Annotated in this window: 55 protein-coding genes (1 of these 55 running past the window's edge); 40 read left to right on the forward strand and 15 right to left on the reverse strand. The window is 51.3% G+C overall.

What is annotated here, in order from left to right:
* Positions 1-11: 11 nt before the first annotated feature.
* The 4 genes from B5F29_RS06120 to B5F29_RS06130 all read left to right on the forward strand — a co-directional run bounded on the left by B5F29_RS06120 (position 12) and on the right by B5F29_RS06130 (position 2,096).
* On the forward strand, positions 12-782 hold the full coding sequence (locus B5F29_RS06120; RefSeq protein WP_087153774.1) for an ATP-binding protein: 771 nt from the start codon (positions 12-14) through the stop codon (positions 780-782).
* A gap of 75 nt (positions 783-857) precedes the next feature.
* Positions 858-1,016, forward strand: a complete 159-nt coding sequence (locus B5F29_RS16410) for a primase-helicase zinc-binding domain-containing protein (RefSeq protein WP_162608371.1) — start codon at positions 858-860, stop codon at positions 1,014-1,016.
* Positions 1,017-1,102: 86 nt separating this feature from the next.
* Positions 1,103-1,891, forward strand: a complete 789-nt coding sequence (locus B5F29_RS06125; protein WP_087153775.1) for an ATP-binding protein — start codon at positions 1,103-1,105, stop codon at positions 1,889-1,891.
* Positions 1,872-2,096: a hypothetical protein gene (locus B5F29_RS06130; RefSeq protein ID WP_087153776.1), complete on the forward strand. Its 225-nt coding sequence runs from the start codon at positions 1,872-1,874 to the stop codon at positions 2,094-2,096. Before B5F29_RS06125 ends, B5F29_RS06130 begins: the two co-directional genes overlap by 20 nt.
* Here the strand turns inward: B5F29_RS06130 and B5F29_RS06135 are convergent.
* From B5F29_RS06135 to B5F29_RS06145, 3 genes are all read right to left on the reverse strand, one after another.
* On the reverse strand, positions 2,089-2,493 hold the full coding sequence (locus B5F29_RS06135; protein ID WP_087153777.1) for a hypothetical protein: 405 nt from the start codon (positions 2,491-2,493) through the stop codon (positions 2,089-2,091). The genes B5F29_RS06130 and B5F29_RS06135 overlap by 8 nt on opposite strands.
* 13 nt (positions 2,494-2,506) lie before the next feature.
* Positions 2,507-3,433 carry a hypothetical protein gene (locus B5F29_RS06140; RefSeq protein ID WP_087153778.1) on the reverse strand — a complete coding sequence of 309 codons (927 nt, stop codon included), beginning with the start codon at positions 3,431-3,433 and terminating at the stop codon, positions 2,507-2,509.
* A gap of 75 nt (positions 3,434-3,508) precedes the next feature.
* The gene (locus tag B5F29_RS06145; RefSeq protein ID WP_087153779.1) at positions 3,509-4,039 is read right to left on the reverse strand and encodes an AraC family transcriptional regulator; all 531 of its coding nucleotides are present in this window, start codon (positions 4,037-4,039) and stop codon (positions 3,509-3,511) included.
* Positions 4,040-4,161: 122 nt separating this feature from the next.
* Here B5F29_RS06145 and B5F29_RS06150 point away from each other — a divergent pair, with 122 nt between their 5' ends.
* Positions 4,162-5,244 carry an MFS transporter gene (locus B5F29_RS06150; RefSeq protein ID WP_087153780.1) on the forward strand — a complete coding sequence of 361 codons (1,083 nt, stop codon included), beginning with the start codon at positions 4,162-4,164 and terminating at the stop codon, positions 5,242-5,244.
* A gap of 68 nt (positions 5,245-5,312) precedes the next feature.
* Here the strand turns inward: B5F29_RS06150 and B5F29_RS06155 are convergent, their stop codons facing one another.
* Positions 5,313-6,539, reverse strand: coding sequence for an argininosuccinate synthase (locus B5F29_RS06155; protein WP_087153781.1), 1,227 nt, complete (start codon positions 6,537-6,539; stop codon positions 5,313-5,315).
* A 266-nt stretch (positions 6,540-6,805) separates the two neighbouring features.
* Between B5F29_RS06155 and argC the strand changes: the two genes are divergently transcribed.
* The 12 genes from argC (at position 6,806) to holA (ending at position 19,021) form a co-directional block, all read left to right on the forward strand.
* Positions 6,806-7,846, forward strand: coding sequence for an N-acetyl-gamma-glutamyl-phosphate reductase (gene argC / locus B5F29_RS06160; RefSeq protein ID WP_087153782.1), 1,041 nt, complete (start codon positions 6,806-6,808; stop codon positions 7,844-7,846).
* Between the two features lie 25 nt (positions 7,847-7,871).
* Positions 7,872-8,330: a GNAT family N-acetyltransferase gene (locus tag B5F29_RS06165; RefSeq protein WP_242955591.1), complete on the forward strand. Its 459-nt coding sequence runs from the start codon at positions 7,872-7,874 to the stop codon at positions 8,328-8,330.
* Between the two features lie 2 nt (positions 8,331-8,332).
* Positions 8,333-9,556: a bifunctional glutamate N-acetyltransferase/amino-acid acetyltransferase ArgJ gene (gene argJ / locus B5F29_RS06170; RefSeq protein ID WP_087153783.1), complete on the forward strand. Its 1,224-nt coding sequence runs from the start codon at positions 8,333-8,335 to the stop codon at positions 9,554-9,556.
* 14 nt (positions 9,557-9,570) lie between these two features.
* Positions 9,571-10,467, forward strand: a complete 897-nt coding sequence (argB, locus tag B5F29_RS06175) for an acetylglutamate kinase (protein WP_087153784.1) — start codon at positions 9,571-9,573, stop codon at positions 10,465-10,467.
* Positions 10,460-11,650, forward strand: a complete 1,191-nt coding sequence (locus B5F29_RS06180) for an aspartate aminotransferase family protein (protein WP_087153785.1) — start codon at positions 10,460-10,462, stop codon at positions 11,648-11,650. The genes argB and B5F29_RS06180 overlap by 8 nt, the downstream gene beginning before the upstream one ends.
* A 59-nt stretch (positions 11,651-11,709) precedes the next feature.
* Positions 11,710-12,144, forward strand: coding sequence for a DMT family transporter (locus B5F29_RS06185; protein WP_087153786.1), 435 nt, complete (start codon positions 11,710-11,712; stop codon positions 12,142-12,144).
* Positions 12,145-12,223: 79 nt separating this feature from the next.
* Positions 12,224-12,685 (forward strand): ComEA family DNA-binding protein, encoded by a 462-nt coding sequence (locus B5F29_RS06190; protein ID WP_087153787.1) that lies wholly within the window; start codon positions 12,224-12,226, stop codon positions 12,683-12,685.
* Positions 12,686-12,693: 8 nt separating this feature from the next.
* Positions 12,694-13,383 (forward strand): response regulator transcription factor, encoded by a 690-nt coding sequence (locus tag B5F29_RS06195; RefSeq protein WP_087153788.1) that lies wholly within the window; start codon positions 12,694-12,696, stop codon positions 13,381-13,383.
* Complete coding sequence (locus B5F29_RS06200; protein WP_087153789.1) at positions 13,376-14,806, forward strand: sensor histidine kinase; 1,431 nt, start codon at positions 13,376-13,378, stop codon at positions 14,804-14,806. The genes B5F29_RS06195 and B5F29_RS06200 overlap by 8 nt, the downstream gene beginning before the upstream one ends.
* 19 nt (positions 14,807-14,825) lie before the next feature.
* Positions 14,826-15,740, forward strand: a complete 915-nt coding sequence (locus tag B5F29_RS06205) for a GerMN domain-containing protein (protein ID WP_087153790.1) — start codon at positions 14,826-14,828, stop codon at positions 15,738-15,740.
* Entirely contained in the window at positions 15,737-17,962 is a 2,226-nt protein-coding gene (locus B5F29_RS06210) for a ComEC/Rec2 family competence protein (protein ID WP_087153791.1), read from the forward strand. The genes B5F29_RS06205 and B5F29_RS06210 overlap by 4 nt, the downstream gene beginning before the upstream one ends.
* A gap of 81 nt (positions 17,963-18,043) precedes the next feature.
* Complete coding sequence (holA, locus tag B5F29_RS06215; protein WP_087153792.1) at positions 18,044-19,021, forward strand: DNA polymerase III subunit delta; 978 nt, start codon at positions 18,044-18,046, stop codon at positions 19,019-19,021.
* Between the two features lie 89 nt (positions 19,022-19,110).
* Here the strand turns inward: holA and rpsT are convergent, their stop codons facing one another.
* Positions 19,111-19,374 carry a 30S ribosomal protein S20 gene (gene rpsT / locus B5F29_RS06220; RefSeq protein ID WP_087153793.1) on the reverse strand — a complete coding sequence of 88 codons (264 nt, stop codon included), beginning with the start codon at positions 19,372-19,374 and terminating at the stop codon, positions 19,111-19,113.
* A gap of 190 nt (positions 19,375-19,564) precedes the next feature.
* Between rpsT and gpr the strand changes: the two genes are divergently transcribed.
* From gpr to B5F29_RS06265, 9 genes are all read left to right on the forward strand, one after another.
* Positions 19,565-20,437 carry a GPR endopeptidase gene (gene gpr, locus B5F29_RS06225; RefSeq protein ID WP_087153794.1) on the forward strand — a complete coding sequence of 291 codons (873 nt, stop codon included), beginning with the start codon at positions 19,565-19,567 and terminating at the stop codon, positions 20,435-20,437.
* 181 nt (positions 20,438-20,618) lie between these two features.
* Positions 20,619-21,776 carry a stage II sporulation protein P gene (gene spoIIP, locus B5F29_RS06230; protein WP_242955592.1) on the forward strand — a complete coding sequence of 386 codons (1,158 nt, stop codon included), beginning with the start codon at positions 20,619-20,621 and terminating at the stop codon, positions 21,774-21,776.
* Positions 21,777-21,822: 46 nt separating this feature from the next.
* Entirely contained in the window at positions 21,823-23,637 is a 1,815-nt protein-coding gene (gene lepA / locus B5F29_RS06235; protein WP_087153795.1) for a translation elongation factor 4, read from the forward strand.
* Between the two features lie 103 nt (positions 23,638-23,740).
* Entirely contained in the window at positions 23,741-24,844 is a 1,104-nt protein-coding gene (gene hemW / locus B5F29_RS06240) for a radical SAM family heme chaperone HemW (protein WP_087153939.1), read from the forward strand.
* Positions 24,845-24,868: 24 nt separating this feature from the next.
* The gene (locus B5F29_RS06245; RefSeq protein WP_087153796.1) at positions 24,869-25,789 is read left to right on the forward strand and encodes an AAA family ATPase; all 921 of its coding nucleotides are present in this window, start codon (positions 24,869-24,871) and stop codon (positions 25,787-25,789) included.
* Positions 25,786-27,549, forward strand: coding sequence for a cobaltochelatase CobT-related protein (locus tag B5F29_RS06250; protein ID WP_087153797.1), 1,764 nt, complete (start codon positions 25,786-25,788; stop codon positions 27,547-27,549). Before B5F29_RS06245 ends, B5F29_RS06250 begins: the two co-directional genes overlap by 4 nt.
* 13 nt (positions 27,550-27,562) lie before the next feature.
* Positions 27,563-27,793 (forward strand): hypothetical protein, encoded by a 231-nt coding sequence (locus tag B5F29_RS06255; RefSeq protein WP_087153798.1) that lies wholly within the window; start codon positions 27,563-27,565, stop codon positions 27,791-27,793.
* A 269-nt stretch (positions 27,794-28,062) separates the two neighbouring features.
* Positions 28,063-28,770, forward strand: coding sequence for a polysaccharide deacetylase family protein (locus tag B5F29_RS06260; RefSeq protein WP_087153799.1), 708 nt, complete (start codon positions 28,063-28,065; stop codon positions 28,768-28,770).
* A gap of 64 nt (positions 28,771-28,834) precedes the next feature.
* On the forward strand, positions 28,835-30,160 hold the full coding sequence (locus B5F29_RS06265; protein WP_087153800.1) for a replication-associated recombination protein A: 1,326 nt from the start codon (positions 28,835-28,837) through the stop codon (positions 30,158-30,160).
* A gap of 1 nt (position 30,161) precedes the next feature.
* Here the strand turns inward: B5F29_RS06265 and B5F29_RS06270 are convergent, their stop codons facing one another.
* Positions 30,162-30,854 (reverse strand): N-acetylmuramoyl-L-alanine amidase, encoded by a 693-nt coding sequence (locus B5F29_RS06270; RefSeq protein WP_087153801.1) that lies wholly within the window; start codon positions 30,852-30,854, stop codon positions 30,162-30,164.
* A gap of 122 nt (positions 30,855-30,976) precedes the next feature.
* On the opposite strand from B5F29_RS06270, the gene B5F29_RS06275 reads away from it, so the two are divergent.
* Positions 30,977-31,927, forward strand: a complete 951-nt coding sequence (locus B5F29_RS06275; RefSeq protein WP_087153802.1) for a DMT family transporter — start codon at positions 30,977-30,979, stop codon at positions 31,925-31,927.
* On the forward strand, positions 31,920-32,672 hold the full coding sequence (locus tag B5F29_RS06280) for a sigma-70 domain-containing protein (RefSeq protein WP_087153803.1): 753 nt from the start codon (positions 31,920-31,922) through the stop codon (positions 32,670-32,672). Before B5F29_RS06275 ends, B5F29_RS06280 begins: the two co-directional genes overlap by 8 nt.
* Positions 32,673-32,782: 110 nt before the next feature.
* Here B5F29_RS06280 and treC read toward each other — a convergent pair whose 3' ends face one another.
* The 3 genes from treC to treR all read right to left on the reverse strand — a co-directional run bounded on the left by treC (position 32,783) and on the right by treR (position 36,739).
* Positions 32,783-34,426 (reverse strand): alpha,alpha-phosphotrehalase, encoded by a 1,644-nt coding sequence (gene treC, locus B5F29_RS06285; protein ID WP_442911274.1) that lies wholly within the window; start codon positions 34,424-34,426, stop codon positions 32,783-32,785.
* 28 nt (positions 34,427-34,454) lie between these two features.
* On the reverse strand, positions 34,455-35,888 hold the full coding sequence (treP, locus tag B5F29_RS06290) for a PTS system trehalose-specific EIIBC component (RefSeq protein WP_087153805.1): 1,434 nt from the start codon (positions 35,886-35,888) through the stop codon (positions 34,455-34,457).
* A 143-nt stretch (positions 35,889-36,031) separates the two neighbouring features.
* Positions 36,032-36,739, reverse strand: a complete 708-nt coding sequence (treR, locus tag B5F29_RS06295) for a trehalose operon repressor (RefSeq protein WP_087153806.1) — start codon at positions 36,737-36,739, stop codon at positions 36,032-36,034.
* 362 nt (positions 36,740-37,101) lie between these two features.
* Here treR and B5F29_RS06300 point away from each other — a divergent pair, with 362 nt between their 5' ends.
* A complete protein-coding gene (locus B5F29_RS06300; protein WP_242955593.1) occupies positions 37,102-38,088 on the forward strand; it encodes an NYN domain-containing protein in 987 nt (328 codons plus the stop codon).
* Positions 38,089-38,169: 81 nt separating this feature from the next.
* Here B5F29_RS06300 and B5F29_RS06305 read toward each other — a convergent pair whose 3' ends face one another.
* The 6 genes from B5F29_RS06305 to B5F29_RS06330 form a co-directional block, all read right to left on the reverse strand.
* On the reverse strand, positions 38,170-39,150 hold the full coding sequence (locus tag B5F29_RS06305; RefSeq protein WP_087153941.1) for a Gfo/Idh/MocA family protein: 981 nt from the start codon (positions 39,148-39,150) through the stop codon (positions 38,170-38,172).
* 63 nt (positions 39,151-39,213) lie between these two features.
* On the reverse strand, positions 39,214-40,461 hold the full coding sequence (locus B5F29_RS06310) for a 3-isopropylmalate dehydratase large subunit (RefSeq protein WP_087153807.1): 1,248 nt from the start codon (positions 40,459-40,461) through the stop codon (positions 39,214-39,216).
* 3 nt (positions 40,462-40,464) lie between these two features.
* The gene (locus B5F29_RS06315) at positions 40,465-40,962 is read right to left on the reverse strand and encodes a LeuD/DmdB family oxidoreductase small subunit (RefSeq protein ID WP_087153808.1); all 498 of its coding nucleotides are present in this window, start codon (positions 40,960-40,962) and stop codon (positions 40,465-40,467) included.
* A gap of 66 nt (positions 40,963-41,028) precedes the next feature.
* Complete coding sequence (locus tag B5F29_RS06320; protein WP_087153809.1) at positions 41,029-42,279, reverse strand: 3-isopropylmalate dehydratase large subunit; 1,251 nt, start codon at positions 42,277-42,279, stop codon at positions 41,029-41,031.
* Positions 42,280-42,281: 2 nt separating this feature from the next.
* Positions 42,282-42,758 (reverse strand): LeuD/DmdB family oxidoreductase small subunit, encoded by a 477-nt coding sequence (locus B5F29_RS06325; RefSeq protein WP_087153810.1) that lies wholly within the window; start codon positions 42,756-42,758, stop codon positions 42,282-42,284.
* A 99-nt stretch (positions 42,759-42,857) separates the two neighbouring features.
* The gene (locus B5F29_RS06330; protein ID WP_087153811.1) at positions 42,858-44,159 is read right to left on the reverse strand and encodes an HlyC/CorC family transporter; all 1,302 of its coding nucleotides are present in this window, start codon (positions 44,157-44,159) and stop codon (positions 42,858-42,860) included.
* 142 nt (positions 44,160-44,301) lie between these two features.
* Between B5F29_RS06330 and B5F29_RS06335 the strand changes: the two genes are divergently transcribed.
* The 11 genes from B5F29_RS06335 to B5F29_RS06390 form a co-directional block, all read left to right on the forward strand.
* Complete coding sequence (locus B5F29_RS06335) at positions 44,302-44,676, forward strand: TIGR04086 family membrane protein (RefSeq protein ID WP_087153812.1); 375 nt, start codon at positions 44,302-44,304, stop codon at positions 44,674-44,676.
* An 83-nt stretch (positions 44,677-44,759) separates the two neighbouring features.
* A complete protein-coding gene (scfA, locus tag B5F29_RS06340; RefSeq protein ID WP_087153813.1) occupies positions 44,760-44,903 on the forward strand; it encodes a six-cysteine ranthipeptide SCIFF in 144 nt (47 codons plus the stop codon).
* 87 nt (positions 44,904-44,990) lie between these two features.
* Positions 44,991-46,373 (forward strand): thioether cross-link-forming SCIFF peptide maturase, encoded by a 1,383-nt coding sequence (gene scfB / locus B5F29_RS06345; RefSeq protein ID WP_087153814.1) that lies wholly within the window; start codon positions 44,991-44,993, stop codon positions 46,371-46,373.
* Positions 46,374-46,384: 11 nt separating this feature from the next.
* On the forward strand, positions 46,385-48,076 hold the full coding sequence (recJ, locus tag B5F29_RS06350; RefSeq protein ID WP_087153815.1) for a single-stranded-DNA-specific exonuclease RecJ: 1,692 nt from the start codon (positions 46,385-46,387) through the stop codon (positions 48,074-48,076).
* 90 nt (positions 48,077-48,166) lie between these two features.
* Positions 48,167-48,691 carry an adenine phosphoribosyltransferase gene (locus B5F29_RS06355; protein WP_087153816.1) on the forward strand — a complete coding sequence of 175 codons (525 nt, stop codon included), beginning with the start codon at positions 48,167-48,169 and terminating at the stop codon, positions 48,689-48,691.
* 30 nt (positions 48,692-48,721) lie between these two features.
* The gene (locus B5F29_RS06360; protein ID WP_087153817.1) at positions 48,722-51,022 is read left to right on the forward strand and encodes a RelA/SpoT family protein; all 2,301 of its coding nucleotides are present in this window, start codon (positions 48,722-48,724) and stop codon (positions 51,020-51,022) included.
* Positions 51,023-51,031: 9 nt separating this feature from the next.
* Positions 51,032-51,667, forward strand: coding sequence for an MBL fold metallo-hydrolase (locus B5F29_RS06365; protein ID WP_087153818.1), 636 nt, complete (start codon positions 51,032-51,034; stop codon positions 51,665-51,667).
* 85 nt (positions 51,668-51,752) lie between these two features.
* Complete coding sequence (gene hemZ, locus B5F29_RS06370; protein ID WP_087153819.1) at positions 51,753-53,249, forward strand: coproporphyrinogen dehydrogenase HemZ; 1,497 nt, start codon at positions 51,753-51,755, stop codon at positions 53,247-53,249.
* A 26-nt stretch (positions 53,250-53,275) separates the two neighbouring features.
* The gene (gene hisS / locus B5F29_RS06375) at positions 53,276-54,526 is read left to right on the forward strand and encodes a histidine--tRNA ligase (RefSeq protein ID WP_087153820.1); all 1,251 of its coding nucleotides are present in this window, start codon (positions 53,276-53,278) and stop codon (positions 54,524-54,526) included.
* A gap of 20 nt (positions 54,527-54,546) precedes the next feature.
* Positions 54,547-56,355, forward strand: coding sequence for an aspartate--tRNA ligase (gene aspS, locus B5F29_RS06380; protein ID WP_087153821.1), 1,809 nt, complete (start codon positions 54,547-54,549; stop codon positions 56,353-56,355).
* Positions 56,356-56,628: 273 nt separating this feature from the next.
* A protein-coding gene (locus B5F29_RS06390; protein WP_143449128.1) for a PD-(D/E)XK nuclease family transposase crosses the window boundary here: on the forward strand, positions 56,629-57,671 show its 5' portion. Its footprint extends 169 nt past the window's final position; the window shows 1,043 of its 1,212 coding nt (coding positions 1-1,043); it begins with the start codon at positions 56,629-56,631; the stop codon falls past the right edge of the window.

The following is a 57,671-nucleotide window of genomic DNA, read 5'->3' on the forward strand; positions in this document are numbered from 1 at the left end:
AGGAGGACATTATGGGGCATATTATCGCAGTATCGGGAAAAGGCGGCGTGGGAAAGACCACGCTGTGCGGCCTGCTGATCCAGTATCTCTGCGAAACCGGGAAAAAACCGGTACTGGCCGTAGATGCGGACGCAAACGCAAATCTTAACGAGGTGCTGGGAGTGGAAACAGGAGTGACGTTGGGAGAGCTCCGGGAAGAAATTGAAAGGGCCGGTGTCGATCCAAGATACAAAATACCCGCCGGTATTACCAAAGCAGCCTATCTGGAAAGCCGGCTCGCCGACGCCCTGACGGAAGAAGACGACTATGATCTGATGGTGATGGGCAGATCTCAGGGGCAGGGATGCTACTGCTTTGTAAATGGGATCGTACAGACGCAGGTTCAGAAGCTGCAGAGCCATTACCCTTATATCGTGGTGGACAATGAGGCGGGTATGGAGCATATCAGCAGAGGGATTCTTCCGAATATGGAGATCGCGATCCTGGTCAGCGACTGCTCGCGGAGAGGGGTGCAGGCGGCCGGAAGAATCGCGGCGCTGATGAAAGAACTGAATTTTCATCCGAAGAAAGTAGGCCTGATCGTCAACCGGGCGCCGGGCGGAGAACTGGACAAAGGAACGATGGAAGAAATCCAGAAGCAGAATCTGGACCTGCTGGGAGTCGTCCCTCAGGACGACGACGTATACCGCTTCGACTGCGAGGGACGCCCCACGGTGCAGCTTCCGGCGGACTCTCCGGTCAGAGAAGCGCTGAAAGGGATCATAGAAAAACTGGGTATATGAAGCGACAAGATTTTACAGAAAGCTGGTGAAAAAATGGCTGTATTTGCGGATTGTCAGGATGTCCGGAGGATGGTCATGATCAAAGAGATGGCCTGCCCTGAATGCGGAGCCGGAGATGGCATTGAGGTGTTTGAAAGAGACGGCCTGACCGTAGGGGACAGTGTCTGCAGCCGGTGCGGATTCACAATCCCGGAGGGCGTCGGCCTGGAAGACTACCTCAAAAATTTACTATGAAAGCACGGAGCAATCCGAGGGCTTTCATGCATGGAGGTGCCCGCGTCAGCGGGCATGAGAATTTAGAAACTATAGGAGATGCTTGTATGAAAGTGACAATATGCGGAAAAGGCGGATGCGGAAAAAGCACAGTCACCAGCCTGCTGGCGAAAGCTCTGGCAAGGCGGGGAAACGAAGTGCTGGTGATCGATTCGGATGAATCTAATTATGGGCTTCACAGACAGCTGGGCATGGAACTCCCCGGGGATTTTACAGGATATTTCGGGGGAAAAGAGAATGTATTGAATGATATGCTGTTATCGAAGTTCACTCATCAGTTTTTCCAGGAGACTTGGACAATGAAAGATATTCCGGAAAAATATTACAACCTGAAGGACGGGGTGAAACTGATGGTCAGCGGAAAAATCCATCAGGCCAATGAGGGCTGCTCCTGCGCAATGGGAACGGTCATGACACAGTTTGTCCAGAACCTGCGGCTTGCCGAAAACCAGTTCGCGCTGCTGGATATGGAAGCCGGAGTGGAACATTTCGGCAGGGGAATTGACAACGGTGTAGATCTGGTGCTGATGATCGTAGATCCTTCTTATGAATCGCTGCAGCTCTCCAAGAAGGTCGGGGAACTGGCAGAGAGCATTGGGAAGCCTTTCTATTATGTTTTAAATAAAGTAACCGAAGACAGTCGGGAGATGATGTATGAAAATGTATGGAGACCCGAACAGGTTGCGGCCTGTCTCGGAACGGATTCCGCAATCATGAAAGAGGGCCTGACAGGAAAAGAACTGTCTGAAAAACCGGAGCCCATTGAACGCCTGACAGATTTTCTGCTTTCTCTCGCGTCGAAACAGGAGGGATCACATGTTACAGGAACAGTATGAGAAGCACAACCTGGAAATGCAGCCCTATCATTATTACCTCTCGGAATACCAGAATATGGATCCGGGGGATATCAGCCGGCATCTGGAAGTCCCATTTGATGAAAATACCCCGCTTCCGCGCAGATCCTTTTCTCGGACAATTTTCCGGCAGCTTATGCGGCGGAAGATGCGGCCTATATCGGAGATGTGGTGCTGGACTATATAAAAGGGCTGCTGATTTGACTTATTGTACCGGCTTGTTCTGCGGATCGGATGATTTCCGCCAGCTTTTCTTTCACGGAAGCAGAAGCGGCTTCTTCCTCTGCCAGAGATGCATATAAGTGGATGGTATCGATACAGGCTGTTATTTCAGCCTGCATGGAGTCTCTCTTTTGCAGCTTTTCGAGGTTTTCGGCCTGAGCGGTATTCAATTCTTTTACACGCTGTTCCGCAGCGGCTTTGGCAGATTCCAGTTCTGCAGCCTTTTGCTTCAGCTCATCTGACAGCTGCCGTATCAGTTCTGCTTTCTGACGGATTTCTTGAATTTCTTTATTCCTTTTTTGTATACTGCCAATCAGGAACGCTATGAGTACAATAAGCGGAATAAATAATAGATACAGCATGGTTCTCCTCCTGCTACAGATACTTTTTTATCGCTTCGCGAAAAGCGTTTAACTGGACGGGAATGGAAAGAACCGTCAGTTTTCCGGGGTTTTTGCCGATCTTTTCTGTCTGTGTCGGGTCATGGGCGAGCAGGATCACGGGCGTTGTCTTATCAGAGCGCCACGGCTGGTCGGGCTGCCTAGTCAGGTCGTCGGTTATTATCCAGAGGTCAGGCCCGCGTTTTTCCAGTTTCTTTCTGGCTATGCCCGGGGACGAAAATATTAAGACCTGATCAGAAAAAGTCCGCAGCACCTGCATCAACCCTTTCGCGTACGGTTCATTTCCGCACAGAAGAACGATAACAGAAGCGGAGGGAAATTGTCTGGAAGCCTGGATAAAATCCAGAACAGGCGTATTATATAAGCTGAAATCTTTTTTGGTATGTGCGGCTTCATAATAATTTCTCGCCGCCCGACACATCCTCAGGCAAAACTGTTCAATATCGATACGTATATCCGCTGCGTCCGTGCCCGCGGCGGCATGTTCCGCCTGACAGACGGATGTCCCGCAGTTCACCCCAAGATGAAAGCGTACGGTTTTTTCATCGTCGTTGATAAAGCCTTTATTCTGGTGCAGATATTCACAGCGGAGCTGCCAGCAGCGCTCGCCGCATATATAGGCTGACGTATCCTCCGGCGAAAGCTTGAAAAAATCGGAAGCATACTGATCAAACCAGCGAATGTACTGCCCGCCTACATCGCGGGTTGGATTTTTATGGCGGTCCAGCATGGCGCGACCGTCCCGATATTTTTTTACCATATCAGGGAACGCGATCCCTCCGCAAATATCCGGCAGCGTCAGGGTAAGCGCGAGCGCTGACTGCCACCGTCTGTCCCTGACATTCATTTCCACTTCTTCTATGCGATGCAGAAAAGTAAAGCTTACGTCGCCCGGATTCATAGTCTCCCTCCCAAGAAACAGACTTCCAAGATCATTAAATTCAGTATACGGAATCAAAACTGCTCTGTCAATAAATCAGCGATGACAAACAGCTCCGTCTATTTGCATGTGCCTGTATTCCCGCGGCGTACAGTTATAAAAGCGTCTGAACATTTTCGTGAAATTGCTGGGGCTGTCAAACCCGCAGCGGACCGCAGCCTCTGAGATACTGGCCGCCGGATCCTCAAGCAGCATCTTGGCTCCCTGCATGACCCGGTACTTTAATAAATATTGGATCGGGGATATCTGAAGCATTTTCTGAAAGCATCGCAGGCATTCCCGTTCGCTGATATCCGCCGCGGCCGCGGCATAATGAAGAATATTAGAATTGATAACCGCGATTTGTCCTTTGCTTAACAAGAATGAAGATGAGGATGTTTTCAGCTTCAGCTGCCCTTCTGCGATCCATATAATTTCCATTTCTTCATGCCAATGCCAGGGAATGGTATCCTCTGTTTTTTCTGTATGATGAGAAGCATAACCCGCGCAGGGAAATTCAAAGCTTCCGTGGGGTTGAAGCTCTTTTGATACCCGGTTCAGATTTAATCCGCATTCCTGCAATGCCATGAAATTTAACTCCTTTTTCTGTTGTTTTGGCGGTTTTGTTATATTATATGACCAAATAGAACTTGTATCAACTCCTGTTTGACGGTATTCTTCTGATAGATAAAATTCAGGAGGAAAACATAATGTTTCAGTTATTATTGGCTGTTATTTATCTGGCTTTTATCAGCCTGGGACTTCCGGATTCCCTGCTGGGTTCCGCATGGCCCGCCATGTATCAGGAACTTTCTGTACCGGTTTCCTACGCGGGCGGAATCTCTATGATTATTGCGGTTGGCACTGTTATTTCCAGCCTGCAGAGCGACAGACTTACCGGAAGATACGGAACCGGAAAAGTCACGGCATTCAGTGTACTGATGACAGCGGCCGCTTTGTTCGGGTTTTCTGTCAGCCATTCTTACGCGGCGCTGTGTTTGTGGGCAGTTCCTTACGGACTGGGGGCCGGAAGCGTTGACGTGTCATTAAACAACTATGTGGCGCTTCACTACGAGAGCAGACATATGAGCTGGCTGCATTGTATGTGGGGAGTCGGCGCGTCATTGGGACCGTATGTGATGGGATACGCCCTGTCCGGCGGGCAGGGATGGAATATGGGATACCGTTCCATCGCGGCTCTTCAGATCGCCCTGACAGTAATCCTTTTTCTCAGCCTGCCTCTTTGGGACGGCAAACGGAAGTCAAAGGAAGACGTGTCTCAAAATGAGAAAAATGCAAAACCTCTTTCTCTGGGAGAGATCGTCCGTATTCCTGGGGCCAAAGAAGTGATGGCGGCATTTTTCTGTTATTGTGCTTTGGAGCAGACGGCCGGTCTATGGGCCAGCAGTTATCTGGTGCTGTACCATGGATTATCGGCCGATGCGGCGGCCGGTTTCGCCGGACTGTTTTTTGTCGGAATCACGGTTGGCAGGGCCTTCAGCGGATTTTTGACATTGCGGCTTCATGATATTCAGATGATCGGTCTGGGATGCGCCCCTGTTTATCCGTCTATCATACATTCCACTCCGGAACATTTTGGTGTCGGAAAATCACAGGCTATGATCGGTGTTCAGATGGCTTCCGCTTATGTGGGGACCTGCCTGATGCCGCCGGTATTCGGCCTGATCGCCAATCACATCAGCGCCGCGCTTTTGCCGCTGTATTTACTGTTGATCCTGGCCCTTATGATATTTATGCATGAAAAAATGCTGAGAAAGGTGTATGAAAGCTGAACGGAAACAGGACGGGTCATCTTGCCGACTGTTTAGTGAGACAGACCCATCCTGCTTTTAGATACTATTTAATTCTGATTTTTCTTGGCTTCCGCCAGCTTCATGGCGCGGACCTTCAGCGGAAGTCCGAACAGAGTGATGAAACCGCTGGCGTCGTGATGGTCGTACATATCTCCGGTGGTGAAGGAGGCCAGGGATTCGTTATACAGGCTGTACGGGGAAGTGGTGCCGGCTTTGATGATGTTGCCCTTGTAGAGCTTGAATTTTACTTCGCCGGTCACATACTCCTGGGTGCTGGTCACGAATGCCTGTACGGCTTCGCGGAGCGGAGTGAACCATTTTCCTTCGTATACGATCTGGGCCATCTTATTGCCCATGTCTTTTTTCGCTTCCATGGTAGCGCGGTCCAGGATCAGCTCTTCCAGCTGCTGATGCGCTTCCATCAGGATCGTTCCGCCCGGAGTCTCATATACGCCGCGGGATTTCATGCCTACCACGCGGTTTTCCACGATATCTACGATACCGATGCCGTGCTTGCCGCCCAGACGGTTCAGCTCGCGGATAATGTCGGCCACTTTCATCGATTTTCCGTTGATGGATGTGGGGACGCCTTTCTCAAAAGTCATGGTGACGTATTCCGCTTCATCCGGGGCTTTTTCCGGCGTTACGCCCAGCACCAGCATGTGGTCGTAGTTAGGCTCATTGGCCGGATCCTCCAGTTCCAGACCTTCATGACTGATGTGCCATAAGTTGCGGTCGCGGCTGTAGCTGTGGCTGTGGTCAAACGGAAGGTCGATTCCGTGCTTTTTGCAGTACTCGATCTCGTCTTCTCTGGACTGCATGGTCCAGACGTCGGTCATTCTCCAGGGAGCGATGATCTTCAGGTCCGGGGCCAGCGCTTTGATGCTCAGCTCGAAACGGATCTGGTCGTTCCCTTTTCCGGTAGCGCCGTGACAGATGGCGGAAGCGCCTTCCTTGCGGGCGATCTCCACCAGCTTTTTGGCGATTGCCGGACGTGCCATGGAAGTTCCCAGCAGGTATTTGTTTTCATATACTGCGTTTGCCTGTACGCAGGGCATGATATAATTCTCAGCAAAATCGTCGGTGATGTCTTCGATGTATAATTTAGCCGCGCCGGACAATTTTGCTCTCTCGTCCAGTCCGTCCAACTCATTGCCCTGTCCGCAGTCTACACAGCAGCAGATCACTTCATAACCGAAGTTCTCTTTCAGCCAGGGGATGATGGCGGTGGTATCCAGTCCGCCGGAATAAGCAAGAACTACTTTTTCTTTCATAAATCGATTCTCCTCTGTAATATTCTTTTATAATGGATTTGCTGCATACTACTATACATCATGTGCAGATGGAATGCAAGTGAAAAAATATGCATTAAATGACTTTTTTATAAAAATATATTGCATAAATTCAATAATAAATGTATAATTATGCGAGTGGAATGAGAAAACATGCAAAAAAACAGGGTGGAGGTATTTACTTCGGCTTCTGTTTGTTATATGATGGGAATTAGTTTTCAGTACAGATCAGAAAAGAGGAAGAGATTATGATAAAAGTTGGAATCATCGGAGCCACCGGCTATGCCGGAGGGGAGCTGGTCCGCCTTCTGCTGGGGCATAAGGAGGCCGAGATTAAATGGTACGGTTCCAGAAGCTATGTGGACCAGAAGTACGCTAAAGTATATCAGAATATGTTCCAGCTGGTGGACGACCGGTGTCTGGACGACAATATGGAAGAGATGGCGAAGCAGGTGGATGTGATTTTCACCGCCACGCCTCAGGGCCTGTGCGCGTCGCTGGTAAACGACGATATATTAAATAAGGTAAAGGTGATCGATCTGAGCGCGGATTTCCGCATCAAGGACGCGGCGGTTTACGAGGAGTGGTACGGGATCGAACACAAGGCAAAGCAGTATCTGGACGAAGCCGTATACGGGCTGTGCGAGATCAACCGGGAGGCGGTGAAAAAGGCGCGTCTGGTGGCGAATCCGGGATGTTATCCCACCTGCAGTATCCTGTCCATCTATCCGCTGCTGAAAGAAGGGCTGATCGATCCATCCACCGTGATCATTGACGCCAAGTCCGGGACATCCGGCGCGGGCAGAGGGGCGAAGGTGGACAATCTGTTTTGTGAGGTCAATGAGAACATCAAGGCATATGGAGTGGCGACCCACCGCCATACGCCGGAGATCGAGCAGGAGCTTTCCCTGGCAGCGGGCGAACCCATGACGATCAGCTTTACGCCGCATCTGGTGCCCATGCAGAGAGGAATTCTTGTGACCGCCTATGCTTCTTTGAAGAGAGAAGTGACCTGGGAAGAAGTGAAAGAGGTCTATGACCGATATTATGATAAGGAACGGTTTGTCCGCGTGCTGGAGCAGGATGTGTGCCCCCAGACCCGGTGGGTGGAAGGCAGCAATTATGTGGACGTGGGATTCAAGATCGATCCCAGGACAAAACGCATCATCATGATGGGCGCTATGGACAATCTGGTAAAAGGCGCGGCCGGACAGGCTGTGCAGAATATGAACCTGGTATTCGGACTGGACGAGGCGGAGGGACTCAGGATGGCTCCGCTGTTCCCGTAAACAGGCAGGGAAGGACAGAGAAACGATGGATATAGATATACGGGTCATGACGATCGAGGATTACGACAAGGTATACGCGCTGTGGAAGACGATCGGAGGATTTGGCCTGCGCAGCATGGACGATTCCAGAGAGGGTATCGCCCGGTTCCTGAAGAGAAATCCCACCACCAGCATGACCGCATGGGATGGGGATAAGCTGATCGGAGCGATTCTCTGCGGACACGACGGAAGAAGAGGATGTCTCTACCATGTATGCGTGCGGAAAGGATACCGCAGACATGGAGTGGGAAAGGCCATGGTGGTGGCCTGTATGAAAGCGCTGCAGGAGGAGCAGATCACCAATGTCAGCCTGATCGCGTTTACGAGGAACGATATTGGAAATGCGTTCTGGAACCGGATCGGATGGACGGAACGAAAAGATCTGAACTATTATGATTTTATATTAAATAAAGAAAATATCACGGCATTTATCGAGGAGGAATAGATATGGAGATCATCGCCGGAGGCGTGACGGCTGCCAGAGGATTTGAGGCGGCGGCTGCGGAAGCGCAGATCAAGTATAAGGACAGAAAGGATATGGCGCTGGTGTACAGCCAGGCTCCCTGCGTCACTGCGGGAACATTTACGACGAATGTGGTAAAAGCCGCGCCGGTAAAGTGGGACCAGGAGGTCGTTTACGGCGGAGAGGAAGCCAGAGCGGTGGTGATCAATTCCGGTATCGCCAACGCCTGTACGGGAGCGGAAGGATACGGTTACTGCAAAGAGACGGCTGCCGCCGCGGCGAAGGCCCTTCATATCCCGGAGGGTTCCGTGCTGGTGGCATCCACAGGGGTGATCGGCATGCAGCTTCCGATAGACCGCATCGCGAAGGGCGTCGGCCTTCTGGCAGAGAGCAAAGCCTCCACAGAGGAAGCGGGTCTGGAAGCGGCGAAAGCGATCATGACTACGGACACGAAGCCCAAGTATGCGGCGGTCCGGATCCGGATCGGAGATAAGGATGTGACGGTGGGAGGCATGTGCAAGGGCTCCGGCATGATTCACCCCAATATGTGCACGATGCTTTCTTTTGTGACGACAGACGCGGCGATCACGAAAGAACTGCTTCAGAAGGCGCTGAGCGAGGATGTGCAGGACACCTACAATATGATCTCGGTGGACGGAGATACTTCCACCAATGACACGGTGCTGCTGCTGGCCAACGGCATGGCGGAAAATCCGGTTATTGACCGGGAGGACGAGAATTATCAGGCGTTCAAAGAAGCGCTTCATTACGTGAATACAGAACTGGCGAAGAAGATCGCCGGGGACGGAGAGGGAGCGACCTGCCTGTTTGAGGTGAAGGTAATCGGAGCAGCCAGCAAGGCGGACGCCGTGACTCTGAGCAAGTCCGTGGTCACTTCCAGCCTGACGAAAGCGGCGATCTACGGACATGACGCCAACTGGGGCCGGATCCTGTGCGCGCTGGGATACGCGGGCGTGCAGTTCGATCCGGAGAAAGTGGATCTGTATTTTGAGAGCGCGGCAGGAAAGCTGAAGATCATCGAAAACGGCGTATCCACAGGATACAGTGAAGAAGAAGCGACAAAGATCCTCTCCGAGGACCATGTGACAGCCATCGCGGATATGAAAATGGGGATCTGCAGCGCTACGGCATGGGGCTGCGACCTGACCCATGAATACGTCAACATTAACGCAGATTACAGGAGCTGAAGGAGCATGACGAAATGAGAGAAGAGATGGAGACTTATCTGGAGAAGGCCGCCGTACTGGTGGAGGCCCTTCCTTATATACAGAGATTCAACCGCAAGATCATTGTGGTGAAATACGGCGGAAGCGCCATGGTGGACGAAGAACTGAAAAAGAGCGTGATCAGCGACGTGACCCTGCTGAAACTGGTAGGATTCAAGCCGATCATCGTACACGGCGGAGGAAAAGAGATCAGCAAGTGGGTGAGCAAGGTCGGAAAAGAAGCGGAATTCGTAAACGGGCTGAGAGTGACCGACGCAGAGACCATGGAGATCGCGGAGATGGTCCTGAACCGGGTGAATAAAAGCCTGGTGTCCATGGTACAGCAGCTGGGAGTAAAAGCCGTAGGCGTCAGCGGGAAGGACGGCGGTCTTCTGAAGGTGGAGAAGAAATACGCCGACGGGCATGATATCGGCTATGTGGGAGAGATCACGGAAGTGGATCCCAAGATTCTCTACGACCTGCTGGAAAAGGACTTTCTCCCGATCGTCTGCCCGGTGGGGATGGACGGCAATTTCGACACTTACAATATCAACGCGGACGACGCGGCATGCGCCATCGCCAAGGCCCTGAAAGCGGAGAAGCTGGCGTTCCTGACAGATATCGAAGGGGTTTACCGGGATTTCGACGACAAGGATTCTCTGATCTCGGAGATCCATGTGGGAGAGGCCAAAGAACTGATCCGGAGCGGTACCATCGGCGGCGGAATGCTGCCGAAACTTTCCAACTGCATCGACGCGATCGAGGCAGGCGTTTCAAGAGTGCATATTATGGACGGAAGGATCCGCCACAGTCTTCTGCTGGAGATCTTCTCCAACAAGGGCGTAGGCACGGCGATCCTTGGAGATTCGGAGGAAAAGTATTATCATGAGTAAGGAAAAGGAATATATCGAGAAAGCGGAAGAAAATATTCTGCACACCTACAACCGGTATCAGATTGTCCTGGATCATGGGAAAGGCGTGCGGCTTTATGATGTGGAAGGAAAAGAGTATCTGGATTTCGCCGCAGGCATTGGGGTACAGTCTCTGGGATACGGTAATCCGGAATATACGGAAGCGCTGAAGACCCAGGCGGATAAGCTGACCCATATTTCAAACCTGTATTATTCTGTTCCCATGATGGAAGCAGCGGAAAAGGCGCGCAGAGCCAGCGGTCTGGAAAAGGTGTTTTTTACCAACAGCGGTACGGAGGCCATCGAAGGGGCGCTGAAGGTGGCAAGAAAATATTCTTATACGAAGTACGGGCCGGAAAGGTATGAGATCATCGCCATGAACCATTCTTTCCACGGACGGAGTATGGGAGCGCTGTCCGTTACCGGGAAGGAAGCTTACCGGACGCCCTTTGAACCGCTGGTAGGCGGCGTGCGTTTCGCGGACTACAATGATCTGGAGAGCGTGAAAGCGCAGATCACCGATAAAACCTGCGCGATTATTCTGGAAACCATACAGGGCGAGGGCGGCATCTATGTGGCTTCGGAAGAATTCCTGCGCGGCGTCAGGGCGATCTGCGATGAACATGATCTTCTGCTGATCCTGGATGAGATCCAGTGCGGTATGGGCCGTACGGGCTACATGTTCGCATGGCAGGAATACGGTGTGGAACCGGATGTGATGACTGTGGCGAAGGCCCTTGGATGCGGCGTCCCGGTGGGAGCGTTCGCGGTTGGAAAGAAAGCCGCGGAAACGTCGCTGGTTCCGGGGGACCACGGCACCACCTACGGAGGGAATCCCCTGGTATGCGCGGCGGTGAGCAAGGTGCTGGACATCTATGAGAAAGAGCATATTACGGAACACGTACAGAAGGTGGGGGCATACCTTACCCGGAAACTGGATGATCTGGTGGATAAGTACGATTTTCTTGCGGAGCGTCGTGGAAAAGGCATGATCCAGGGACTGGAAGTAACCGGCAGACCTGTGGGCGAGATCGTAAACCGTGCTCTGGAGCAGGGGCTGATTATCATCACAGCAGGGACGAATGTGCTGCGTTTTCTGCCGCCGCTGGTGATCACGGAAGCGGACGTGGATGAAATGGCGGAAAAACTGGAACGGTCTTTCTGACCGTGTGTATAAGAATCCGATCGTGGGGAGAAAATGTTCGTAAAAAGGAGGTTCTCTCTATGATCGGATTTTTTATCGCTTTACTTTCGGGGGCGCTGATGAGCCTGCAGGGAGTATTCAATACGGAGGTGACGAAACAGAGCAGCGTATGGGTGTCCGCCACATGGGTGCAGTTCAGCGCGCTTCTGGCGTGTCTGGCGATCTGGGCAATGTTTGACCGGGAAAGTCTGATGGCCATCGCTAAAGTGACGCCGAAATATATGCTTCTGGGAGGTGTCTTCGGAGCTTTTATCACATATACGGTGATCCAGAGTATGTCTGCCCTGGGACCGGCCAGGGCGACCATGCTGATTGTGATCGCCCAGCTTACGGTTTCCTGGGCGGTAGAGCTTCTGGGTCTGTTCGGCCTGGATAAGGGAATGTTTTCCTGGCGGAAACTGATCGGGCTTCTGGTGGCAGTGGGCGGCGTTATATTATTTGAATGGGAAACCTAAGATAGCCCTTGTGTTTCCTGTCCAACTCCGTTACAATAAAAACTGGACACAGAAAGCTTTTCTTCGAAAGGAGAAAGGCATGAAAATAAAGTTTGGGAAAAATGTATTCTTTGGTATACTGACAGGCGCCGTGTGCGCGGCTCTTGCCGGATGCGGGATGTCTTTCTGCGGATTTTCTCTGCAGGATAAAGACGAGATGGTTTTTGCCTGTGAGGAATACGACAGTACACGGCCGGAGTTATCGGACGGTGATGCAGATGGAACCTTATCATCTCAGGAGCAGGATGAAGGGAATCTGTCTGGCGCAGGCACGGATACGCAGCCGGAAAAAGAAAGCCGGGCGGAGGAGCTGATAGATATTAATGCCGCCGGAGCGGAGGAGCTGATGACGCTGAACGGGATCGGAGAGACGCGGGCTGCTGCGATCATTGAATTCCGGGAACAGAACGGGCCTTTTGTCAGCATCGAGGAGATCATGTTGATCCCCGGTATCAAAGAAGGCATTTTTTCAAAGATACAGGATCAGATCGTAGTTCGTTGAGGTGAAAGATGGCACAGAAAGTATTGGTAGTGGATGATGAAAAATTAATTGTAAAAGGTATCCGGTTCAGCCTGGAGCAGGACGGGATGGAAGTAGACTGCGCATATGACGGGGAAGAGGCTCTGGAAATGGTGCGCGCAAAGGAGTATGACATTATTCTGCTGGATGTGATGCTTCCCAAGCTGACCGGTTTTGAGGTATGCCAGCAGATCAGGGAGTTCTCTAACGTTCCGGTGGTGATGCTGACGGCAAAAGGGGACGATATGGACAAGATATTAGGACTGGAGTACGGAGCGGATGATTATATTACAAAGCCGTTCAATATTCTGGAAGTGAAAGCCAGGATCAAGGCCATTATCCGCCGTACAAAGAAAAAAGCGCCGGAGAAGGAGGCAAACCGGGTGATAGAAAAAGGCGACCTGCATATGGACTGTGACAGCCGCCGTCTGACCATCGGAGGAAAGGAGATCAATCTGACTGCGAAGGAGTTTGATCTGCTGGAACTGATGGCTCTGAATCCGAACAAAGTCTACAGCCGGGATCATCTGCTCAACGCGGTATGGGGCTATGATTATCCGGGAGACGTGCGGACAGTGGACGTCCATATCCGGCGTCTGCGCGAGAAGATCGAGCAGAATCCCAGCGAACCCAAATATGTACATACGAAGTGGGGAGTAGGGTATTATTTCAATGCTTAAGATGAATGTGAGAAAATTTCTCCGGAGCCTGAACTTCAGGATCATGGTTTTTCTGATCCTGATCGGGATTATTCCGGCCCTGCTGGTGGCCGGCGGTTTTCTGGCCGCTTATGACCGGCTTTCTATAACCCAGCTGGGAAATGATGTGAGGAATCAGTGCCAGATTCTGGCAACTCAGCTCAGCAGCGCGAGTTATTTTGAAAATATGGACAATCAGACGCTGGAAGGTGAGATGACCCAGCTGGCGACGCTTTATGACGGCAGGATCATTATCATAGACCAGGATCTTAAGATTGTCGAAGATACTTATGATCTGGAGGACGGCAAGACTATCATAGCGGAAAGCGTGATCCGGTGTTTCCGCGGCGAGACAGTGGATTACAGACATGGGGGCCGGTTTATCGAACTGACAGTTCCGATTACCACCGGGGGAGAAGAAGACCAGACGATCATCGGAGTGATTCTGGTGACAGCGTCCACAGATACGCAGACCGCGAATCTGGAAACACTTCGTCAGTCTATGGAGACATGGCTGGCGGCTATTGGAATCTGTATACTGGCGCTGGCGATTCTTCTGTCCGGCTGGCTGGTTAAACCGCTCAGACATATGAATCAGTCCATCGGCGGGCTGGTGGAAGGCGCGCTGGCGGACGACCTGGATATCCATGACTGTACGGAGACAGAAAAGATTTCCGATACGTTCAACCTGATGCTGGCGAAACTGCGCCGCATCGAGGAATCCCGCCAGGAATTTGTCTCCAACGTGTCCCACGAGCTGAAGACGCCGCTGGCGTCTATGAAAGTGCTGGCGGATTCTCTGTTGGTGCAGGAGGGAGCCCCGGTGGAACTCTATCAGGAGTTTATGAAAGATATCGCGGAGGAGATTGACCGGGAGAATACGATCATCTCCGATCTGCTGACGCTTGTGAAAATGGACCGGAAAGCTGCTGAGGTGAATGTGGCGGTTACGGATATCAATGAGTTTCTGGAACAGATTCTGAAGAGACTTCGTCCTATTGCCGAGAAGGAAAAAGTAGAGGTGGTTTTTGAGAGCAATCGGAGCGTGAGCGCGGAGATAGACGCTACAAAACTGTCTCTTGCCTTTACGAATCTGGTGGAAAATGCCATCAAATACAATAAAGAAAACGGATGGGTGAGGGTGACTCTGGATGCGGACCATAAATATTTTTATGTGAAAGTCAGCGACTCCGGAATCGGTATCCCCCAGGAATCGCTTGATAATATTTTCGAGCGGTTTTATCGCTGTGATAAATCCCATTCCAGAGAGATCGGCGGCACAGGTCTGGGGCTGGCCATTACCAAGAACGCGGTGGTCGCTCATGGGGGCGCCATCAAAGTGCAGAGCGTAGTGGGAGAAGGGACCACGTTTACCGTCAGGATTCCGCTCCGGTATATTGTATAGACAGAGGTGAAATGAATACATGAAAAAATGGACGCTGCTTCTCTTTGTGCTGAGTCTGATCTGTATGCTGACGGGATGTGCCGGCCAGAACGAGGAGGAAGAGGGAAGCGGTTATCAGATCTGGTATGTGGAGCAGGATGAGACAGGTCTGGATTATGAGAGAATCGAAGTGGCAGAGACAGATGCGGAAGGCATGACGGGAGCGTTTCTGGAACTGCTTAAGACTCCTCCTTCGGATGAAAACTTAAAGGCATCTCTTCCGGAAAGCGTCAAAGTGGAAGGATGGGAACTGGATCAGAATCAGCTTTATCTGGATCTGTCCATGGAATATCTGGAACTTCCCAAGATCTATGAAGTTTTATGCAGGGCCGCGGTCGTGAAAACCCTGTGTCAGGTGCCGGAGGTGGAATATGTGGGATTCCGGGTGGCAGACCAGCCGCTGATGAACTCGGATGGGAGCGCAGTGGGACTGATGACGGCGGATCAGTTTATTGAGACCGCAGGAGAACAGCCTGCCGCGTACCAGACCGCGGATCTGACGCTGTATTATGCCAACGAGACCGGAGACAAACTGGTTCCTCTTTATGTTACGATGGAGTATGACAGCAATATTACGCTGGAGAAACTGATTGTGGAGCAGCTGATTGCCGGGCCTCCTTTTGAAGGCGCATATCCGACCATACCCGCAGAGACCAAGCTGGTCAGCATCGCGGTAAGAGACGGCATCTGCTATGTGAATCTGGATAACGGTTTCCTGGAGAGCGGATACAATGTGGCGGAGAGCATACCCGTATATTCGATTGTAAATTCGCTGATAGAAAATACGACCTGTCAGAAAGTGCAGTTCAGCATCAACGGAGAGACCAATATGGTTTATCGGGAAGGCATCAGCTTCAACACGCCTTTTGAAATGAATGAGGACTTGATCGAATGAAACAACGGCCGATAGCGTGTCTGGCCCTGTTCGTGTTTCTGATTCTCAATGTGATTCCTGCGGGGTTCTTTTATGAACCCCGGCAGGCGGCGGATAAGTGTGAGGCGCAGATTACCGGGCGGGTCGGACGCTATACAGAAAAAGAAGACGGTATGCAGCTGGAACTGCAGAACTGTGAAGTCCGGACCGGACAGACAGACTTCCGGGAGGACACATTATTGATATATCTGGATGGAACGGAGGTATATCCTCCGGGTACCAGTCTTTCCCTTTCAGGAACTCTTTATCCAACGGAAGAACCAACCAATCCGGGACAGTTTGACGCCAGGCTCTACTATCGGGGCCAGGGGATTTCCTATACAGTTTTTGCGGAGAAAGTATCTGTCATAGAGACGAAGGCGCTGCCGGTACAGACATGTTTGCTGTCAGTGAAAAGCCGCATCGGCAGTGTCTATCGGGCTGTGCTTTCGGAACGGGACAGCGGTCTGGTAAGCGCGATGGTATTGGGAGATAAGCAGGGGCTGGACACGGAAGTAAAAGAGTTTTATCAGAAAAACGGCATATCCCATCTGCTGGCTATTTCCGGACTTCATGTATCTCTGATCGGGATGGGAACCTATCGGATGCTGAAAAGACTGTGCGGCTCCTGCATCCTGGCCGGAATACCCACGTTTTTATTTCTCTGCGCGTATGGATGGATGACCGGAGGGTCCGTATCCGCTCTCAGGGCAGTGCTGATGTGCAGCCTGTCGGTCCTGGCGGACATGGCGGGCAGGACCTATGATATGCTGACGGCGATCGGTGCGGCCGCGTTGGTTCTGATGGTGACGGATCCGTTGAACGCCAGGCAGAGCGCCTTTCTGCTTTCCTTCGGAGCGGTGCTGGCGATCGCCTTGTTTCAGCCCCTCTGGAATCTGTACTGCCCCAAAATGACCGGTCCGGGGCAGTCGATGAGCGTCAGTCTGTCGGTGATGTTTCTGACGCTGCCGTTTCTGCTTCATTTTTTCTTTACTTATCCCCTTTATTCTACTTTTTTGAATCTGCTGGTGATCCCGCTTATGAGCGGATTGATGATCTGCGGTATTTTATGCGGCATTACGGGCCTTTTTTCGCTGAAGGCGGCAGGTATATTCGGGATTCCCTGTCATCTGATCCTGGAAATCTATGACCGCGCAGGCGGAGTCTGCCTGTCCCTGCCGGGATCGGTCCTGTCGGTGGGAGATCCGGGCAGTGGAAAGATACTGCTCTATTATACGGCGGCGGCCGCGGCAATCGGGCTGTTGTACAAAGAAAAAAGACGAAAGAAATACTGGATGAAAAAAGACCCGTTCCGGCCGAAGAAAACTCCTCTCGTTATCAGCCTGGCGGCTTTCGGGCTCTGCACGGCGCTGATGTGCGTGAGAATCAGAACCGGTCTGGAAATCACCATGCTGGATGTGGGGCAGGGAGATTCTTTCGTTATACAGAGCCCGGACGGGACTACGTTCCTGCTGGACGGAGGAAGCACCAGCGAGTCAGAAGTGGGAAATTACAGGATTCTACCGTTCCTGAAAGCGCGGGGAATCCGAAATGTGGACTATGTGATGATTTCCCACGCGGACCAGGATCATGTGAGCGGTCTGAAAGAGCTGGCGGAGGAAAGCGGGGTAGAAGGAGACGTTCGGATCGGCTGTGCCGTGCTGCCTGCGATCGCTGAGAAAGATGACAACTATCTGGAGCTGGAACAAGTTTTTCAGGAGGCCGGGATCCCGCTGCAGTATATGGGAGCAGGGGACCGTCTTTCGGGAGAAAAAGTTTCTCTGACCTGTCTCTGGCCGGAACGGACTCTGTCTTTGGGCGACCGCAATGAATTGTCCATGGTGCTGCTGCTGGAATATGGAGAATTTCAGATGCTTTTTACCGGAGATATCGGAGAATATGCGGAGCGGCGTATTATCCGTACTGAGGCGCTCCTGGATGTGGAGATCTTGAAAGTGGCGCACCATGGTTCCCGGTACTCGTCTTGCGATGAGTTTCTGCAGTATATCCGACCGGAGGCAGGGCTGATCTCCTGCAGTGCCTCGAATACATACGGGCATCCGGGAGAAGAGACGCTTCATAGGCTGGCAGACGCAGGATGCCGGGTATTTATCACAAAAGACAGCGGGGCGGTACGGATATGGACGGACGGGCGGACAGTAAGAATCCGGAATTATATAAACACCCGGAGAACAGACCCGTAAAAACTTTGATTGTTGGACGGCAAGGGACATGATATAATGTGATAATCAAAGATATTTGGCTGCGAGGTATGAGATCAGATTATGAAAATGCTGATGGAAGATATCAAAAACAGACAGTTTAAAAGAGTGTATCTCCTGACCGGAGAGGAAATATATTTGCGCAATCAGTACCGGAAACGTCTCCGGGAGGCTTTGATTGATCCGGAGGATACGATGAATGTGTCGGTCTATGAGGGGAAAGGGATAAACCCGAAAGAGATCATTGATCTGGCGGAAACGATGCCGTTTTTTGCGGAACGCAGGGTGATTCTGATAGAGGACAGCGGATTTGTCAAGAACGCGTGCCCGGAGATGGCGGAGTATATCCCGGATATTCCGGAGAGCGCCTGTATCATCTTTTCTGAAACAGAAGTGGACAAGAGAGGAAAAGTCTACAAAGCGATCAAAAATACCGGTCGGGTGGTGGAGTTCAAGAGGCAGGATGAGCGGACGCTTGCCAGATGGGTACTGGGAATCTTAAAAAAAGAAGGGAAAAATATTACGGAAGAGACCATGCATGCCTTCTTGGGGCGTACCGGTTCCGATATGGAAAATATTGAACGGGAACTGGAAAAACTTCTTTGTTATACGCTGGGACGGGAAGTGATCACCACAAAGGATGTGGAGGAGATCTGTACGGAGCAGACGGAAAATCGTATTTTTGAAATGATACAGGCGATCACGGAGAAAAACCAGAAAAAGGCGCTTAATCTGTATGCGGATCTTCTGGAGATGAAAGAACCTCCCATGCGGATCCTGTTTTTGATTGCCAGACAGTTTAACCAGCTTCTGCAGCTGAAAAGTCTGTCCGCGCAGGGGATGGAAAAGGGAGAAATGGCGAAAAAAGCAGGAGTGCCGCCTTTTGCGCTGGGAAAATACCTGGCTCAATGCAGGAAGTTTACATCTCCGATACTGAAAAAAGCAGTGGAAGACTGTATAGAGACGGAGGAACTGGTGAAAACAGGGAGACTGGGAGACCAGATCGGCGTGGAACTCCTGATTATGAAATACAGCGGATAAACCAGTCCAGCGTGCTGTCGGCAGAGATAAAAGAGGATAAAAAAACGGCTGGCATGACGGTACCAGCCGTTTTTGTTCTATAGTCAGGATTAAGCCATCTCGTTTACGGCTTTCTGTAAACGGGAAATCTTTCTGGAAGTGGTGTTTTTGTGGTAAACGCCTTTGGAAGTTGCTTTGTTCATGGTAGAAACAGCAGCTTTCAGAGCAGCTTTTGCAGCTTCCTGATCTTTGGAATCGATAGCGGCGTATACTTTCTTCACCATCGTCTTCACTTCGGATTTGATCGCCTTATTCCGGGCAGTTCTGGTCTCGGTAACTAAGATTCTTTTCTTTGCGGATTTAATGTTAGCCAATTTGTGCACCTCCAATTATATACTCTCTAATTTTTATATCAATCACGTGCGTCATGAAAGCGAGACACGGTAAAGCTTTGCATGGAAACACACGAGTATATTCTAGACGAAAGGATTCCGGGTGTCAATACATAAATTCCATTTTTTTAGGGAAAATGTTAATAGTACAGGACAAAAGGAGAATGGGCACATGGAACGTTTTCGGATAAGGACAGATCTGGCGCTGGAAGCACGGGAGAGCTTTGAAGGAAGTGATACCGAGGTTCATGGCGTAGAGGTGGAGGAGGAGTATGATGAAAAAAGAGATATTCGCCTGACCAGGGTCCGGATACTGACCGAGAGGGGCGCGAAGGAGATGGGGAAACCCATAGGGACTTATCTGACTCTGGAGGCGCCGGGTATGGCTACCCCGGATGAAGACTACCACCGGGAAATCTCGGAGGTGCTGGCGAAATGCCTGCGGGAACTGATGGGAGAGGAAAAAGAGCGCTCGATCCTGGTGGCCGGTCTGGGAAACCGGGATGTGACGCCGGATGCCCTGGGGCCGGAAGCAGTCTCGAATCTTCTGATCACCCGGCATCTGATCCGGGAATATGGAAAACAGGTTATGGGTACGGAAAGAGTCAATCAGATAAGCGGGATCGTGCCGGGAGTGATGGCGCAGACCGGTATGGAGACCTCGGAGATCATCCAAGGAATCGTGGCTCAGACAGAGCCGGATCTGCTGATCGTGGTGGATGCGCTGGCGGCAAGAAGTACCCGCAGGCTGAGCCGGACGATCCAACTGACGGATACCGGGATTCAGCCGGGATCCGGCGTGGGAAATCACCGCAGCAGCCTGACCAGAGAGAGTCTGGGGATTCCGGTGATTGCCATCGGGGTTCCTACGGTAGTGGAAGCGGCGGCGATCATATATGACGCGAGCGGAAATTGCGAACAGATGCCTCCGCATCTGAACGGGATGTTTGTAACACCGAAAAATATTGACGAGACGATTAAACAGTTAAGTTTTACGCTTTCGGAAGCCATGAATATGGCTTTTCAGACGGAAGTTCAGTCATAGAAAAAGGATCTCTTCCATATAATAAAATGGTGGGGATGCTTATATGAATGTTTGGGCGAAATTATTGAACCGGGCGCTCTGGTTTGTTTTTTTCTGTTTGGGATTTTATATTGTATTTGTGGGCGGACAAAGATTCTGGACAGCTGATATGGCCGTCATAATAAAAAACGGAGGGGATACAGTGAGGGATGCGTTTCTGGAGAACGTTGTCCGCTGCCTGTATCCCGGTATGTTTCTGGAGGAAGAACAGGAAGAAGCAGATACATGGTACGAATGGTACATAGAAAGAGTGCTGGCGATGCATCCTTTATACCGTTTGCAGAACGGCGCGGTACCAATGGACGCTCTGGAGAGTACGGCTACTTACGAGATGCTGGTAACCGGAGGCGTTCATGACGAAAATGAGACTGATGAGAACGGCCAGGCTTACGATGTGGAAGCGCTGGCCGAGGCGGAAAACGAGCAGGCAGTGGAAGAGGAAGCGGCAAGACAGCAGGAAGAGCTGCAGCAGCAGGCTGAACTGGCCGCCCAGGAGACGCAGGCGGCCGCGGCGGAGCCGGTGGCAGCCGGGACGATCTATAATCTGGAAGAACTGGCGGATTTTGACTTTTTGTTCAGCCATTTTTACACTATGGAAAGCAACACGACCGTGACGCCGGATCAGCTGAACGCGGAAAAACTGCTGGGGAAAGATATGAGCATCAATATGGATGCGGACGGCCCGCAGATCCTGATCTATCATACACATTCCCAGGAAGGATTTGTGGATTCTGTTCCGGGGGATAACAGTACCACGATCGTGGGGGTGGGCGAATATCTGGCGGAGCTTCTGCGGGAAAAGGGATATAATGTGATGCATGTGACCAGTGTTTATGATCTGGTGGATGGAAAGCTGGATCGAAATGAAGCGTACAGCAAAGCGGAAGACGAGATCAGTGCGATCCTGGCAGAGAATCCTTCTGTTCAGGCGGTGATTGATCTCCACCGGGACGGCGTGGCCGAGGGGACGCACCTGGTGACAGAGATCAACGGAAAGCCCACCGCCCGGCTGATGTTTTTCAACGGCCTGAGCATGAGCAAAAAGAATGGCCCGATTGATTATCTGTATAATCCTTATATAGAAGACAACCTGGCTCTGACTCTTCAGCTGAAACTGTTCTGCGAGCAGTATTATCCCGGCTTTACCAGGAACATATATCTGAAAAGTCTCCGCTACAATCTGCATCTGAGCGACAAGGCGCTGCTGATCGAGGCGGGCGCCCAGACCAATACGCTGCAGGAAATGCTGAATGCCATGGAACCGCTGGCAGATGTGCTTGATAAGGTTTTTAATCCGTGATATATTATTATGATGAGTACGTGTATGATTGAACGGAGGAAAATGAATGGCGACAGTAGACCAGAGTAAGATCCGCAATTTTTGCATTGTTGCGCATATCGACCATGGGAAATCTACCCTGGCCGATCGGATTATTGAGAAAACCGGACTTCTGACCAGCCGGGAGATGCAGTCGCAGGTTCTGGACAATATGGATCTGGAGCGGGAGAGAGGCATCACTATCAAGGCGCAGGCAGTCCGTACTATATATAGGGCGAAGGATGGGGAAGAGTATATCTTCAACCTGATCGATACTCCCGGGCATGTGGACTTTAACTATGAAGTGTCCAGGAGCCTGGCAGCCTGCGAAGGGGCGGTCCTGGTGGTAGACGCGGCCCAGGGTATCGAGGCGCAGACTCTTGCCAATGTGTATCTGGCGCTGGATCATGACCTGGAGGTCATGCCGGTGATCAACAAGATCGATCTGCCCAGCGCGGAACCGGAACGGGTTATCGAAGAGATCGAGGATGTGATCGGCATTGAGGCGCAGGACGCCCCCCGGATCTCGGCAAAGACCGGGGAAAATGTGGACGAGGTGCTGGAGCAGATTATTAAGAAAATCCCGGCTCCCCAGGGAGATCCGGAGGCGCCGCTGCAGGCCCTGATCTTTGACTCTCTGTATGACTCTTACAAAGGGGTTATTATTTTCTGCCGGGTCAAGGAGGGCACCGTCCGCAAAGGGACGCCGATCCGCATGATGGCTACCGGCGCCGAAGCAGAAGTGGTGGAAGTCGGATATTTTGGCGCGGGCCAGTTTATTCCCTGTGATGAGCTGAGCGCCGGTATGGTGGGATATATTACCGGAAGCATTAAAAATGTGAAGGATACGCGGGTGGGAGATACGGTGACGGACCGGTCCAATCCGTGCGCGGAACCTTTGCCGGGATATAAGAAAGTACAGTCGATGGTATACTGCGGTCTCTACCCGGCTGATGGAGCCAAATACCCGGATCTGCGCGACGCGCTGGAAAAACTGCAGCTCAACGACGCGGCGCTGCAGTTCGAGCCGGAGACTTCCGCTGCGCTGGGATTTGGCTTCCGCTGCGGTTTCCTGGGGCTTCTGCATCTGGAAATTATACAGGAACGTTTGGAACGGGAGTATAATCTGGATCTGGTGACGACAGCTCCAGGAGTTATCTACCGCGTGCACAAGACCAGCGGAGAGATGATTGAACTGACCAATCCGTCCAATCTTCCGGATCCATCGGAGATCGACTATATGGAAGAACCGGTAGTCAGCGCGGAGATCATGGTGACCACCGAATTTATCGGGCCGATTATGGAACTCTGCCAGGAACGGCGCGGTGTATACCTGGGGATGGAATATATCGAAGCGACCCGTGCGCTTTTAAAATATGACCTGCCGCTGAATGAAATCATTTATGATTTCTTCGACGCCCTGAAATCCAGATCCAGGGGTTATGCTTCCTTTGATTATGAATTTAAAGGCTATGTCCAGTCCAATCTGGTCAAGCTGGACATCCTGATTAATAAGGAGGAAGTGGACGCGCTTTCGTTTATTGTACATGGTGATTCCGCGTACGAGAGGGGGCGGAAGATGTGCGAGAAACTGAAAGAAGAAATTCCGCGTCATCTGTTCGAGATCCCAATTCAGGCCGCGGTGGGCGGGAAGATCATAGCCCGCGAGACCGTGAAAGCCATGCGCAAGGATGTGCTTGCGAAATGTTACGGCGGCGATATTACGCGGAAACGGAAACTTCTGGAAAAGCAGAAAGAAGGAAAGAAACGTATGCGTCAGATCGGCAACGTGGAAATTCCGCAGAAGGCTTTTATGAGCGTACTGAAGCTGGACGATAAATAAAAGAACAGGCGAAATACAGGCCTGCTCCGTACCTGATGGTCGGGGCAGGCTTATTTTCTGCCTCTTCTTGCGCACTTTCTCCAAATGCTTTATACTTCTTTATATGAAAAGAGAACTGGAAATATACGTTCACATTCCCTTTTGCGCAAAGAAATGTGATTACTGTGATTTTTTATCTGCACCGGCAGGAGAAGACGTGCAGAGCGCATATGTGGAACAGCTGATCCGGGAAACAGAGGGGGCGTCCGCGCTTGCCGAGGCGTATGAAGCATCCACGGTTTTTATCGGAGGCGGTACGCCGAGTATTCTGCCGACATGTCAGATACCGCGGATTTTGGGAAAAATCCGGGAGATTTTTCCCCTGCGGAAAGACGCGGAGATCACCATAGAAGCCAATCCGGGTACGATGGACGCGGAAAAGCTGCATGCCTGGAGAGAGGCGGGCGTAAACCGTCTGAGTATCGGCCTGCAGTCGGCGGACAACCGGGAACTGCGGCTGCTGGGAAGGATCCATACCTGGGAAGAATTTCTGGATAATTTCCGTCTTGCCCGGGAAGCGGGGTTCCGGAACATAAACGTGGATCTCATGTCCGCCCTTCCCGAACAGACCTGCGGGGGCTGGATCAATACTCTGGAAAAGGTACTGGAACTGCATCCGGAGCATATTTCGGCATACAGTCTGATCATAGAGGAGGGGACGCCTTTTTACAGCCGTTATGAGGAACATCCGGAGCTTCTGCCCGCAGAAGACGCGGACCGCCGGATGTATGAGGATACGCGCAGGATTCTCCATGAACATGGATATGAGCGGTATGAGATATCCAATTACGCCAGACCCGGATATGAGTGCAGGCACAATCTGGGGTACTGGAGCCGGACGGAATACAAGGGATTCGGCCTGGGAGCGGCCTCGCTGCTCGGGAGAGTACGGACGGCGAACCAGAGTGATCTGAAAGAATATCTGGCGGGGAATTATGCCGGAGAGCGGGAGGAACTGTCAGAACAGGCGGTCCGCGAGGAGTATTTTTTCCTGGGACTGCGCAAGATGGAGGGCGTGGATCCGGAACCGTACAGGGCCCATTACAGAGAATTGCTGGACAGGCTGCAGGAGCAGCATCTGATAGAAGAAAAAAATGGCAGGATATGCCTGACGAACCGGGGAATCGATGTGAGCAATTATGTGCTGGCACAGTTCCTGGATGATTGAGAACCAAAGGAAAGAGGAGAACAAATGCAGGAAGAATTGCTTTTTTTGGAGGAACAGAAAGTAGATAATAATCTGATCAGGAAGGTAGAAGATTTCCGGAAAGAATATATGGTTTCGGAGAATGCAAAAGAGCGCGTGACAAAGCCTTCTATTCCGTTTTATGGGAAAGAGATTCTGGAGATGGCGATCGCGGCGCTGCTGCAGGGATCCAATCTGCTGCTGTCCGGGGCAAAGGCGACAGGAAAGAATATTCTGGCGGAAAATCTGGCGTGGATGTTTGGGAGGCCATCCTATAACATCTCTTTTAATGTGAATACGGACAGTAGTTCCCTGATCGGGACAGATACATTCCGGAATAATGAGGTGCAGCTGCGGAAAGGAAGCGTCTATCGCTGCGCGGAAGAAGGCGGATTCGGAATATTCGACGAGATCAATATGGCAAAGAACGACGCGGCAAGTGTGCTGCACGCGACTCTGGATCACCGCAGGATGATCGACGTGCCGGGGTATGAGAGGATCGGGCTGCACCCGGCGGCCCGGTTCATCGGTACTATGAATTACGGATATGCAGGGACAAAGGAACTGAATGAAGCGCTGGTGTCCAGATTCCTGGTCATTGACATGCCGGCTTTGTCGGAAGAAAATCTGGTGCGTATCATCCGCCACGATTATCCGGATATCAGCCAGGAGGCTCTGCAGGCATTTGCGGGGCTGTTCCTGGATCTGCAGCTGAAAGCGCAGAACAGCGAGATCTCTACGAAAGCGGTAGATTTAAGAGGTATTCTGTCAGCGCTCGGAACGGTGCGGATCGGGCTCAAACCCTGGCAGGCCGCTCAGATGGGAGTGACCAATAAAGCGTTTGATATTTTTGAAAGAGAGATTGTAGCGGATATGGTGATGACACGGATTCCGGAAGAATGGACGAAGGAGCAGGTGTTTGGATGAGCAGGACGGATGAGACCTACGCAGAAGAGGAATACCGGTATGAGCTGGAGAACCGGATGCGGAATCTGCTCTGGACAGTGAGCGGGGATTATGAGCTGGATGTCCTGCCGGATGTAGAATCATTTCGTGACTCCAAATATATTTCTCTGTATGACGCGGTGAAGCAGGGAGCTTTTGCGCGCTTTTTCTCCAAGGATGATTTCGGTATGTATCTGGTGAAAAAGCTGTACCTGGGCGCGGAGGAAGCTCCGCTCGCCGCGCTGGCGCAGATGTGCGTGGATCAGGCGGTGGCGGATAAGATCACGGCGGAGCGCAAAGGAGTCGTTTCTCTCAGGCGGAAAGCGTTTGAAGCAATCCTGGACCGGGATTTTGACAAGCTGGTACGTATGAAGATGGTAGGGCGCGTGAAGATCGCCATGCTGCAGGAAGGAATCGACGGCTCCTATGTGGCGGAGAAACGCGTCCGGGAGCAGGTGGATGAACTGTTGTCTGTCAAAGATGCGGCAGATACGATGGATGTAATCCGGGAAGTAGACGCTTTTTACAACCGGCTGGTAGATCCGGAGTTTGAAAAAGAACATGGTACGCTGGAACAGGTACTGGCTGTCAGCGCGGAAGATCTGAGAAAGTTTAACTGGCAGGATTTTCTCAATGAGGACGCCCTGGAAGCCGCGGCGCAGGTCATGAATCAGGCCGAGAATGCCGTGCATGCGGACGAGGACGAGACAGAGCGGCGGAAGGCGGGCAAGATCCTGATTACCGAAGAAGCCGCTCAGAAAATGTACAGTTATATCGAGCTGAACTATGGACGCTCTTATCTGAGCGACGCGGAGCAGCAGCGCCTGAACCGTAGGATCTGCAGGGGCGTCCATGCAGACTGTAAGTTATATTTTACAGACGGGATTCTGCACGATTATGTAAAGGAGAACAGCGCTTATGTGATCGCGGGCCGGGTCCTGGAGGCGAATAAGAGATTTTACCGTCAGAACCAGAGGGTGGCAAGACATAATATAGAAGCGCTGGGCAATATCCTGAGACGTTCTCTTCAGGCCCGGAGTGAGGAAGAGCGCACAGAGGCGGCCTACGGCGCCATCATCCCCAGAAAGCTCTGGAAAGCGGGCCGTACGGAGGATGTGCGCCTGTTTCAGCGGACCATGAAGAAACTGAATACAGATTTTGTGGTGGACGTACTCATGGACGCCAGCGGTTCCCAGCGGAACCGGCAGCACCTGATTGCCCTGCAGGGATATATTCTTTCGTCGGCGCTGTCCAGGGCGGGTATTCCTCACCGGGTCATGGGTTTTTGTACGTTCTGGGATTATACGGTTCTGCACCGTTTCCGGGAATATGATGAAGGGAGAGAAGCGGACTGGCGGCTGATGGAGTTCTATTCCTCTTCCAATAACCGGGACGGACTGGCGCTGCGGGCCGCGGCAGACGGGCTGAAAGACCGTCAGGAAGAAAATAAGATTTTGATCGTGCTCAGCGACGGCAGGCCCAATGATCTGGTGGTCAACCGTCCCAACACCAGGAACCCGGCAGTCTATACCGGTGAATATGCGGTCAAGGATACTGCGTCGGAAGTGCGCAGGATCCGCGGACAGGGTATTTCCGTACTGGGCGTGTTCGCGGGAGAAGAACAGGATCTTATGGCAGAGAGACGTATATTTGGAAAAGATTTTGCTTATATCCGGGATATTTCCACGTTTGCCCATGTGGTGGGGAGATATCTGAAAAAACAGGTGGACGAGATGGATTAAAGGAGGAAAGTTCATGAAAAAAGAGTATGAAGTAGTACATGAGATTTTCAATGAGTGCGCGAACAACCAGATGCGGGATGTGTTCTTTGAAGAGGCGCAGATCGACGATCTGGAAGAATATGTGCGTTCCAGGCATAAGGACAAAGATGTGGAACTGAACCGGGAGGATCTGGAAGACGGAACGGTGATCTTTCATGTGAATGCCGGCGGGCTTTCCCAGCGTTATACCTTCTCAGAGATTTAAAAAAGGCTCTCACTTTCGTGAGAACCTTAAAGTTTCGAGGGAGTGGGGGCTTATGGGAGAGCCCCCAAGTGTTATGAATGAAATACGGATATGTCTTCCTTACAGTCATTATATTATCAAGTAAATATGTCTAAAATATGTCACTCGTCTAAAAGAATTCTAAAATAAATAAAGAAACCCTGAAAGAAAACAAAAGAGAATGTATGAGAGCTTAAAAATGCGGCAGTGTCATATACTGTATCAGAAGACTGCGCGGGGATGGGGTAAAGATGGGATGGAGCCGCAGATACGGAAACTGGATAGGGGCGGCATGTCTTGTGCTGCTGGCAGCCGGAGCTCTGTCCGGAACAGAAGAAGAGCCGGGGCCGGTACTCCCTGCCGGTACCTCTTCCGCGGAAATGACAGGGGCTTGGGAATCAGAGAAAAAGAAAATTGCCCTGACCTTTGATGACGGGCCGCATCCGGTCTATACGGAGCAGGTGCTGCAGGTACTGGATCAGGGGAATATTCCGGCGACCTTTTTTCTGCTCGGACAGAATATAGAGGAACATCAGGATCTGGTGAAAGAGATTGACGCAAAAGGGCATCTGATCGGAAACCATACATACCATCATGTACAGGTTACCAGTCTGCCCCTGGATCAGGCATGTGAAGAAATCCAAAAGACCAGCGACCTGATCGAGAGCCTGACCGGGAAAGGAACCGAATACGTGCGTCCGCCGTTCGGGACATGGAGCGAAGGACTGGAAGACCGCCTGAATCTGATCCCTGTTATGTGGACCATAGATACGCTGGACTGGACTACGGAGAATGTGGATGAGATCGTATGCCGCGTGACAGAGCAGGCGGAAGAAAACGGGATTATTCTCATGCATGACGGTTATGAGAGCACTGTTCAGGCGCTGGAGAGATTCATTCCCCTTCTGGAGGCGGAGGGCTATGAATTTGTGACGGTGGATCAGGTTATTATGGACTGAAAGAGATGAAAAATGCAGGGATTCGTGATAAGATGTAAAAAACAGAAGGGATCGGAAAACAGATATGGATTTGTTTGATTATATGAGAAGCAATACGATGAAATCGGAATCGCCGCTGGCGTCCCGCATGCGTCCCACGAGGCTGGAAGAGATAGTGGGGCAGCAGCATATTCTGGGAAAGGACAAGCTGCTATACCGGGCGATCCGGGCGGACAAGCTGCGTTCCGTGATTTTTTACGGACCGCCCGGGACGGGGAAAACGACGATCGCGAAAGTCATCGCCCATACTACCAGCGCGGAGTTTACCCAGATCAATGCCACTGTGGCAGGAAAAAAAGATATGGAAGAAGTGGTGCGCCAGGCGAAGGACGCTCTGGGAATGTACGGGCGGCGGACGATTCTCTTTGTGGATGAGATACACCGGTTCAATAAGAGCCAGCAGGATTATCTGCTGCCTTTTGTGGAAGACGGCACTCTGATTCTGATCGGGGCCACCACGGAAAATCCTTATTTTGAAGTGAACGGGGCGCTGATCTCCAGATCGATTATTTTCGAATTGAAGGCATTGGAAAAGGAAGATATCAAGACCCTGCTCCGGCGTGCCCTGACTGATGTGGAGAAGGGGATGGGAGCCTATGACGCGGCAGCGGATGAAGAAGCGCTGGATTTTCTGGCGGATATGGCAGGAGGAGATGCGAGAAACGCGCTGAATGCCCTGGAACTGGGGATCCTGACCACGGACCGGACAGAGGACGGGAAGATCCATATCACCCTGGACGTGGCGGCTGAATGTATTCAGAAAAAAGTCGTCCGTTATGATAAAGAAGGAGACAACCATTACGATACTATTTCTGCTTTTATCAAGAGCATGCGCGGATCGGATCCGGACGCGGCGGTCTTTTATCTGGCGAAAATGCTCTACGCGGGAGAAGATATCAAATTTATTGCCCGAAGGATCATGATCTGCGCATCCGAAGATGTGGGAAACGCGGATCCGCAGGCATTATGTGTGGCGGTGGCCGCTGCCCAGGCAGTGGAAAGGGTAGGGATGCCGGAAGCTCAGATCATCCTGTCTCAGGCGGTGTGTTATGTGGCGGCGGCTCCAAAGAGCAACGCGGCGTGCAACGCAGTATTTGACGCCATGGAAACGGTAAAGACGACCACCACAACCGTGCCCGTACATCTGCAGGATAGACATTATGGAGGGGCGGAAAAGCTTGGACATGGAATCGGGTACAAGTATGCCCATGATTATCCGGAACATTATGTACAGCAGCAGTATCTGCCGGATGAGATCAGGGGAAGCCGCTTCTACTATCCCACGCAGATGGGAGAGGAGAAGCGGATCTCGGAATGGCTCTCCCATCTGCATGGACGGGAAATGGAGTAAATCACACAGTTACGATCCAGGTGTTGTATCCCAGTCGTTTCAGTTCCTGTTCCAGCGCCACCGCGTTTTGAAGATTATAGAAGGCTCCGACCTGAACCCGGTATAATGGCCGCTGTCCGCCGGGATTCTGCGCGGAGCCGTTTTCTGTTTCTCCGGAAGACGCGTTCAGAGTTTCCATGATACCGTCGGCGATAGCCTGGGCGGTTTCCCGGAAACGGGCGTCAAAAAGCTGGTTGTCTTTTTCGCTGTTCAGAAATCCTACTTCCACCAGCAGGGCGGGCATCTGTGTCCGGCGGAGCACAGCCAGATTCGGACGGGTTTCCACGTTGATGTTTCGGTATCCGACCTCTTCCAGCCGGCGGTTGATATTCTCCGCCATGGGAACTTTGATGTCGCTGCGGTCGTAGATCAATGTCTGAACCCCATTATATTGTCCCGGATAGGGAGAGCTGTTCCGATGAATAGAAATAAACAGATCGGCGTTTCCGTCGTTGGCGAACTGCGCTTTTTGCTGCACAGTCTGATTGGTGTTTCCGGTTCGTGTGTATTCCACATCATATCCGTTTCTGGACAGGATATCGCCGATGGCAAGAGCCATATCCAGATTATCGTCGCTTTCTCTCCGACCATTGCAGACAGCTCCGGGATCGCCGATGCCGTCATGTCCGGCATCGATCACTATTTTTTCTGCCATAGAATATCCCCATACCTTTTTTAAACAATATATGCGGAACGGCTTTGCATTGTGAAGTGGAACTGGATTTTTCCTGCAAGATAGAGTATGATGGAAAAGGCTTACGAGAGGAGAGTGTTTTGATGACAAACACGAGAGACAGAAAAAGGAAGGGGATCCTGCTTACACTGTTGGGAGGAACGCTGTGGGGACTCTGCGGGAGCTGCGGACAATTTCTGATGCAGTATAAGTCGGTGACTTCTGACTGGCTGGTGCCATGGCGCCTTACTCTGGCAGGAAGCGTGATCCTGCTCTTCCTGGCGGTTACCCGGAAGACGCAGGTACTGGAGGTCTGGAAAGAACCCAGAGGGAGAAGGGACATTCTGATTTTTTCGATTTTCGGAATGATGCTCTGCCAGTATTCCTATTTTACCACGATCCAGTATTCCAACGCGGGGACGGCGACAGTGCTCCAGTATACCGGACCGGCCATGATACTGGTTTTTCTTTGCCTGAAAAACCGGAGGATGCCGAAAGCATACGAACTGGCGGCTTTGTTCTGCTCCATGGCAGGAACCTTCGTACTGGCAACTCATGGAAATCCGGCGGAACTGGCGATCCCGGCGCAGGCGCTGTTCTGGGGACTGGCGGCGGCAGTTACCGTCGTGATCTATAATCTTCAGCCGGCGTGGCTGATGAGCAGGTATTCTACGCTGCTTACGCTGGGATGGGGGATGCTGATCGGAGGGATTGTGCTGATGCTGCTGCGCCGTCCCTGGAGGATACATCCGGTGATGGATGGAGAGACCCTGCTTGCCATGTGCTTTATCGTCCTTTTCGGGACTGTCTGCGGGTTTTATTTCTATTTATCGGGAGTGAAGCTGGTGGGAGCGGGAAACGCCAGCGTGTTATCCTGTGTAGAACCGGTGGCGGCTACAGTTATGTCGGTAGTGTGGCTTAAAGTGGTATTTCAGCCGGTGGATTTGATGGGATTTGCCCTGGTATTGTCTGCTGTGCTGATTATTTCAGTAAACCAGGCAAGAGAAGAGCGGCTGATGATGCCGGAAATAGAAAGGAGGAACACAGATGGATGAACAAATAAAATTTCGGACAGCGTTAGCTGCTTTGAAAGCGGCGGCCGAGACGAAGGACCGAAAGCTGTCGGTACAGGAAGTTCAGGATGCCCTTTCCGGTATGGGTCTGGATGAAACACAGTATCAGATGGTGTACGCATACTTGGCGGGAAAAGGGATCCATGTGGAAGGGGCGGTGATTCCGGAGGTGGAAAAGCCTCCGTATACCGACGGGGAACAGGAATTTTTGAAGCAGTACCGGAAGGATCTGAAGAGACTAAAGAAACAGCCCGCAGACCGGCTGACGGATCTGTATGCCAGGGCGGCTGACGGAGAAGCGGAGGCAAAGCGGCTTCTGACAGAACACTACATGGATTATGTGTTGGAACTTGCAGAGGACTATGCGCATGGAAGTCTTCCTATACAGGACCTGGTACAGGAAGGCAGTCTGGGACTGATGGTAGGTATTGATACCCTGGGATTGATGGATGAGGCGCTGACGGTGGAAGCGCATCTGGAGCACGAGATACGCAGAGCTCTGCAGGAGGCGATTCGGGAACAGGAGGACGCCCGGGATACCGGTGCGCAGATCACAGAGAAGCTGAATAAGCTGGCGGACTCCGTTACGAAACTGACCGAGGATCTGGGAAGAGAAGTGACGCCGGACGAGCTTTCCATGTATTTGGATATGCCGTTAGAAGAGATTGAAGATCTGCTCCGGATCGCGGGAGAGACGATTGAGACGGCGGAAAAGAGCGAAGATTGAGCATTTTATAAATGGCGATTATGCTGTACAGTGCAAGTAAACAATGAAAAAAGACAGCCGTGGAATGTGTTATTCTGCGGCTGTCTTTGGGAGGGGCAATTTTATAAATATCAGATATCGCGCAGGAACATGACTGCTTCGTAGGGCCGGAGCGTAAGATTCTCAGGTCGGATATCCTCGTTGTAGTTGGACAGGATACACCTGCAGTCCGTCGGGATGTTCAGGGAAACCTGTGTTTCTTCCGGAAAATAATTGCAGAAGACATAGAGTTCCTGCGTGCTGTCTGTTCTCTTGTAGGCAAGGATCCGGTCATCTTCTTCCAGAAGTGCCTCAAAGATTCCGTCAGCGATGACGGGGACTGTTTTTCTCAGCCGGATCAGCTTCCGGTAGTAATTAAATATGGAATTATCCGATTCCCGGTCCAGGGTGTTGATCTCCTTGTAATTCGGGATCACGGAGATCCAGGGCTGCACATCAGAGAAACCGGCGTTTTCGGAGTCGTCCCACTGCATGGGAGTGCGGGAGTTGTCCCTGGATTTTCTGCGGAGACTTTCGTAGATTTCTTCTTCCGGTTTCCCCTTCCGTTTCATCAGATTATAATAGTTCAGGGATTCAATATCCCGGTACTGGCTGATATCCGTAAATCCCGCGTTGGTCATGCCGATCTCTTCGCCCTGATAGATATAAGGAGTCCCCTTCAGACCGTGGATGGTGGTTGCCAGCATCTTGGCGGATTCCAGCCGGTATTTCCCATCGTCTCCGATCCTGGAGACGATGCGGGGCTGGTCGTGGTTGTACCAGAACAGCGCGTTCCAGCCGCCTCCTTTCTCCATCTCCCGCTGCCATGTGAAGAGATTTTTCTTCAGATCATGGAAACGGAACGGCTGGATCTGCCATTTGTTGCCGGAGGGGTAGTCGATCCGGAGATGGTGGAAGCTGAAGATCATGGACAGCTCATGGGAAGCCGGGTTGGAGTAACGGATACTGTTTTCCAGAGTGGTGGAAGACATTTCGCCGACGGTAATGATGTCGTCATATCTGCCGAAGGTATTCCGGTTCAGCTCCTGAAGATATTCGTGGATCCTGGGACCGTCCGTATAATATTTCTTTCCGTTTCCGGTCAGGTCGTCTTCATAGATCCCGGTTTTGGATATCAGATTGATGACATCAAAACGGAAGCCTTTCACGCCTTTATCGATCCAGAAGTTTACGATATCGTAACATGCCTGGCGGACATTCGGATTGTCCCAGTTCAGGTCTGCCTGCGTCACATGGAAAAGGTGCAGATAATATTCATCTGTTTCCGGGAGATAGCTCCAGGCGTCTCCTCCGAAGTTAGACTCCCAGTTGGTAGGAGGAAGGCCGTTTTTCCCTTTTTTGAAGATAAAAAAGTCCCGGTAATAAGGATCGCCTTTCAGGGCTTTCTGAAACCATTCATGCCTGGTTGAGCAGTGGTTGAATACCATGTCCATCATCAGATAAATGTTCCTTTTCGCCGCCTCTTTTACAAGAAGGTCAAAATCTTCCATTGTTCCGTACATGGGATCGATATTGCGGTAGTCCGCAATATCGTACCCGTTGTCGTTCTGAGGCGACACATAGAAAGGAGTAATCCAGATATAATCCACGCCCAGTTCTTCCAGGTAATCCAGATGTTTAATGATACCTTTCAGATCTCCGATGCCGTCGCTGTTGGTGTCCTGGAATGACTTCGGATAGATCTGATATACTACTTTATTTCCCAGATTCATGATGTTCTCCTCTTTGCTGTCGGTTTATCGATTATTTGGTTCCCATATCTTTTAATTTCGTCTTGGAAAGTACGACGGTGATAAGGAAAGCCAGTATGATGTCGATGACGATGCACAGTATGTATGCCGGTATCTTGTCTCCGCGCATGGAAAGGAAAGCCGGAAGGCCGCCTACGCCTACGCTGTTGGCGATGATGCCGAAGAACCTGGAGACGATGCCCATGATACCGCTGGTAAGCATGGCGCCCACGAACGGATACAGGTATTTCAGGTTGACGCCGAACATGGCCGGTTCCGTGACGCCCAGATAGCCGGAGATGAAGGACGGGATACCGACTTCCCTGGCTTTCGCGTCTTTCCGGTTGATGAATACGAAGGCCATGACTGCGGACGCCTGGGCGATGTTGCTGAGGGCTACTACCGGGAAGGTGTAGATACCGCCCATGGTAGCTACTGTCTGCAGGTCGATAGGAAGCATGGAATGGTGCAGTCCCGTGATGACCAGCAGCGGATAGAGAAGCCCGTAGATACCGCTGAACAGCCAGGCAAAGGAGGAATTAAAGCCTGCCATGATGATGCCTGCCAGTCCGTCGCCGATCATACGCCCGAAGGGTCCGATGATGGTATGGGCCAGTATGATCGCCGGGATCAGGGAAAAGAACGGAACCACAATCATGGAGATGACCTCCGGTACATGTTTCTTCAAAAATCTGTAAATCACTGCAAATACCAGTCCTACCAGAATCGCCGGGATAACCTGCGACTGATAGCCTACCATGTTGATATGGAAGGAACCGAAATCCCAGTATTTAATCGGATCTCCCGCTTCAATGGCGGCCACATAGTCGGATGCGGACATAAGCTGCGGAGATACCAGCGTGATGCCCAGTACGATACCCAGCATCTGGTCTACATTCATCTTTTTGCATACGGACCAGGTAATGCCCACGGGGAGGAATGTAAAGATTGCCTCGCCTGCCAGCCAGAGAAAATTATAGGCGCCCGCCCAGAATGGATAGACTTCCGTGATCGCCTTGGTTCCGTTTTCCAGCAGTTTAATGTCTCCGATTACGTTTCTGAAGCCCAGGATCAGACCGCCGACGATGATCGCGGGAATAATCGGCGCGAAGATCTCGGCCAGGTTTGCCACCGCCCGCTGGAGCAGATTCATATTTCCTTTCGCGGCTTTCTTCGCTTCCTGCTTGTCTACGCCGTCCATATTGCTGACTGCAGAAAATTCATCGAAGAACTGGGAGACCTTGTTCCCAATGATGACCTGGAACTGTCCGCCCTGTGTAAAGCTTCCTTTTACACAGGAAAGTTCTTCGATTCCCTTCACGTCCGCTTTCTTGTCGTCAGCCAGGACAAATCTCATGCGTGTTGCGCAGTGCGTGAACGATACAATATTATCTCTTCCGCCCACTAATTCGAGCATCTTTTTTGCGTCGTTTGTAAATTCGGACATTTTATCCACCTCTCACCCTTAACTTATAACATGTACGTACTTGCATACTGATACAATAGCATATACGTATTTGATGGTCAACGATTTTAGGTAAAAAATTTGCGCCGCTCAACAAAACCGGCGCAATGTATAAATTAAAAAGCCTATCTTTGTGCAACTCCTACAAAATTAAAGTGATCAGGCCGATGCCTGGATTCTGTATATTGAAACAAGATACCATCAAACGTATACGTATAACTTTTGACAACGACCACAAGGTCATAGCGCCCCATGTCCAGATATTTTCGATCCTGCTCCGTGGCGTCGCAGACAAATATTTCTTTGGTGGCATATCCGATTCTCAGCCCCTGTTCCTTTTCCAGATATTCATAGACAGAATCCCTGCAGGCTCTCAGCGGAAGGTTGGGGACAATGCTCCGTTTAAAAAAATCGTGGTCCATGATGACCCGCCCCTCGTCGATCACCCTGACCCTGAGAAGGTCATAGACTTCGGACTCCGCGTGATCTCCGAACAGTTCCTTGATGCGGCCTGCATCCGAAAGAATCTCCAGATTTTCCACATCGGTTCTGGTCTGCCGGTTCAGGTGGGCGTTAAGTTCCTTGAAACTGGCAAGCTTTTCAAAAGGAAAGACATACTCTTTCTTCCCGGCTACGGTGGCGACTTTTCCCCGGGATTTTTGAATATATCCCTGATTTTCCAGGATTCCCAGCGCTTTCCGGATGGTATCCCTGGATACCTGATAGAGCTCCATCAGCTCCCCTTCCGCGGGCAAAGCCTGTCCTGTTTTCAGGGCTTCAGATTCTATCATGTTTTTCAGGTCGGTATATACTTGTACGTATTTGCTTGCCATATTTCATCCTGCTTTCTTTTAAAATACTGCTTATACATATAAGTATATCGAATCCTGATAAAATTACAAGATGTCTTATGGGAATGAATATTGTAACAACGACGAACATATGATATAGTGCCGTTAGGCAAAACTGAAAGCAGTGTCCATGCGGCACCAAATGAAAACCCCGGAGGCTCCATCTCCGGGGTTTTCGCTTGGCTGGTTGTTGTTTTTATCTCCGGATTCATTATTGGGGGAGATCAAAAAGATGCACAAAAAAATACGATTATTTCGGGAAAAAGGCGCGGCGTCAGCGCCTATATCCTTGATTTTCCAACGGAAATCAGGTATCATTTTTGTAGAAAAGTTCGTCTGAGGACTTGAGTACAGCCGGGGAAACGGTGTCCCGGCAGACAGTGGGGTATGAGATGGAAGAGAAAATACAATTTGCGGTGCTGATCGACGCGGAGAATATCAGCTCCAAGTATGCGCAGGTTATCTTTGATGAGCTGGAGAAATACGGATTTGCATCCTGCAGGAGAATCTATGGAAACTGGTCAAAGGAGAATGGATGGAAGGAAGGGACTCTGCTGGAACATTCCATTACTCCGATTCAGCAGTTTTCTTATACGTCAGGAAAAAACAGTACGGATATGGCCATGGTGATCGACGCCATGGATCTGCTGTATCAGAACAAAGTGGACGGTTTCTGTCTGGTAACCAGCGACAGCGATTTTACCAGGCTTGCCATGCGTCTGAGAGAAGAAAAAAAATATGTGCTGGGTATGGGAGAATCCAAGACGCCGCTGGCACTGACCAGAGCATGCAACCGGTTTATCCACCTGAATCTGATCGGAGAATCCAACAAGGAGGACAGTGCGGAGACGACAGTCCATACAAGCCAGGAAGACAATGGTATGGATAATGTGACAAGTATTGAAACGATAGAAAACGCGATCCTGCAGCTGCTCAGTGAGACCGGGGAGGATACGCTGGACCTGGGGTTTGTAGGACAAAGACTGAGTATGCGTTTTCCGGATTTTGACGTGCGCAACTATGGTTATTCCAAACTGAGCGTTTTTTTGTCGGAGGAGATTCCGCATTTCCGGATCGTCCGGTCCAATAATCACTATGGCATACGGAAAGGGCAGGCAATCGAACGGGAAAAGATTGAAAGTGAGATTCTCGGCATTATTCGCAGAAATGGCGGCGTAGTGGATAACCTGGCGGTGATCAATGACGAGCTGAAGAATAAATATAATGGGTTTGACCTGAAGGATTATGGGTACAGCCGTATTTCCGGATTCCTGCGAAGTATTCATGGGCTGAGCGTGGATGGAAATATGGTGAGGCTGAAAAATCGGTGATTGGACGATAGCCATAGAAAAACCGGAAGAAATCTCGGAATGCGAGGAATTTCTTCCGGTTTTTTGGAGATATTATAAAACTTATACCGTATGTTTTTCCTGCGGATAAACCAGCCCCCAGTCTTCCCGGAGACCGTCCATGATCCGGAGGACTCTCAGAGTCTCTTCGTGAGGCATGGATGGGCATTCTTTTTCCTCTTTTTGGATGCAGTCGATCATTTCCAGAACTTCGTATTCATAACCGGTGATCTGTTCCGGCAGGTCGATGTGGCGCATGACCTGATGATCGGGTCCGCAGATGTCGATGGCCAGCGGGTTGTTGATATTGTCCACGACCATATATCCTTTGGAACCGTAAAAGACTCCGTGACGGTCAGATTCTCCGTACATGCCTGCAGTCAGGACAGCGAAGCGGCCGTCCGGGTAGGTCAGGGTGATGCATTCCTGACCGTCCACACCGGTTTCTGTCATGAGCACGGTGGAAGAAATGTTCTGGAAATCATCTCCAAAATGCATCAGCGCGAAATTAAGAGGGTAGATTCCCACATCCAGGAGTGCGCCTCCCGCCAGCTCCGGCCGGATCAGACGTTCGTTCTGGCAGATGCGGTAGCAGAGATTGGCGGTCAGTGTGCGGACTTCGCCGATAATGCCTTCCGCCAGCAGGTCGTTGATGACTTTTCGGGAGGGCATGTAGCGCGTCCAGATGGCTTCTGTAATCAGGACGCTTTTCTTTTCGGCAAGAGCAAACAGTTCTTCGGCCTGTGCGGCATTCATGGTGAAGGCTTTCTCACAGAGTACATGCTTGCCGTGCTCGATACAGAGTTTTGCATGCTCAAAATGGTGGGAGTGGGGCGTCGCGATATAGACGATGTCCACATCCGGGTCGTTTACCAGTTCTTCATAGGAACCGTAGGCTTTTTGGAAACCGTATTCTTCGGCGAATGCCGAAGCTTTTTTCAGATCTCTGGAAGCGACGGCGAAGCTTGCCGCTTCCGGCATGGGACCGATGGTTTTCGCCATCCAGGCCGCAATGTTTCCGGCTCCGATGATTCCGATGTTCATGGGCATAAGTCCAGTCCTCCTTTGATGTAATATATTTCCGGGGTATTCCCGCGGTGTTCAGATCTATACTTCCGGCAACGTGATTTTCCCTGCGGCTGCAGTGGCCGCCGCTGTGGCAGGGGAAGCCAGGAAGATTTCTACTTTGGAAGTTCCCATACGGCCCAGGAAATTCCGGTTGTTAGTGGCGACAACGCGTTCGCCGTCAGTCAGGATGCCGCCGGTGCGTCCGCAGCAAAGGCCGCAGCCGGGATGGGTGATGATCGCGCCTGCCTCTGCCAGGATGGCCATGGTCCCGTCGGCAAGCGCCTGTTCATAGATTTTCCGGCTGGCGGGAGTCACGATCAGTTTCACAAATGGAGCGACTTTCTTTCCTTTCAGGATGGAGGCTGCCGTCTGCAGATCTTCCAGACGTCCGTTCGTACAGGAGCCGATAAAGACCTGATCGACAGGCGTACCGGAAAATTCGCTGACCGGGCGGATATTGTCCACCTGCGAAGGGCAGGCCAGTACCGGGACAAAATCTTCAGCCCGGTAGTGGATGGTACGGATGTAGTTTGCGTCCGCATCTCCGGTCAGGGAGCGTTCTTTGTCGGTCAGTTCCATCCTGCAGTATTCTGCTGTTTTTTCATCCGGCGTAAACAGCGCGCATTTTGCACCGGCTTCAATCGCCATATTTGCCATTGTCATACGGCTGGCGACGGACATCTGTTCCACAGTACTGCCGCAAAATTCCAGCGCCTGATAGGTGGCCCCGTCTGCGCGAAGGTCGCCGATCAACCGGAGAATAATGTCTTTGGACATCACGCCTTTAGGAAGTGTTCCTTCGATCTCTACTTTAATGGTTTCCGGAACCTTGATCCACATGGTTCCGGTCCCCAGAATACTGGCCATTTCTGTGTATCCGATGCCCGAAGAAAATGCGCCTACACATCCGTAAGTGGTGGTGTGGCTGTCGGTTCCAAAGACGATATCGCCGGGTTTCACATACAGGGCTTCGGTCATAAGCTGATGGCAGATGCCGTCGCTTCGGTGGATGTTTTTCATACCGTATTTTTCCACAAATGCGTTGCCGATCCGGAAATGGCGGGTGTCGTCCACCTGGCTGGCCGGAACCAGATGATCATAGATTAGTACGACTTTGTCCGGATCCCAGAGTTTCTGAAATCCCATTTCTTCAAATTTTTCCGCCACAAACGGAATAAAAATGTCGTGGATCATGACTTTGTCCACATGAACCGTTACGATGTCGCCCGGCTTCACATCATGCCCCACATTGCGGCTGACGATTTTTTCTATGATTGTCTGTCCCATCTCTTAATCCTCCAGTCCGTTCAGCCGGCGCATGGCTTTGACCAGTCCGCCCGCTTCGATAATATCCATCAGGTTTTGGGGAAGAGAAGCGATCGGATATGCTTTTCCCTGATGGATGATCTGCCGGTTCATTTCTACCGTGATGGTATCGCCTTCGGCTGCCGCATCCCGGAGGTCTGCGTTTTCAATGAGCAGCAGACCGTTGTTGATCGCGTTGCGGAAAAAGATCCGGGCGAAAGACTTTGCAACGACACACCGGACGCCCAGCGCTTTGATGATCTCCGGCGCCTGTTCACGAGAAGAGCCGCAGCCGAAGTTCTTTCCGGCCACAATGATGTCGCCGGGCCGGATCTGGGAGGCCAGTTCCGGGCGCAGAGGAGAAAAGGCATACGGCGCCATATCCTGTACGGTTTTTAATGCAAGGTATTCAGTGGGGATGATGATATCGGTGTCGATGTCGTCTCCCAGCAGCCAGACCCTGCCGCTAAATGTCTCTTTCATATCTAAAAACTCCTTTAAGAAAAGCGCAGATTACGGCCTCTTTCCGGCCGCAGAACTGCCTGTGATTTACAGCATGTCGGCGGTGGCGATTTCGCCTTTGATGGCGGAAGCGGTCACCGTCGCCGCGCTTGCCAGGTAGACGAAAGAATCCCGGTGTCCTGCACGGCCCTTGAAATTTCTGGTGCCGGTGCTGATCAGAGTCTCTCCCTCGCCGATGACACCCTGGCAGCTTCCCCAGCAGACGCTGCAGTTGGGATTCATGACGATGGCGCCTGCTTCCATGAAGGTCTGGATCAATCCTTCCTTTATGGCTTCCTGGTAGACTGCTTGGCTGGCCGGTACGACCAGAAAACGGACCAGGGGATGGACTTTCCGGCCCTTTAACAGCGCGGCTCCGACACGGAGATCTTCGATGCGTCCGTTGTTGCAGGAACCAAGGAAGGCTTCATCGATTCTGGTTCCGGCCGCTTCTCCGGCCGGGCATACATTGTCTACAAAATGAGGCTTTGCCACGATCGGCACGATGGAGCCCAAATCTATGTCATAGACCGCGGAGAATACGGCGTCCGGATCGCTGGAGAAACATGCTTTTGGTTCTCTGCCGTGTGCGCGCAGATAATCAAGAGCGATGTCGTCCACCTCCATCAGCGCGGTCTTCGCGCCTGCTTCCACACAAAGATTGCAGATGGAGATGCGGTCGCTCATGGAGAGGGTTTTCATTCCTTCACCGACGAATTCCATAGCCTTGTAATTTGCGCCGTTTGCGCCGATTTTTCCGATGATGGTCAGGATCAGGTCTCGGGCATAGACTCCCTCCGGAAGTCTGCCGGTCAGATTGAAGCGGATCGTTTCCGGTACCAGTACCCAGGATTTTCCTGTGACCATGGCATACAGATAATCCGTGCATCCTACGCCGGTACCGAATGCTCCCAGCGCTCCGTAGGCGCAGGTATGGCTGTCCGCGCCGAAGATCAGTTCGCCGGGACATACATATTTTTCCATCATGATCTGGTGGCAGACGCCCTGGCCCTCATAAAACGCGATGCCATGTTCTCTGGCAAAGTCGCGCATTTTCTTCTGGGATGCGGCAGTCTTGGGACTGTCTGACGGAACATTATGGTCCACGATCCAGACCAGTTTATTCACATCGGCAATGTGCGGGTGCTTCAGCTGGTTGTTGTACATATCGATAGTAAGATGAGTGGTTCCGTCATTGCTCATGAGACGGTCAACTTCCACTGTGTGGATATCTCCGGCTTTTACGGTATCCACACCGGCCGCGCGGGCGATGATTTTTTCTGCGATAGTCATTCCCATGATTATGCCTCCTCCTTGTTCAGTGATGCGATCAGTCCGCCCTGGTCCAGGATGTTCTGCATATAGGGCGGGAGTTTGGTGCAGGTGAATTCTTTGCCGCCGCACCGGACGATGCCTTCGTTCATGGAGAGTTCCATCTCATCTCCGTCAGACACGTGATCATAGAGGTCTTTGCAGACGATAACGGGAAGTCCGATATTGATGGCGTTGCGGTAGAAGATCCGGGCAAAAGATTTGGCGATCACAGCCTGGATTCCCAGCGCCTTCAATACCCCCGGCGCCTGCTCTCTGGAGGAACCGCAGCCGAAGTTCTCGCAAGCCACGATAAAATCACCCGGTTTTACTTTGGACGCAAAGTCCGGATCCAGGGATTCGAAGGTATGTACTTTCATTTCTTCAATGGTTGGAAAAAGCAGATACTGGGACGCGATGATCTGGTCCGTATCCACATCTGTATGGAATTTGAATATTTTTCCCATAGGGGAACCTCCTCTTCTTAAAATTCATGGTGTTTGACCTGTAAAAACAGGCGTATTATAAAAACAGGCAGCCGGAATCTTCCGGCTGCCTGTAATCTGCTATTTATCTTCCTTTGGAATCTCTTCGGACGCCGGTTCTGGCAGATAAATGTGAACCTGGTCGATCCGGTTCTTTTCCATAGAATCCACTGCAAGCCGAATGCCGTTTTCCGTCGTGACTTCTTCGCCCACATGCGGAAGATGATCCAGGAGCTCGATGATAATACCTCCCACAGAATCATAATCTTCCGACTCCAGGGCCAGCCCTTTGTCTTCCAGCTCCAGACTGTCATTCAGATCATCCAGGCTCATGGCTCCGGCTACGATGTATTCTGTATCGGTGAGCTGGCGGACCAGTTCTTCTTCATCTTCGTCATACTCATCACGGATATCGCCGACGATTTCTTCCAGAAGATCTTCTACAGTAACCAGTCCGGAGGTTACGCCATATTCGTCCAGCACAATCGCGAGATTGGTAGAACTTTTCCGCATCTCAACCAGCAGATCCGAAGTGCGTTTATGCTCATGTGTAAAGAGCACGCTCCGAAGAATGTTGTGGGCATCGAAATGTTCTTTGTCTTCGTAGGTCAGGAGATCTTTTACATTGAGCATGCCGATCACATTGTCCGTAGATTCTTCATAGACGGGATAACGGGTATATTTGTTTTCATTGAATACATTCAGAATATCCTGATAAGACGCATCCGCCTTTAAAAAACTGATATCTACTTTGGGAACCATGATGTCTTTGGCCGTAGCGTCACCGAAATCAAATACATTGTTGATCATCTCGCGTTCTTCCTGCTCGATGACGCCGTCTTCATGGCTTACGTCTACGATCGTCCGGATCTCTTCTTCGGTATAGGATTCCTGTTTGGTGTCGGGATTTACCCGCAGGAGGAAGAGGATTCCTCTGGAAAGGTTGTTCATGATGAAAATCAGAGGAGTGGCTATCGTCATCCATGCATATACGAATCTGGCGAAATTCAACGCGAGTTTCTCTGACTGTATTGTCGCGCATGTTTTAGGAGTAATTTCTCCAAAGATTAATATTACCAATGTCAATACGCCGGTAGCGATACCAGGACCGATGCTTCCAAACCAGTCGGTAGCCATAACTGTAGCCAGAGAGGATGCGGAAAGATTGACAATATTGTTCCCGATCAGAAGAGCGCTGAGCATTTTGCCCTGATCCTCGATGATTTTAGAGAGAATCACTGCACGATTATCGCCTTCTTCGACCAGATTTCTGACTCGGATCTTGTTGACAGTTACCATAGCGGTCTCCGATGAAGAAAAAAACGCGGAGAGCCCGATCAAGATAAGCAGGATCAGTACCTGTATGGCGTCACTGGAATCCAATGTAGTTCACTCCTTTAATTCTGTTAGGTATAGACAAAAATAACTATACGATATTTTGAAACAAAATGCAAGTGCCGCAGCATAATCAAGGGCGTTCGGCATATAAATAGAAGCAGGAGTACACGAGGGGAGGGACTTGTTTATGAATCAACCGGGAATCTCTTTGAATCAGGGAGTGAGGGTTGTTAAAGCTCTGCTGGTATCTTACCTGTTGACCGGCGGACTTCTTCTTTTGCTGGCGGGACTTCTGTACCGTTTCCGCCTGGATGAAGGGAAAATACAGATCGGTATTATATTGATCTATATAGTGTCCTGTTTTGCAGGAGGTTTTCTGGCAGGGAAAATGATGAAAAGCAGAAAATTTCTTTGGGGCGTGCTGCTGGGCCTGTTGTATTTTCTGATAATGACCCTGGTATCGCTGGCTGTCAACCGGGGATTGCAGGACGGGACCACCAGTTATTTTACAACATTCCTTCTGTGTATGGGAGGAGGCATGCTTGGCGGGATGTGCGCGTGATAAAAAACTCTTTTCATTTTTCATCTCTTATGATATAGTTATAAATAATCATGTAATTCAGTACATTTTAGGAGGACGATGAGATGAAACATATCAAGACTTTAAATACGCAGACCCTGCAGAATACCATGAAGAAGGGCGGCTGCGGCGAGTGCCAGACTTCCTGCCAGTCTGCATGCAAGACTTCCTGTACGGTAGGAAACCAGAGCTGCGAGAACAATAAATAAGACAGGCCTAGCTTGACAGGAAAGCAGCGATTTTGTCGCTGCTTTTTTCGTGCATGAGATAATATTTCTATAGAGAGGAAAGAAAACATGGTACACCAGTACAAAAACAACGGATACAATATTCTGCTGGATGTGAACAGCGGGTCGGTCCATGTGGTAGACGATCTGGTTTACGATATGGTTCCCTATTATAAGGAAAAGGGATTGGAGGAGACGGTCCGCCTCCTGAAGGCTAAATATCCGGAGGAAGAGATCCGGGAAGCGGCGGAGGATCTGGAAGAATTGATTCAGGCCGGAAAACTGTACACAGAAGATATCTACGAAAATTATATCCAGGAGATCGTGGACGCGAAGAAACCGGTGGTAAAGGCGCTTTGTCTCCATATTGCCCACGACTGCAATCTGGCCTGTCGGTATTGCTTCGCCGAAGAGGGAGAGTATCACGGCAGACGCGCTCTGATGAGTTATGAAGTGGGTAGGAAAGCGCTGGATTTCCTGATTGCCAATTCCGGAAACCGTAAGAATCTGGAAGTGGATTTCTTCGGCGGCGAGCCGCTGATGAACTGGCAGGTGGTGAAAGACCTAGTGGCATACGGCCGGGAGCAGGAAAAGATTCACAACAAGAATTTCCGTTTTACGCTGACGACGAACGGTGTGCTTCTGAACGATGAAGTTCAGGAATTTGTAAATAAGGAAATGGCAAATGTGGTGCTCAGCATCGACGGAAGAAAGGAAGTCCATGACTACATGCGTCCGTTCCGCGGAGGCAAAGGGAGTTATGACCTGATCCTTCCTAAATTCCAGAAGCTGGCCGAGAGCAGGAATCAGGAAAAATATTATGTGCGGGGAACGTTTACCAGACATAATAAAGATTTTTCCAAAGATGTGCTTCATCTGGCGGACCTGGGATTCAAACAGATTTCTGTGGAACCGGTGGTCGGCTCGGAAGAGGAAGAATATGCGCTGCGGGAAGAAGATCTGCCGCAGATCATGGAGGAATATGACCGTCTGGCCGCGGAGATGGTGAAACGTCACGGAACAGACAGGGAATTTAATTTCTTTCACTTTATGCTGGATCTGACGGGAGGACCCTGTGTGGCCAAGCGCCTGTCCGGATGCGGTTCCGGCACGGAATACCTGGCTGTGACTCCCTGGGGAGATTTGTATCCCTGTCACCAGTTTGTGGGGGACGAACAGTACCTGATGGGAAATGTGGACGACGGCATCGTGCGTCCGGATATTCGGGAAGAATTTAAGCAGTGCAACGTATATTCTAAGGAAAAATGCAGAAACTGCTTTGCGAAATTCTACTGCAGCGGCGGCTGCGCGGCAAATGCCTGGAAATTCCACGGATCGATCAATGAGGCTTATGATATCAGCTGCGAGCTGGAACGCAAACGTGTGGAGTGCGCGATCATGATTAAGGCGGCGGAAGCGGAGATGGACGCCGCGGGAGAAGACGGGGAATAAGGGACAGCCGCATGTCAAAATGGGTAGAAATCAGGAAAGGCGCGGATTTTCAGAAGATAGGGCAGCAGTTTCACATTACTCCGCTGGCGGCACGCCTGATCCGCAACCGGGAGATCCGGGGAGAAGCGGAGATCCGGAAATATCTGCACGGCACGGTAAAGGATCTGTATCCGGCGTCTTCCATGAAAGGAATGAAGGATACCGTGGAGATTCTGTCGGAGAAAATCAGGCAGGGGAAGCGGATCCGTATTATCGGAGACTATGATATCGACGGAGTCTGCGCCGCTTATATTCTTCTGAAAGGTCTCTCCGTTCTGGGAGCCAATGTGGATACGGATATTCCGGACCGAATCAAAGACGGTTATGGTTTGAATCAGGAACTGGTAGACCGGGCGTTCCTGGACGGAATCGATACAGTACTGACCTGCGATAATGGAATCGCGGCGGTGAAAGAGATCGCCTATGCGAAAGAAAAAGGCATGACTGTACTGGTGACAGACCATCATGAGGTTCAGCGGGAAATTCCGCCGGCGGATGCGGTGATCGATCCCAGACAGGAGGACTGTCTGTATTCTTTTAAAAAGTTATGCGGGGCGGCGGTGGCCTGGAAGCTGACAGGGGAACTTTGGAAAGCGTTTCCGTATCGGGACGATGGCTTATACAGGGAACTGATGATGTTCGCCGCGTTTGCCACGGTAGGGGACGTGATGGACCTGGAAGATGAGAACCGCATCCTGGTGCGGGAAGGTTTGAAAATGCTGCGGGAGACTGCGCATCCGGGCATGTCTGCGCTGATCGAAGTCAATGAATTGCCCCGGGAACGGCTGTCGGCATTTCATATCGGCTTTGTTTTGGGTCCCTGCATCAATGCCGGGGGCAGGCTGGATACTGCAAAACGTGCGCTGGAGCTTCTGGACACACAGGATTATGAACTGGCGCTTCGACGCGCGAAGGAACTAAAAGATCTGAATGACGAACGGAAGACGATGACAGAGCAGGGGGTAAAAGCAGGGATTCGGCAGATTGAAAACGGTCCTCTGAGAGATGACCGGGTGCTGGTAGTTTACCTTCCGGATTGTCATGAAAGTCTGGCGGGAATCATTGCCGGACGGATCCGGGAACGTTATTACCGGCCGGTTTTTGTCCTGACCAGAGGAGAAGAGGCGGTAAAAGGTTCCGGAAGATCCATCGAGACATATTCTATGTTTGAAGAGATGAGCAAATGCAGGGACCTGTTCCTGAAATACGGAGGCCATCCTATGGCGGCGGGTTTGTCCCTTGCGGAAGAGAATGTGGAAGAATTCCGCAGAAGAATCAACGAGTCCTGCACTCTGACCGAAGAAGACCTGACAGAGGTGGAACGCATCGATATGGTGCTTCCGTTCAGATGGGTGACAGAGAGACTGACAGAAGAACTGGAACTTTTGGAGCCGTTCGGAAAAGGCAATACCCGTCCCGTTTTTGCGGTACGGAATGTACGGATACTGGAAAGCCGGGTGCTGGGGAAGCACCAGAATATGCTGCGGCTTAAGCTGATGGACGAAGAGGGAACTGCCATGGACGGGGTCTTTTTCCGGGAGGACATGCAGCAGGTCCTGTCGGATTTTCAGAAAAAAGATCGGTTGCATTTTCTGTATTATCCGGAAATGAATGAGTACAGGGGGAGAAAGAAGCTGCAGATACGGATCCTGGATTATTGTTAAAGCAATTGCCTAACCCCTTGTTTTGTGCTATATTAGAATCAGTGCGGGCACGAGAAGCGCCCGAAAGTGCGGTAAAGGAGAGCGATACGGATGAAGAAACTGGAAGATTATGTGGTAAGCATTCCGGATTTTCCGGAAGAGGGAGTGATATTCCGCGATGTAACGTCGATTCTGCAGGATGCGGACGGTCTGCATCTGGCGATTGAGGAGATCCAGAAACTGCTGGAGGATGTGGAATTTGACGTAGTAGGAGGCACGGAGTCCAGGGGCTTCATCTTCGGAATGCCGGTCGCCTATAACCTGCACAAATCCTTTGTGCCTGTCCGTAAGGCGGGAAAACTTCCCCGTGAGACCGTTTCCATGGAATATGAACTGGAATACGGTACCGCGACGGTGGAGATCCATAAGGATGCGATTAAACCGGGGCAGAAGGTGGTCCTGATCGACGACCTGATCGCCACGGGCGGCACCATGCAGGCGGCAGCAAAGCTGGTGGAAGAACTGGGAGGCGAAGTTGTGCGCATCGTTTTCCTGATGGAACTGGCAGGACTGCATGGAAGGGAAAAATTGAAAGATTACGATGTGAGAAGCGTAATCTGTTATGATGGAAAGTAAATCAGTCTTTATATAAAGCGGTGATCATTTATGACGACGGAAGCACGGGCAAAAGAAGTGGCGGAGGACGACAGAAGCGTCCGGAAGATGGAAGATTTCACCAGTCCCGATGAACTCTATCAGGAGCTGATCCGGAGTGTACTGAAATACCATCCATCCACAGATATTTCCATGATAGAGAAAGCGTATCAGGTGGCCAGCAAGGCCCATGAGGGACAGGTGCGCAAATCGGGTGAACCTTATATCATTCACCCTATTTGTGTTGCCATTATTCTTGCGGACCTGGAGCTGGATAAGGAAAGTATTGTGGCAGGGCTGCTGCACGATGTGGTGGAAGATACTCCCATGACGACGGAGGATCTGGCGAAACTGTTCGGGGACGAGGTGGCTCTTCTGGTAGACGGAGTTACCAAACTGGGTCAGCTCAGTTATTCTGCAGATAAGGTAGATGAGCAGGCGGAGAACCTCCGGAAGATGTTTCTTGCCATGGCCAAAGATATCCGTGTGATCCTGATCAAGCTGGCGGACCGGCTTCACAACATGCGTACGCTGAAATATATGAAGCCGGAGAAACAGAAGGAAAAAGCCAGAGAGACCATGGACATCTACGCGCCGATCGCCCAGCGTCTGGGTATTTCCAAGGTAAAGATCGAGCTGGATGACCTGGCGCTCAAATATCTGGAGCCGGAGGTCTACTATGATCTGGTGGCGCAGATCGCGGATAAGAAGAGCGTCCGCGAGAAATTTGTCCGGGAGATCGTGGCGGAAGTAAAGCGGCATATGGAAAACGCCAACATCGAAGCGGACGTACAGGGACGTGTCAAACATTTCTTCAGTATTTACAAGAAGATGGTGAACCAGGACAAGACGTTGGACCAGATCTATGATCTGTTCGCCGTGCGGATTCTGGTGGATTCCGTGAAGGATTGTTATGCGGCCCTCGGAGTGATCCATGAGATGTATAAGCCGATCCCCGGACGTTTCAAAGACTATATCGCCATGCCGAAGCCGAATATGTACCAGTCGCTTCATACGACGGTGATCGGTCCGAAAGGACAGCCTTTTGAGATCCAGATCCGGACTTATGAGATGCACAGGACGGCGGAATATGGTATTGCGGCACACTGGAAATATAAAGAGACAGGGGGAAGCACCCAGCAGAATATTGAAGGAAAAGACAGCGCCGAAGCCAAGCTGACCTGGCTGCGTCAGATCCTGGAATGGCAGAGAGACGAGACGGACAACAGGGAGTTCATGAGTCTTTTGAAGAGCGACCTGGATCTGTTTTCGGAGAGCGTATACTGCTTTACTCCCGGAGGCGATGTAAAGACGCTGCCTAACGGTTCCAATCCTATTGATTTTGCATACAGTATCCACAGCGCAGTGGGCAACAAGATGATCGGAGCCAGGGTCAACGGAAAGCTGGTGCCTATTGATTATGTGATCAAAAACGGGGACCGGATCGAGATCATTACATCCCAGAATTCCAAAGGCCCCAGCCGCGACTGGCTGAATATTGTCAAGAGCACACAGGCTAAAAATAAGATCAATCAATGGTTTAAGACAGAATTTAAAGAAGATAATATTATAAAAGGCAAGGACATGATCGCGCAGTACTGCAAAATGAAAGGAATCGTGCTGACGCAGATCATGAAGCCGGAGTATCAGGAAAGCGTCCTGCGCAAATACGGATTCCGGGACTGGGATTCCGTCCTGGCGGCGGTGGGCCATGGAGGCCTGAAAGAAGGCCAGGTGGTCAACAAGATGGTGGAGGAGTCCGAGAAAGCAAAGAAAAAAAATGTCACGGACGCCAAAATCATGGAGAGTGTCGGCGACGCAAAGGAGCAGAAGATCCGGATCGCCAAAGCCGGAAAAGGGATTGTCGTCAAGGGGATCGACGATGTGGCGGTTCGTTTCTCTAAATGCTGCAATCCGGTGCCCGGGGACGAGATCGTGGGGTTCGTCACCAGAGGGCGCGGCGTGACGATTCACCGCACGGACTGTGTAAACGTACTCCATCTGGCGGAATCAGAACGGGAGCGGCTGATCGACGCGGAATGGCAGAGTGGCGCGCAGACATCGGCGGGAGAGAAATATACCACAGAGATCAAGATTTATGGAAATAACCGCACAGGCCTTCTGGTGGACATTTCAAAGATTCTGACGGAACGCGGCATCGACGTGACATCCATGAATGTGCGTACCAGCAAACAGGGTACGGCAACGATTACCATGAGTTTTGATATTTCCAGTGTGGATGAACTGAACAGGATCATCGACCGCCTGCGCCAGGTGGAAAGCGTACTGGATATCGAGAGGTCTGCAAGTTAGGAGAGAACGATGGCAAGATTAAGTGTTTCTTCCATAACAGTGGGGGAACTGGCGGCGAACTGCTGGTTCCTGACGAATGAAGAGACGAAGGAGACATTGGTCTTTGACCCCGGAGATGAAGCGGATCGGATCGGGGTATATACGGAAAAGATGGGATGGACTGTGAAAGCGCTGATCCTTACTCATGGACATCTGGATCATATGGGAGCGGCGGAAGAACTGAAAAAACAGACGGGAGCGCCTGTTTATGCCATGAGAGCAGAGGAACCGCTGCTTCGGGATGCCAAAAAAAACCTGTCAGCTTTTATTGCCCATAAGGTGGTGACCGTGAAGGCTGACCGGCTGCTGGAAGACGGGGAGGAGCTGGAGATCGCCGGTGTCTGCCTGAAGGCATATCTGACGCCTGGACATACGCCGGGAGGCGGCTCGTTCTATTGTCAGGAAGCGGGGTGCGTATTCACCGGAGATACGCTGTTCTGCGGCTCTGTAGGGCGGAGCGATTTCCCGGGAGGAAGCATGTCCGCGCTGGTACAGTCGGTAAAAGAAAAGCTGTTTCTTCTTCCCGACGAAACAAGGGTATATCCGGGGCATGGTCAGGAAACCACGATCCGGTATGAAAAGCAGTATAATCCGTTTGTGAGATAAAGCGGCGGCACGCGGCATGAGGAATTTTGCATGCCGCGTCTTGTGTGTCCGGCAAAAAACGCCGGACAGGGCTTAAAGGAGACATATGATAGAAGTTATTGTAAACAGACCCAGTTTTGAATATGATATTCACTCCCTGGTGAAAGCGTTTTTTCCCAGAGAAGATGTATCCGTGCGGGTACAGGAGGCCTTCACAGAGGAGACAAAGCTCCGCATCAGCCTGCATTTTACGGATGATAAAATCTATATCGCGCTTCTGGAGCAGGGAGAGGAAAAACAGTCCGGCTCCGATGAGATCTGCTACGGGGACCGGAAAGAGACCAAGGACCGTATGAAGAGGCTGTTATACCGGATCCTGCAGGCATATACGGGTCAGTCGCTGCCCTGGGGGACTTTGACAGGGATCCGCCCTACGCGGCTTGCCATGCTGATGCTGGAGGAAGGCATGAGCAATGTGGAAGCGGCACAGAATATGCGGGAGAAGTATTTTGCCAGCAAGGAAAAGGCGGTCTTGAGCGTCATGATTGCCAACCGGGAGCGGTATGTGCTGAGGGATATTGATTATCAGCATGGATACAGCCTGTATGTGGGCATCCCGTTCTGCCCGAGCACCTGCCTGTACTGTTCTTTTACGTCCTATCCCCTTTCCAAATGGGAAAAGCGGATGGATGAATATATGGACGCGCTGTGCAAGGAGCTGGATTATCTGGCGCGCCGGTTCCGGAAGAAGAAACTGAATACGGTCTATATCGGCGGAGGGACGCCTACGACCCTGAGCCCGGAGAGAATGGACCGGCTGCTTGCCAAGATTCAGGGGAGTTTCGACACCTCATATCTGCAGGAGTTTACCGTAGAGGCAGGCCGCCCGGACAGTATCACCAGAGAGAAACTTCAGGTTCTGCTGGATCATCATATTGACCGTATCTCTATTAATCCGCAGACCATGAACGACGAAACGCTGAAGGTGATCGGGCGGCACCATACGGTGCAGCAGGTGAAAGACGCGTTTCATCTGGCGCGGGAAATGGGATTCCATCATATTAATATGGACCTGATCGTGGGACTGCCCGGAGAAGGGTATGAAGATGTGGCCCATACGATGGAAGAGATCCGTGCATTGGATCCGGACAGTGTGACAGTTCATTCCCTGGCCATCAAACGGGCGGCCAGGCTGAATCTTTTCAAGGAAAAATATGAAGAGATGGGCATGGAGAACAACATGCAGATCATGGATCTGACGGCCAGATGCTGTGCGGAGATGGGATTATCCCCGTATTACCTGTACCGTCAGAAAAATATGGCCGGGAATTTTGAAAATGTGGGCTATGCAAAGGTTGACAAAGCCGGGATTTACAATATACTGATTATGGAAGAAAAACAGACGATTCTGGCGGCCGGCGCGGGGGCTATGACGAAATTCGTGTCGCCCGGCCGGCCGGGGGACTTTGGCGGCGTAAAGATTGAGCGCGTGGAGAACGTCAAGGATGTGGGGCAGTATATCAGCCGCATCGACGAGATGATCGAGCGCAAGGAACGCTTCTTTACGGAGCATATGGGGCCCGAAAGCGCGGATGCAGTCTGACAGAATAAAAGAAAGAGAGAGAATCTATGACATTGAAGAAAAAGCCGGTGACCGGCATGAAAGATATCCTTCCTGCAGAGATGCAGCTGAGGGATTATGTGACCGGGCTGATCAAAGAGACGTATAAGAGTTTTGGTTTTTCTCCGATTGAAACACCCTGCGTGGAGCATATTGAGAACCTGTGCAGCAAACAGGGCGGAGACAATGAGAAACTGATCTTCAAGATCATGAAGCGGGGAGAGAAGCTGAATCTTGAGCAGGCGAAAGAAGAGGCTGATCTGACCGACAGCGGGCTTCGCTACGATCTGACGGTTCCGCTGTCCAGATTTTACGCGAACAATGCAAATGATCTGCCGGCTCCGTTCAAGGCGCTGCAGATCGGCAGCGTATGGCGCGCGGACCGTCCTCAGAGAGGGCGTTTCCGTCAGTTTGTCCAGTGCGATATCGATATTCTGGGAGAGGCAAGCTGTCTGGCAGAGATCGAGCTGATCCTTGCCACCACCACGCTGCTGGGAAAACTGAATTTCAAAGATTTCAAGGTGCGGATCAATGAGCGCCGGATCCTGAAAGCGATGGCGGCATACAGCGGATTTACAGAAGACCAGTATGACCAGGTCTTCATTATCCTGGATAAAATGGACAAGATCGGCTGGGATGGCGTGAAGGCGGAGCTTCTGGAGGCAGGATATCCGGAGAAGAATGTGGAAACCTACGTATCCATGTTCGGGGAGATGGAGAATGCAAAAGACAGCCTGGTATATCTGGAAGAAAAACTTTCCGGAGTTCTGGAAGACGGCGTGATTGATAATCTGCGCATGATCCGGGAAAGTGTGGAAGCGACGGCGGCCGCACAGTTCCGGCTGATATTTGATCCTACGCTGGTCCGCGGCATGTCCTATTATACCGGAACGATTTTTGAGATCGAGATGGCAGAGTTTGGAAGCTCTGTGGCAGGCGGAGGACGCTATGACAAGATGATCGGAAAATTCACCGGAAAGGACACCCCGGCGTGCGGATTCTCCATCGGATTTGAAAGAATCGTTACGATCCTGATGGAGCAGGGATTCCGGATCCCGGGCGCGGCGGTGAAGAAAGCGTTCCTGGTGGAGAAAAATATGCCCGCGGAGAAATTGTGCGAGGTGCTGAAAGAGGCAAAAGCGGAGAGAGAGACCGGCGCGCAGGTACTGGTGGCGCTGATGAATAAAAATAAAAAATTCCAGAAAGAGCAGCTGGCAAAGGAAGGATATACCGAGTTCAAGGAATATTTCAACCGTTGACCGGCAGGAGGAGTGAGTTTATGGCAGAATCAATGAAAGGGCTTCACAGGAGCCATAGATGTACAGAAGTAAGCACCGCCAATATCGGCGAAACCGTCACCGTCATGGGATGGGTGCAGAAGAGCAGAAACAAAGGCGGCATTATCTTTGTGGATTTAAGAGACCGTTCCGGCCTTCTGCAGCTGATCTTTGAGGAGGCGGACTGCGGGGCGGAGAATTTCGCAAAGGCGGAGAAATTAAGAAGTGAATTTGTCATTGCAGCCGTGGGCAAAGTGGAAGCCCGTTCCGGCGCGGTGAATGAGAATCTGGCTACCGGAGCCATCGAGATCCGCGTGAAGGAACTCCGGATTCTTTCCGAGGCGCAGACGCCGCCCTTCCCGGTGGAGGCCGACTCCAAGACCAAGGAAGAGATCCGCCTGAAGTACCGTTTCCTGGATCTCAGGAGACCTGATATTCAGAACAAGCTGATGCTCAGAAGCCAGGTGGCAGCGAAGGTGCGTTCCGTGCTCACGGAAGAGGGATTCCTGGAGATCGAGACTCCGATCCTGATCAAGAGCACGCCGGAGGGAGCCAGAGACTATCTGGTGCCCAGCCGCGTACATCAGGGCAAGTTCTATGCTCTTCCCCAGTCTCCGCAGCTGTTCAAGCAGCTGCTGATGTGCTCCGGTTATGACCGCTATTATCAGATCGCAAAATGTTTCCGCGATGAGGATCTGCGCGCGGATCGCCAGCCGGAGTTCACCCAGATCGATATGGAGATGTCTTTTGTGGATGTGGACGATGTGATCGCAGTCAATGAGAAGCTGATCGCGAAGGTATTCAAAGACGCCATCGGCGTGGATGTGCCGCTGCCGATCCCGCGTATGACCTGGCAGGAAGCCATGGACCGTTTCGGTTCCGATAAGCCGGATACCCGTTTCGGCATGGAGCTGAAGGATGTATCGGAGATTGTGAAAGACTGCGGTTTCGGCGTGTTTACCGGCGCGTTGGAAAATGGCGGAAGCGTGCGCGGTATCAATGCCGAGGGACAGGGACATATGCCCCGGAAAAAGATCGATGCCCTGGTAGAGTTTGCCAAAGGCTTCGGTGCCAAGGGACTGGCATACCTGTCTGTGAATGAAGACGGTACCTATAAATCTTCGTTTGCCAAATTTATGACGGAAGAGCAGCTGAAAGCTCTGGTGGACGCCATGGGCGGAAAGCCGGGAGATCTGCTTCTCTTTGCGGCGGATAAGAATAAAGTGGTATGGGATGTGCTGGGCAATCTCCGTCTGGAACTGGCGAGAAATCTGGGCCTGCTGGACAAAAACCAGTTTAACTTCCTCTGGGTAACGGAATTCCCGCTTCTGGAGTGGTCGGAGGAGCAGAACCGTTTCGTGGCCATGCATCATCCATTTACCATGCCTATGGATGAGGACCTGGATAAGATTGATACAGATCCGGGCGCAGTCCGTGCGAAAGCCTACGATATCGTGCTCAACGGTACGGAGCTGGGCGGCGGAAGTGTGCGTATCCATCAGGCGGATATCCAGGAAAAGATGTTCGAGGTGCTGGGCTTCACGAAAGAGCAGGCGCAGGAACGTTTCGGGTTCCTTCTGGATGCTTTCAAATACGGTGTGCCGCCTCACGCAGGGCTGGCATACGGCTTTGACCGTCTGATGATGCTGATGACCGGTGCGGACAGCATCCGTGAGGTAATCGCATTCCCGAAGGTAAAGGATGCTTCGGACCTGATGACCAACGCTCCCGATGTGGTAGATCCGGTACAGCTGGAAGAACTGGGGATCGCTGTGGTGAAGACAGAAGAAGAGACAACAGAAGAAGCGTAAGCAGAATGAAGAGGGCTGCCTTTGCGGGCGGCCCTTTCATGTGGTGGAAAGAGATTTTTGGAAAACAGATTTTGCTGCCGGGGGCCTTGCATGTGCCTGGATGACATGCTATAATCCCTTCGTCAGATTATTTCGGAAACGTTCCGGCGGGTTCCCGCCAATATTTCCCGGATTAAAAAAGAAAATAAAATTGCAGAAAGTGGACAGATATCTACCAGCATGTCCTGCCGTCTGCGGCGCCTTTTTGTCCACGGATGCGGAAAAGGAGGAGAATTGAAACAAAACGAAACAATGAATACGCGGGGGGACTGGAAGCCTTTCTCCATGTCCAGAGAGGATGCATTGGAAGAGGTGGTGAGGGATCCCAAACTGAGGATCCCGTTCTGGAAACTCAACCAGGAGTGCCGGGAGCGCTTCCTGGAATTTCTCCAGGGTACGAAAACCCTTCCGGTCACTTATGATCCGTTCTTTAAAGCGGTCTTTCACCCGGACGTCCATCCGGAACGCCTGTCCTCGTTCATCTCCAGCTTACTGGGAATTCAGGTGAAAGTCAAAGCCATCCTGCCCTCGGAAGACCGTCTGTCAGACGGGGACTCCCTCCTGATCATGGATGTGCTGGTGGAACTGGAGGACGGAAGCCTTACAAACGTGGAAATACAGAAAGTACCTTATGCATTTCCGGAGGGACGTATGTCTTGCTATTCTTCAGACCTGGTCATGCGCCAGTATGCCAGGGTGAGGGGAGAACGGGGAAAGCAGTTTATTTACCGGGATATGAAGAAAGTTTACACCATCATTATTTTTGAAAAAAGTACGCAGGTCTTTCATCAGATTCCGCAGTCCTATATCCACCGCGGAAAGACGAAATTCGATACAGGTCTGGAACTTTCCCTTCTTCAGGAATATTGCCTGGTATGCCTTGACGTGTTCCGGGAATTCCCTTATGCTAAAGATAAGAACGAACAGACGGCGTGGCTGAGTTTTCTGCTGACAGAGACAGTGGAAGAGGCGGAGAAGCTGGTAAACGAATATCCGTGGCTGGAGGAGATTTACCGGGAGCTGGCCATGCTGCGTCGGAAGCCGGAGGAGGTATTGGGGATGTTTTCAGACGCGTTGAAGATCATGGATCAGAATACAGTGAAGTATATGATTGACGAACAGCAGCAGGTTATGGACGAGCAGCGGCAGATTCTGGATGAGCAGCGACAGATTCTGGATGAGCAGCGACAGAAAATGGATGAGCAGCAACAGAAAATGGATGAGCAACGGCAGATTTTGGACGAGCAGCGACAGAAAATGAACGAGCAGCAACAGGA

The sequence above is a fragment of the Lachnoclostridium sp. An196 genome (assembly GCF_002160135.1).
Lineage (GTDB): Bacteria > Bacillota > Clostridia > Lachnospirales > Lachnospiraceae > Hominiventricola > Hominiventricola avistercoris.

Coding starts and splice junctions, on each gene's coding strand:
- B5F29_RS06120 (WP_087153774.1), top strand. CDS start 12: ATGGGGCATATTATCGCAGTATCGGGAAAAGGCGGCGTGGGAAAGACC.
- B5F29_RS16410 (WP_162608371.1), top strand. CDS start 858: ATGATCAAAGAGATGGCCTGCCCTGAATGCGGAGCCGGAGATGGCATT.
- B5F29_RS06125 (WP_087153775.1), top strand. CDS start 1,103: ATGAAAGTGACAATATGCGGAAAAGGCGGATGCGGAAAAAGCACAGTC.
- B5F29_RS06130 (WP_087153776.1), top strand. CDS start 1,872: ATGTTACAGGAACAGTATGAGAAGCACAACCTGGAAATGCAGCCCTAT.
- B5F29_RS06135 (WP_087153777.1), bottom strand. CDS start 2,493: ATGCTGTATCTATTATTTATTCCGCTTATTGTACTCATAGCGTTCCTG.
- B5F29_RS06140 (WP_087153778.1), bottom strand. CDS start 3,433: ATGAATCCGGGCGACGTAAGCTTTACTTTTCTGCATCGCATAGAAGAA.
- B5F29_RS06145 (WP_087153779.1), bottom strand. CDS start 4,039: ATGGCATTGCAGGAATGCGGATTAAATCTGAACCGGGTATCAAAAGAG.
- B5F29_RS06150 (WP_087153780.1), top strand. CDS start 4,162: ATGTTTCAGTTATTATTGGCTGTTATTTATCTGGCTTTTATCAGCCTG.
- B5F29_RS06155 (WP_087153781.1), bottom strand. CDS start 6,539: ATGAAAGAAAAAGTAGTTCTTGCTTATTCCGGCGGACTGGATACCACC.
- argC (WP_087153782.1), top strand. CDS start 6,806: ATGATAAAAGTTGGAATCATCGGAGCCACCGGCTATGCCGGAGGGGAG.
- B5F29_RS06165 (WP_242955591.1), top strand. CDS start 7,872: ATGGATATAGATATACGGGTCATGACGATCGAGGATTACGACAAGGTA.
- argJ (WP_087153783.1), top strand. CDS start 8,333: ATGGAGATCATCGCCGGAGGCGTGACGGCTGCCAGAGGATTTGAGGCG.
- argB (WP_087153784.1), top strand. CDS start 9,571: ATGAGAGAAGAGATGGAGACTTATCTGGAGAAGGCCGCCGTACTGGTG.
- B5F29_RS06180 (WP_087153785.1), top strand. CDS start 10,460: ATGAGTAAGGAAAAGGAATATATCGAGAAAGCGGAAGAAAATATTCTG.
- B5F29_RS06185 (WP_087153786.1), top strand. CDS start 11,710: ATGATCGGATTTTTTATCGCTTTACTTTCGGGGGCGCTGATGAGCCTG.
- B5F29_RS06190 (WP_087153787.1), top strand. CDS start 12,224: ATGAAAATAAAGTTTGGGAAAAATGTATTCTTTGGTATACTGACAGGC.
- B5F29_RS06195 (WP_087153788.1), top strand. CDS start 12,694: ATGGCACAGAAAGTATTGGTAGTGGATGATGAAAAATTAATTGTAAAA.
- B5F29_RS06200 (WP_087153789.1), top strand. CDS start 13,376: ATGCTTAAGATGAATGTGAGAAAATTTCTCCGGAGCCTGAACTTCAGG.
- B5F29_RS06205 (WP_087153790.1), top strand. CDS start 14,826: ATGAAAAAATGGACGCTGCTTCTCTTTGTGCTGAGTCTGATCTGTATG.
- B5F29_RS06210 (WP_087153791.1), top strand. CDS start 15,737: ATGAAACAACGGCCGATAGCGTGTCTGGCCCTGTTCGTGTTTCTGATT.
- holA (WP_087153792.1), top strand. CDS start 18,044: ATGAAAATGCTGATGGAAGATATCAAAAACAGACAGTTTAAAAGAGTG.
- gpr (WP_087153794.1), top strand. CDS start 19,565: ATGGAACGTTTTCGGATAAGGACAGATCTGGCGCTGGAAGCACGGGAG.
- lepA (WP_087153795.1), top strand. CDS start 21,823: ATGGCGACAGTAGACCAGAGTAAGATCCGCAATTTTTGCATTGTTGCG.
- hemW (WP_087153939.1), top strand. CDS start 23,741: ATGAAAAGAGAACTGGAAATATACGTTCACATTCCCTTTTGCGCAAAG.
- B5F29_RS06245 (WP_087153796.1), top strand. CDS start 24,869: ATGCAGGAAGAATTGCTTTTTTTGGAGGAACAGAAAGTAGATAATAAT.
- B5F29_RS06250 (WP_087153797.1), top strand. CDS start 25,786: ATGAGCAGGACGGATGAGACCTACGCAGAAGAGGAATACCGGTATGAG.
- B5F29_RS06255 (WP_087153798.1), top strand. CDS start 27,563: ATGAAAAAAGAGTATGAAGTAGTACATGAGATTTTCAATGAGTGCGCG.
- B5F29_RS06260 (WP_087153799.1), top strand. CDS start 28,063: ATGGGATGGAGCCGCAGATACGGAAACTGGATAGGGGCGGCATGTCTT.
- B5F29_RS06265 (WP_087153800.1), top strand. CDS start 28,835: ATGGATTTGTTTGATTATATGAGAAGCAATACGATGAAATCGGAATCG.
- B5F29_RS06270 (WP_087153801.1), bottom strand. CDS start 30,854: ATGGCAGAAAAAATAGTGATCGATGCCGGACATGACGGCATCGGCGAT.
- B5F29_RS06275 (WP_087153802.1), top strand. CDS start 30,977: ATGACAAACACGAGAGACAGAAAAAGGAAGGGGATCCTGCTTACACTG.
- B5F29_RS06280 (WP_087153803.1), top strand. CDS start 31,920: ATGGATGAACAAATAAAATTTCGGACAGCGTTAGCTGCTTTGAAAGCG.
- treP (WP_087153805.1), bottom strand. CDS start 35,888: ATGTCCGAATTTACAAACGACGCAAAAAAGATGCTCGAATTAGTGGGC.
- treR (WP_087153806.1), bottom strand. CDS start 36,739: ATGGCAAGCAAATACGTACAAGTATATACCGACCTGAAAAACATGATA.
- B5F29_RS06305 (WP_087153941.1), bottom strand. CDS start 39,150: ATGAACATCGGAATCATCGGAGCCGGAAACATTGCGGCCTGGATGGCG.
- B5F29_RS06310 (WP_087153807.1), bottom strand. CDS start 40,461: ATGGGACAGACAATCATAGAAAAAATCGTCAGCCGCAATGTGGGGCAT.
- B5F29_RS06315 (WP_087153808.1), bottom strand. CDS start 40,962: ATGAAAGAGACATTTAGCGGCAGGGTCTGGCTGCTGGGAGACGACATC.
- B5F29_RS06320 (WP_087153809.1), bottom strand. CDS start 42,279: ATGGGAATGACTATCGCAGAAAAAATCATCGCCCGCGCGGCCGGTGTG.
- B5F29_RS06325 (WP_087153810.1), bottom strand. CDS start 42,758: ATGGGAAAAATATTCAAATTCCATACAGATGTGGATACGGACCAGATC.
- B5F29_RS06335 (WP_087153812.1), top strand. CDS start 44,302: ATGAATCAACCGGGAATCTCTTTGAATCAGGGAGTGAGGGTTGTTAAA.
- scfA (WP_087153813.1), top strand. CDS start 44,760: ATGAAACATATCAAGACTTTAAATACGCAGACCCTGCAGAATACCATG.
- scfB (WP_087153814.1), top strand. CDS start 44,991: ATGGTACACCAGTACAAAAACAACGGATACAATATTCTGCTGGATGTG.
- recJ (WP_087153815.1), top strand. CDS start 46,385: ATGTCAAAATGGGTAGAAATCAGGAAAGGCGCGGATTTTCAGAAGATA.
- B5F29_RS06355 (WP_087153816.1), top strand. CDS start 48,167: ATGAAGAAACTGGAAGATTATGTGGTAAGCATTCCGGATTTTCCGGAA.
- B5F29_RS06360 (WP_087153817.1), top strand. CDS start 48,722: ATGACGACGGAAGCACGGGCAAAAGAAGTGGCGGAGGACGACAGAAGC.
- B5F29_RS06365 (WP_087153818.1), top strand. CDS start 51,032: ATGGCAAGATTAAGTGTTTCTTCCATAACAGTGGGGGAACTGGCGGCG.
- hemZ (WP_087153819.1), top strand. CDS start 51,753: ATGATAGAAGTTATTGTAAACAGACCCAGTTTTGAATATGATATTCAC.
- hisS (WP_087153820.1), top strand. CDS start 53,276: ATGACATTGAAGAAAAAGCCGGTGACCGGCATGAAAGATATCCTTCCT.
- aspS (WP_087153821.1), top strand. CDS start 54,547: ATGGCAGAATCAATGAAAGGGCTTCACAGGAGCCATAGATGTACAGAA.